Origin of the sequence: Pseudoalteromonas sp. H103, from assembly GCF_001469205.1 — a bacterium.
Classification (GTDB): Bacteria; Pseudomonadota; Gammaproteobacteria; order Enterobacterales; family Alteromonadaceae; genus Pseudoalteromonas; species Pseudoalteromonas carrageenovora.
This window is the reverse complement of sequence record NZ_LOFG01000019.1, coordinates 1-57,671: the sequence shown is the minus strand read 5'-3', so window position 1 is coordinate 57,671 and position 57,671 is coordinate 1. Positions and strand designations below refer to the sequence as shown.

Sequence of the window (57,671 nt, the reverse complement as noted above, 5' to 3'; positions counted from 1 at the left end):
GCACTAGCGGAGTTTAAAACCACCATCACCATAGAAAAACTAAATACGGTAAGCGATATAATACTGCCCGCAAGAGTACTTAAAATGGTGCGCGCATTTTCAGCGCTATCAACTAAAACCACTGATATAAATGACTTCAATTGCTCTACAGGTTCTACGTACTCAAGCGACATAGTAATAATGGCAAACAGTAAAAAACCAATAGAAAATAACGAGGGATAAAAACCAATACTGTTTATCATTTCACGATAACTATCGGCTACTTTGCGTGGTACAAACATATAATCCTTATGCGGGCTTAAAAATTTATTTCTCTACATTAGCATATTTGCTAACTAAACTTCTGATAATGCTTATCAAATTATATGGTATTATCAGCGCTTAAAATTGCGAGCCTAACAGCTTGAGCAAAATTCAAATAATAAATAACAGGAATACACTGTGATCATTTCAACTTATGCTGCTTTACTTGCGTTTTACTACGTTTATTTGAGCTTTAATGTAATTAAAGTGCGTAGAAAAGAGCAAATATCACTTGGTGATAACGGTAATCTTAAATTACAACGTGCCGTGCGTGCCCATGCAAATTTTATGGAATATGTACCCTTTACTATCATTTTGCTTTTTTTAGCAGAATATCAAGGCCTTGCTAGCCATTACTGCAACATATTGGGAGCCGCGTTACTAATTGGGCGCGTGTTTCATAATTTAGGTATAGTAGAGGCAAGATTAAAGTATCGTCAAATAGGTGCTGTAGTCACATTTTTAGTAATGGTTATTAGCGCATTTTTACTGCTTGTTACACGTAATAGTTAAATGAATAAACTATTTATAATTGGCCTTCCGCGTACTGGCACGACAAGTGTGTGCCATGCGTTTTTAGAACTCAGTATTGCAACGGCGCATACTGCCTACACACAAGCTTGTTTTAAAAATGCTACGGCGATTGCCGACACCCCCATATTTAACGACTACCAGGTACTTGATAAGCACTACCCAGGTTCTAAATTTATTTACCTAGAGCGCGAGCTAAGTGCGTGGTTGCCTTCTATTAAACAGCTTTTAACGCGTATGCATACTAATTTAACGCGCGCCGATGGTGGTTTTAATATTCATATAAAGCGCTGTTATTTAAATACCTTTAATGAATTGTCGCTTGAAAATATTGATGATGATAGTTATTTAGAAAATTGCTACAACAGCCATTTTGAATCAGCACAACGCTACTTTAAAAACCGCCCACAAGATTTTTTATCCATTGATATAGCTAAACCTGCAAGCTACAAAGCAATGTGTGATTTTTTAGAATTAACAAGCGATAAAACAGATTTTGAAAAAATGAATATGGGCGGAAAAGTAACTGCTTGGAATGATATAAAGCACGTCTTAAAAGTAGAGTCGACGGCGAAAGGACGTATAGATAAACATTTGCCTTATCAGATTTAATTTTACCAACTGCACCAAGATTTTTAATACAAAATACGCTAAAATCCCCGCATTATTTTTTAAGTAGTACAGAAAATGTTTGAATTAAAATACCAAACCCCATTTGAATGGACCGAAGTTGTTTTAGCCGACTTTAATACTTTTTTGCAAGACCATGCTGCTGCTGAAAAAAAAGCATCGGGTATGGCTATGTCTATGCTTTCGCATTATCCAGACAAACGCAAACTTGTAAAAGCGATGACCGACTTAGCGCTTGAAGAGTTAATACATTTTAAACAAGTACTTAAGTTACTTATTGAACGCGATACTAACTTAGGCGACGATAAAAAAGATCCGTACATCAAACAAATTCGTGCTTTGTTTAGACACGGACGCGATGGCTTTTTAATGGACCGACTTTTAGTAGGCGGTGTTATTGAAGCCCGCGGGCATGAACGTTTTTCGCTTGTAGCTCAAGCACTACCTGAGGGTAAAGAAAAAGACTTTTATGTTGCTATTGCTAAGTCAGAAGAAAAACACAAAAACTTATTTGTTGAGCTTGCTTACGAATACTTTGATAAAGAAGAAGTTGATGTAAGGCTAGAAGAGTTATTAGTCGCTGAAGCTAAAATTTGTGCAAGTATACCGTTTACAGCAGCACTTCATTAACTAACACTGTAGTTAATTAAATGAGCGCAGTATTTTACTGCGCTTTTTGTTTTATTATAACCGCTATTTATTTACCTATTATTGTTGATTTGCAATTTGCGAATCAAAATCAAAACCCATCCTTAGTTTTTATCTAACCTGTTTAAAAATATAAATTATTTCCTTGGACTCATACTTGCTAATTAGTTAGTTAGGCAAATTGAGGGAAAGGCTTATGTTTAAATTTATTATTATATTGCTACTGATACCATTTACAGCGCATGGTAATGAAAGCCATTTAGCTTACATAGAAAATGCTAATGGTGAACGCGTAAAAAAAGTTTCTCATTTAGTTAAGTGGACTCATACACGATTTGTATTTAAACGTGATATTGCGCGCATTGCATTAGGGCATGAAACAACCCTTGATGTGAACGTAGTAGATGGCCGCGAGCTTTTAATTTTAGCCAAAAAACTTGGCCGTACATCTATGATGGTGTGGTATGACGATAAAAGCTCAGAAACGTTTTTACTTGGCGTAACTGAAGATTACAGCGTACTTGAAAACGCCCTTAACGACATTCACCCCGCAGTAAAATTAACCATAGCCCCAGATAGGCACGCCGTAGTACTTCGTGGAGAAGTACCCACAATTAATTATCGCCATGCGGCTTATGAAGCAGCTAAAAATTACTTATACGCTAGTAGCTCTCAAGCATCGCAACCTGTTATTACCTCAAACCCTAACCAAGGCATGTTTAATTCTTTAGCACAGCGACTGCAAGGAATGAGCAATTTAAATGGCGGTGCATCACAAAGCTCTAGCAAAGTCGCTATCATAAATTTAATTAAAGTTTCGCAAGCCCCAAAACCTAAAGAGGAGCGTATTAGCGACGTTATTAAATCAATGGGGGCTGATAAAGTTACTGTTAAGCGCATATCGGTAGGTGAACTTTCAAATGACGAAAGTGATGTTTTTTTACTTTCGGGCTCGGTTAAAAACCAAATAGAGCTAGTGCGATTACTTAATACAATTAATAAGCTGTTTGAACCTGAGCAAGCAATGCAAACTCAAGGCTCACCGCTTGATCCTAATAACTTAATGAATGGTGCAGGCCTAAATGAAAGCGCAAGCATTGAAGTATTAGCTAATGAGTCTGGCGGGCTTTTAAATGATGCAGCCTCAGGTGTTACGCTAAGTAACGTAAGCTCTAACATTGCTAGAGCAACGCTTCTTAGCGTAGCTGGAGGTAAAGTACTTTCAAGTATTGAAGTTGAGGATTTACCGCAAGTTCGTGTATCTGTGCAGTTATATGAAGTTAATCAACGTCGTTTAAAACAATGGCGACCTGATATAAGTGTTCTATCTAATGGATACGAAAAGCAAGAAGGCTTATTTGGCCGTGATGGCATGGCAAGCAGAGAGTCAGGTTCTGCAACAATAGAAAATGCCCTGCAATTAATTGGTGGTCAATTAACTAATAACTTACAGCTTTCTACCTCACAATTTGCCATTGATATGTTGTTCTCATTATTAGAGCAAGAAGGTATATCGCGTACGCTTTCACGTCCTACTATTACGGTTTTAGCTGGTGAGAGTGCTGTATTTAAAGTGGGCGGAGAAGTGCCTGTACCAACCAGTTACAGCCCATCGGGTATAGCAAGTGGGCAACAAGGTAGTAGCGGCTCTGTATTTAGTGGCACTGAATTTAAATCGTTTGGTGTTGAGTTAAATGTGCGCGCACTAGTAGATGACAAAGACCGCATTACTCTAGATCTAAACCCAGTTATATCATTACCAGATACAACACTTACCGCAGAAATTGCCGACAGCACAGGCAGCAGTTTAAACAGCAGTGCGTTTAATACCCGCAGTATGCAAACTTCAACTCGATTACAAGATGGCCAACCTTTAATTATAGGGGGCTTAATTAGTACTGATAGTAATTCAAGCCACGATTTTGTACCTGATGGTAACGGTAACAGCATGCTAGGAAAGCTAAGCGAAACAACCAGCAAAAGCGAAAACAACAGAGAGTTAATTATTGTTGTTACCCCTAACTTAGTAAGAGATCCGGTTAATACATTACGATTATGGCAACAAGCTGATATAGACACTCAGTTACTTAGCTACATTAAGGAGCAAGGACTATGAAATACATATATATAACTTTAGTTTTAGCACTCTCAGGTTGTGCTCACATTGATTATAAGCCTACAGTAAACCCTTATAATGCTTTAAGTGATTTAGTAAAAAAATATAATTTAAATGCACAAGCTTTAACGTGTAAAGGTGTAAATGCAAGTGACTGTTTAGCGTTTGTTCACGATATAAATCAGCTAATGCTAGCTCATCCAGACAATACAGCCATACTTTCAGTTGCAGCGTATACATTTTATAAAAGTGGCCGTAGCACTCAAGCACAGCAGGTTATAAACACATTGCTAAATAAAGCTAATCCACCGTTAAATGTTATTACACTGGGTGTAACACTTGCGATTGATCAGGGTAATTTAGCTAAAGCTAAAAGCATTGCACAATATGGTGTGGATGTATTTGGCACCGAGGCTTCACCGTATTTACAAATGGCATCGATTCATTATGCTCAGGGTAGTTATACCATTGCATCTAACTATTTACAGCTCTCGGCTAAGTTTGGCTTAGATAACACTACTTATTATTATCATAAAGGGTTAATAGAAGAGGCCAACGCTAACAATATTCATGCTTGTAATTATTACCAGCAAGCACTTAAAGCAAACCCTAATCACAAAAAGGCAAAAGCAAAATACACTAAACTCTCTATTTTAGGTAACTGTTTATCTTAAGGCCGAAAGGCCTTTTTTATACTCTATCTCCCTATCGTTATTGCCCCTTCGTTTTAAATTTCATTTAGGGCGTGTTAATCGTCCCTAGAAAGAACCCAAAGGGCAGCACATGTTTGGTATTTATGCTGCGTTATCGCCTATTCATGGGGAATAACCACACTAAATAGGCTCCGCCTTGCCTAAAAACCAAACATACTGCTGCAAATTCACCCACCAAAGATCAACACGCCCTAGCGCTTTAATACATTCAAATTCATTGTACAGAACATAAATACCACGCCTAAGTTAAGTAGCTTAATGACCAGCTAACTCTAATAAATAAAAGAGCTTTTAAAGTCACTTTTTGCTACTAACTATATGATTCGCATTTTGCAACGCAAAAGAGCTATTCAGATAGGGATATGATTAAATTCAATCTTAAGAGTTTGATTTATATGGGTTTAGCTTAGTGGCACGGTCCTCGCAATATTAATATTGAGCATGAGCTCTTCTAATTTAAAGGTGACCATGATGAGAACTATTAATAACTTAAACAGCAAAAAACAAAAAGGTTTTGTACTGACTTCAGAGCTGATCATTCTATCAACTTCTATGGTAGCTGCACTGGTAATTGGTTTGTCTACACTACGAGATTCGGTAACAAGCGAACTTGAAGATGTAGCTGAAGCAATCGGCTCGCTTGATCAAAGTTATGTATTTGACGGCATGATTAACGCCGAAGGTACTGCTGAAATCTCAGGTTCTGGTTTTGTTGATTCGGTTGATGTATATGCCGGTGATGAAAGCTCATTTACTTTTGTTGCATCAGACTTTAGTGAAAATGCAGCACTTATTAGTGCGACGCCAAGTGGTGATGCTGCAACACGTACAGCAGCAGGTGGTTCGCAAGGTAACTAAGTGAATAGTAATAAGTGGCTCACTGCCACAACCGTGTGGCAGTGATGATTTTTTAAGAGGTAACATTATGAAAAGTAAAAGTAACAAAGGCGCCACTACAGCCGCTCTCACATTACTCATTACCTCTGGCATGCTTGCATCTGCACTAGGTATTAGGCAAGTAAACGATGAAAACAATGTTACAGCTTGGGTTGTAAATAAAAATATGTCTGCAGGGCAAACTATCACTGTTCACGATGTTGCTCAAAAAGATATAGATCCAAGTAACTATGCCAACATGGCTTTGAGTATTCAAAACCCTCGTGCGCTAATTGGTAAAAAGTTAGCAACAAACAAAATGATTGAACAACCACTTTTTGATACTGATTTTGTAAGAGCTAAAAGCCAAAACTTATCTGAGGCTATTCCTGCTGGACGTGTGTTGTACACATTAAAATTAACAACGTTGGATATTCCTCTGTCACGAGTTCATAAAGGCGATCGTTTAGATATTGTTGCTAAAACTAATCGCTTAGTAAGAACAGTTGCCCGCGATGTACAACTTATTGGTGTTTCAAAAGGGCCAAAAACACAAGCGGCTAATAGTGGTGTAATGGATAATTTAGCAAAAGAGACAACAAATTCTGCAGGTGTATCGTTGGTATTGGCTGTATTGCCGAAAGATGTTTATTCGCTAGCAGGAATAGACAATGCCGACAAAGTATCAATTATTGTTCACAGTGCTTACGACATTGAGCAAGGTCGTTTGCAAAACTTTTCTCGCTTACAAACCAGTCGAACTATTGAAGTGGTAAAAGGCGTAAAAAACGAAGCTGTATATGTAGCTAAGTGAGTCCTTATGTTTAATTTATCAAGCAAACATGAAGAAGTTCAAACCAATTTAAGTACCTTTGAAGAACTTAAAAAGCTATTACACGATGCTGTAATTGAAGAATACGAACAAGAGCCTACAGCATTACTCTCTGACAATATTCTAGAAAAAATCTCAGCGTTGTGCGTTGAGCTCCCGCAGTTTTCAAACTCATCTTTTAATCAGCACCAACAAGCTCAAGTAGTACAAGCCGTTTATGATGAAATTCAAGGGTTAGGGCCAATAGCGCAGTTTATGCTTGATGACCAAGTGAGTGATATTTTAATAAACGATACGCAAGACATTTGGATTGATAAGCAAGGTAAGCTTCTATGTACAGCTAGTAAGTTTGATGACGAGCGCCATTTACGTCGATTTGTTGATAGGTTACTTGATGGGTGTGGGCGCCAGGTTAACGCACTTATGCCAATAGTTGATGGCAAACTAAAAGATGGCAGCCGTGTTCATATTATTGTGCCACCGGCATGTACTAGTGCCGCTATTGTATCAATAAGAAAGTTTAATCATAAAAAAATCAATGATGAATTTTTAGTCGCTAATCAGTTTTTAGATAAAAATGTTTTAACGTTTTTACAAACTGCAGTTAAATCAGGGGTTAATATATTAGTATGCGGCAATGCTGGCGCGGGTAAAACCTCTTTATTAAATGTGCTTGCCAACTCTATAAATAAAAACGAACGTGTTGTTACTATTGAAGAAAGTGCTGAACTTAACTTACATCATAACCATGTTGTACAACTAGAAGCTCACGATACAAATAGCGATGGAAAAGGGGCTGTAAGTTTAAGAGATTTAGTAAAAGCAGCGCTTAGAATGCGCGCCGACAGAATATTAGTAGGCGAAGTTCGCTCTGGTGAAGTTATAGATATGCTTCAAGCTATGAACTGCGGCCATCAGGGCTCTATGACAACCATACATGCTAATAGTGCAAGTGATGCAGTAACCAGATTATCAACGCTCGTTCAGCTTCATAATGCACAGTTAAGTGACGCCCATACAAACGCATTAATAGCATCAAGTATTCAGCTTATTGTTCATGTTTCTCGCTCTACAGATGGAGTACGTACTTTAAAAAGTATCGGTGAGATAAAGCGTGTAAATGGAGCTGCTCATTTTTGTCCTTTGTATAGTAAGCCCGGTTTTGAACCCATTGAAAATAATTTTGTGCAAGATTCTAGTGTTATTTCATTTATGCAAAGCCAAGGTGAAAACGCACAAACACTTCAAGCATTACTTAAAAGTAAAGCGGAGGCAGATTATGACTAAGTTAGATTACTTACTCGCCGTTGCAGCCATTATTACATTTACCTTAGCAAGTAGTGTACTTATTACCTTATATGTTAAAAACAAAAGCAATGAAGCTGTACAAAAGCTCGATATTTTAGAAGAAAAAGATGTTTTAACCTTGTCACTAAGAGTGCTTGGTTTAAATATAAGTAATTTTGTATTTATTAGTATGGCAAGTTCACTCTCAAGTAGTGCGTGGTTTTTAGTAAAGCTTTATTACCCTGAGGCCTTAACCAGTGCATTTATTATTGCAATAGTTGTATTTGTAACCTGCTTTATTGTTGTTATTGATTTAGCTCATTATAGGTTAGCCAAGTTTGAACATCATTTTTTAGAGTATATCGAAACTGTACAGTCATGCTTAAGTACAGGTTTATCACTTCAACAATCAATGAAGTTTGCAGACAAACACGCAGATCCATACCTACAATTACAGAGTTCACTATTACTGCAAAGAATGAGTATGGGTAGTGATGCCGAAACATCGTTTGCACCATTAATTCAAAGATACAATTGTGAAACAGTAAGATTATTTGCTCATAGCATTATCACGCATACACAAAGTCAGTGCGACTTAACCGATATGCTTAAAAGTGTTTGCAATATGATGGCGCTAAGAACACTTGATCGCCAACAATTAAAAGCCAAGCTCTCAGGTACTAAATATGCGGCTGTGTTTAGTGGTGTATTACCTTATGCGTTAGTGCCTCTATTCAATTATACCGATCCTACCTGGTTTGAACCTTTATTAAACGACCCCAACGGTATTGCATATTTAACAGTTGCATTGCTTTGCCAGCTATTTGGTTTTTTATGGCTACGTCTTAGCTTAAGGATAACATTATGATTGATATACTTTTACTTGTAGGTTTACTGGTAAGTATGGGGTCATTTATCCATATACACAGACAATCTTTAAAGGTTGAGTTAGATAAAAGCGATACTAGAAATACTAATTGGTATCCGCTCATTGTTATTTCTAAACGCCAGCTAAGGCAAGCCGGTATACAAATTAATAAAATATTATTGAGCTTATATTGTTTCAAAGTAGCGGCCACTTTTAGCGCATTTACTTTAATAGAGTTAAGCGAGTATCAGTTAAGTTCAACCATTACTTTAATGTTGTGTTTCATCTGTTTTTTTGCACCCGAAGGCTGGTTTTTGATACGTAAAAATCAGCGAAAAACGCTAATCAACAATAGTTTAGAGTTTTTTTTAAGAGTACTTTTGGTATATATGCGCGCTGGCTTTTCTCTAGAGCGTTCGTTTGCATTGGCTGTTGATCATGGCTTAAGCAAAAAGCATCCTTTATACAAAGAGCTTAAGCTCTTTTTGTTTGAACTAAGTGCAGGCAAAGACCGTGAATTTGCATTTAACTCACTCTTTGAGCGTACGGGGGTTATGGGCATAAAAAAATTAGCCAATCTAATGCTAATAGGCTCGAAGCTAGGCACGCCATTAATTGATGCAGTTCAAGCTCAACTTGATGGACTTGCGTTAAAAAAGAATATTTTGCTTGCCAAAAAGGTAAACAAAAAAGCCATGCACACCACGTTTCCAATATTACTAATCTGTTTTCCGATGTTTTTGGTTTTGGTGTTTTTCCCTGCCGCACTGCAGGTAATGAATGTACTTAAAATGCTTGTTGAAGTGCTATAGGAGCCTGATATGAAAAAACATTACCAACAAGGCTACATTTTAACGATTGAACTAATACTGATAATTACTATTTTAATTATTGGCTCAATTGGTGGTGTTGTTTTAGTAAGAGACGCCTTAATTAAGCGTCATCAAACTAAGGTAGATAATCAAATTACAGTTATTGACGCTAACAATAAACCGCTAGGTATTGCGGTTAGCTTTGACGAGCACCAAGCACCTCTTATTTTTTATACGGATCGCCAAGTAAATGCAACTTACCGTGCATTAATAGGTATTCGCGATGATAGATTTACCTCACGTGAGGCCGTTTATTACGATGCTCCTAATTGCCAAGGCAACCCATGTTTAAAAGGCTTGAGCGATGAAGCAAGTGATAGCCAAGGTATAAGCAATATAAATAACACAGGCAATGTAAGCTATATAAATGCGCTTCAGCAGGGGCCAAATTATGCAATAGGGCAGTTTGGTAATTCTGTTATTGGCCAACTATTAAGAAGCACAGCACAGGCGTGCCCTGCAAATAGCGGACAAATTTTATCGCGTTACGTGTCACAAAAAGTCGTGACTGGCTCACCGTGTGAAAGCTTTGAAATTGATAAACAACCTGCCGATAGTAGCTGTTTGGTAGGCGTAACTGCTTTGGGGAACCCGCTACTTGGGGTTAGCGATCAGAGTTTGTCGCAATCATGCGATAGCTGTCAAAGCGGATACGAATCTCAAGGTGATATTTTAGATTTATATTTGCCGCAAGTAGAGCCGCTTTTAAATACGGCGTTAAATGCACTCTCTTTAGTAGGGCTAAGTGCCAATGTAGATGTAGAGCTGGGGACTATTTGCTGCCCAGAGGGAACTCGCTTAGAAGATGATGAAAACATAGTAGAAACATTAGTGTTTACTATTTTAAAAACCACTTTTGAATTAGCCGGAATAGATTTAATTAATAATTTACTTATTACAGAAACATTAAGTCTTATAGGTATTGAGCCTGGCGTAACTTATTGTCAAACCTCGTTAAACCTTGTTAGTGCTGAGCAAGTTATTAATGTGACTAATGGTGAGCCCGCACTTAGCAGTTTAGCACCTCCATTTAGAGTTAAATTACCGGCCCACAGCGGACAAAATAGCACTACATGGATACATACTCCACCAACAGGAGAACGCAAATGAACGCATCTAATATATTTACTTTACCCAATGAAATAAGCAGTGGAAGAAAAGAAATAAGCCATGATGTAAAAGAAACTTTATCGTTATTAAAGCAATTTTATGATGTGCCTATTGTTAAGTATATAGACTTTAAAGAAGTGTACTCTGAACATATAATTACAAATGACGATGCCAATATAAGAGAAGAGCTTTTAAAATATCAACAGCGTTGTAAAGAAGAAAAGTTATATATATTTGAAGATACATTTTTTGAAAGTGTATCTAGCAACACTGAACATCGTATTCGTTTTTATGCTCAGTATCCTATATACAGTAATAACAATACTGTTATTGGCTTATTAGTTATGGCCGATTTAGCGCCTAAAACACTAATAGGCTCGCAAAAAGATCAGTTCATATCATTTGCTCAGCTACTACAAACACAATTAAATAGAGACAATGACCCAGCTAATTCAATTAATAAAAAATCAAGCGAAAAATCTAATAAAGAGACTAAATATATTCATGTATTTAGTTTAGCTCCTGTCGCCTTTTTAATTGCTTTAGTACTGTGTGCTTTTACTGCTTTATTACTTTATACAATCGAGAAAAAAGAGCTGAAAAGTAACTATAATTTAAAAACTCAGGAGCTTAGAAAAACCCTGTTTAATGCATTAGAACGCTTTGATAATCAAGGGTTATATATTTCACAAAAAGACTTAGTGGTAGCTGGGTTTATTCAAAGCCAAAAAGAGTATACAAAAGAGCAGCTTAATAATTTAGTACAAAATCAAGCATCCGAAAATTTGAACTATAAAGGGTATGTAGTATTTGATTATCAATATAACCAATTAGCGCTTTGGTCTAAAAATAACTTTGATTTAGCGGCTTATGGTTTTAAAGGCTGGTTAACTAAATTTGATTTAAGAGCAAACAAAAAGTCAGTAGAAGTGTTTACAGTTGCTGATACTGCTTTTTTAATATCTGAAATTAAACTAAAAAATAACTCCATTTATACTCTTACTGCATTTGATTTAAGTAAGTTTTTAAAAGCTATAATAGGAAAACTCAACACCCAAAACTACAATATATTTATAGTTACGCCACAATTTACACTTAGTAAGCAAGGGGAAGTAAATTCTCGTGTTATTACAAATAGTATTAGCGCTGTTAGTAGCCGTTTCCCTCCAACTTGGCGTTTACATGTACAGCCAATTAATAAAATATTAACGCCTACAATCACTAAATATAGTCTATTTAGATTAGGACTAATTGCTTTAGCTGTATTTGCATTTGTTTACTATTTTTTACGCTTACCTAGACGTTTACATAATGAAATTAAAGATAAAAACCAATTAATTTTAAATAGAGAAAAGCTATTTTCAAGTTCTTTAGATGCGCTTCCTCATGGCTTTGCTATTTTTAATAGTCATGAGTTCCCAGTTATTACAAATGATGTATTTAATAAGTTATTTTCCCAGGTTAATAAACAAAATAATCAACTTTCGTATAGTCAGTTAATAAGTATTGCGCAGCAACACAATATTATTAACCATTATAAAGAACATAATAAATTAGAAAATGATCACAACCAGCGGATTGATATTGGCTTTACCGATGGCCGATGGATAACTGTAGTGCAAAGGCATACGGATTTTGGTGGCTTTGTTTGTTACTTCAGGGATGAAACATCAGCTCATCAAAAAGAGCTTTTACTTGCCGACGTATTAGAAAAATCAAAACAGTCTAATCAATTAAAAGAAAAATTTGTAACTCGCTTGAGTCAGCAACTAAAAGCGCCTTTGAGTTCTTTAAAATCTATTATAGAAATTGCCCAAAAACCAATGAGTGCATCAGACTTCAAAGGTCATATTGGAAATATAAATACTGCTAGCGAACAACTAGAATGTGTTATTCAACAACTCGTTAATGTTAATAAGTCACAAACAGGAAAACTGAAATTAAAAGCTAATAAAATTAACTTAAATAAAATGCTAAGTAATAGCGCGTCTATTTTGAATAAAGATTCAAATATTAAAAACGTGATTGCCAACAGCAGTGAAAAAGCAGTTGCCGTAATAAGTGATGAAAAGCTAATTTCTCAGTTGGTTATTCAGCTATCAACAGAGCTATTAGAAAGTAGTTACAAGTCACAACTTACTATTGATAGTGATATTGTAAAAGAAGATCAAAGAAGTTATTTAAATCTAAACTTTTCAATTAGCAACTTAACAACGAGCAATAATTTTTTAGCGCAATTAAAGTTAATATCGCAGCAGTCAGCAATAAACTTTAATGATGATATAGATGCCACACTTGATATTAAATTTTTTATATCAATATTTAAAATGCTTGGAGGAAAGGCTATCAGTTTTAACGAAAGGGGGAAAACAACCAGTATTTGTTTATCGTTATTGGTTAACGTAACGAGTATTAATGAAGTAAGTGATATAACTCCAATAAAAAATAATGTTGAACCAATTATGTCTAACAAGTTTAAGTCTAAATCGTTGTTACTCGTTGATGATGAACCGCTTGTTGAGATGGTAATTAGAGCTATGCTCAAAAATGAAAACTTAAATGTTGATTATGCAAGTAGTGCAATAGAAGCAATGTTAATGGTTTCACAAAATGACTATGACATAATTTTAATGGATATAGTAATGCCAGAACTTTCTGGTACTGATGCAATGTTAAAAATAAAAAAACATAGCAACGATAAACATACCAAAATAATTGCACACACTTCTGACGAGCAAAGTAATAGTAGTGCCAAGTATGTTGAGTTAGGTTTTGATGACATGCTTGAAAAACCAGTTAAACAAGACATTTTAATAAATAAGATCAGAAAAATAATCCAGACGCAGAATTAGCTAAATAAGCAGTAATTATTTCATGCATCTACCACTTTATTTCACATTGTAAAAAAGTAATGCTGAATTATAAGTGATGTATAGCTTACTTATTTAATACACTAATACGATTTTAAATCGCTACAAAGCAGGGCGCAGCGGTGTTTTTGTTTTAGCGATTTCACTTAGCATAAAAATTTTTAGCCTTAAATCAAACGTGGGACGATAATTGCTCTTAACTACTCATACATAAATTTTAATTTAAAAGGAAAATTAGTATGAGTAAAACACAATACGTTAGCATTGAAGGCCACCAAATTGCTTATCAAGAAATGGGAGAAGGCACACCGCTATTATTAATACACGGAATTCCAACTAATAAATCACTTTGGCGTAATGTTATGCCCGAGCTTGCTAAGTCACATAACGTTATTGCACCCGATTTACTGAATTATGGTGAATCAAATATGCCTAAAGACACTGACGTATCTATTAATGCGCAGTGCAGAATACTTATTAAGTTTATGGATGCAATTGGTATTCCTAAAGCCAATATAGCAGCGCACGATATTGGTGGCGGCATTGCACAGTTAATGGCAGTAAATTACCCTGAAAAAGTGAACGGACTAATTTTAATTGACAGTGTGTGTTTTGACTCATGGCCAATACCAGAGTTTGAGCCGTTACTTGAGCCAGGAGTTGAAGAAAAAACAACGGTTGATGAATTTGTTGATACACTACAGGATTTTATGCCTAAAGGCGTATATGACAAAAGCATAATGACTGATGAACTAAAAAAAGTTTATTTAGCACAATGGAGTAACGAGCAAGGTAAAGCTGCATTGTTTGCAAATATGCGTCGTTTAAATAAAGAGTACACGCAAGCAATCGCAGGTGAACTTAAAAGCTTACCGCATGAGACCCTAATTTTATGGGGTGAAGAAGATAACTTTCAAAAACCTAAATACGCACCCATGTTAGAGCAAACCATTCCAAACTCATCGCTTATCTGGGTAGAAAAAGCAGGGCATTGGTGTTTAGACGAACAGCCTGAAAAAATATTACTTTTAATGAGTAACTTTTTAAAGGGTAAAACGTTTTAAATCTTAAAGTTGTATATTAGCAATCTAACGAGGCAGTTATGCCTTGTTAGATTGCTAGGCGTTCTATACTTAACTGAGTTAAAAACACGATATTTACAGTAAAAATCCTACCTAAAATGTATCTGACATCAAAATTTGTTCAATATTAAGCCAAAAATGTATGTTTTTGGTGATGTATTGTGGTTAGTAACCTTGGTGAAATCGATTAGCAGTCAATTTAACATAATGAAATTCTGTATAATTTAAACTTCGTATTCAGAAGCAGCTCGCTATTCAGACCTTTGGTTATTAGCGCTGCTCAAGCGATTAAAACTCAATTGATTGGTAGGGCGCTTGTACGATTTTTTTACTTGTGCTTAAATAATACCAATAACCTAGGCCAATATTATCGTTTTACTAATTTTTACTTTTATATTTAAAAACAATTAGTTACTTAAATATTATTGTAATAAGAAGCTGTTAATTTTTATCCTCTTTAAATTGAGGATATAACAATGAAGACAATAATAAAGGCATCAATATTACTTACAGGTTTATGTTTTGCTCATAGTGCAAACGCAGCTAATTGCTTACAAGGTTGCCCAACGGGCTTAAATAATGGCAATACAATTGAGCGAAGTATTTATACTTTAAAAAATAATAGATATACAAAGTTTGCTGATTGGGTTGCATACCATGTAACTACCAATACTATGAGTGGACCATCGAGAAGTAGAAGTTGGAAAGCTGATCCAGATTTATATTCCCACTATACGTTAGAACCCGCTGATTATACCGATGCATACGCAACAATAAATACAGATAGAGGTCATCAAGTCCCATTAGCATCTTTTAGTAATACGGCTGATTGGAAACTAACAAACTTGCTTTCTAATATTACACCGCAATCATCTGCATTAAACCAGGGCCCATGGGTTAGGCTTGAAACTGCAGTGAGAAATCATGTTAGTAATGGCAACGATTTATACGTAGTAACCGGGCCGTTATACGAATATTACTTTGCAGAATTACCGCAAGCTAATGAGGTACATACAATTCCAAGTGGTTATTTTAAAATTGTGATGGAGCAATCTGGTAGCACAATTAAAGCATCGGCGTTTATTATGGAACAATCAGCAAGCCGCAGCGATAATTTTTGTAATACTGAAGTAAGTATTGATGAAGTTGAATCACGTGCTGGTATTAACGTTATGCCAAATTTATCCTACAACAATGCGCAAGCAATTGAATCAACTGTGTTTGGTTTAAGAAGTGAGTTGGGCTGTAACTAGAAACTTAAATTATAAAAACATAAGCCTTGAATTGAACTGTATTTATTTAAGGCTTTTAAAACTAGTAGTTACAGGCTTTAACTAAAATAGAGCTTTTTAACCAGGGAAACCAAGAACGCAAAAACCATTAAGTGATAATGTTTAATTTTATTCTTATGCATTTTTTAACTTAGGTATTGGTTAACTAGAGAGATGAAATTATATTACCTGTAATTTAAAACTGGCAACTAATGATAATTAAAGAGCGATTACACATATAAGCTAAATCTGTTTAAAACAGATGAAAATAGGGGCTATATACTTAAATTAATGAAGCACTTTATCTTACTAATATAATAAATTACTGTATTTAACATAATATAAATTATAGGTAGTTAATGGTTATTTAAAAAGGAGTGTTAATAACACCCCTTCAATGTCCAATACTAGACGGTATCGGACATAAGCACAGCGGCTATCATAAATTCATATTTTCTTAATAGCTGAATAAAACTTAATAAAGCTTAAATATTTTCCTAATCACTTAAACTTAAATAACCCATTTTAATTTACTGCTATATGAGTTTTAAACATTAGCAAATTATTATTCAATGCTTAGCAATCGTTCTGCTGTGTATTCGTTAGTAATTAAACCGCTGATCATATTAGACCTAACAGCGCCAAGTATTGCTAAAACTTTATCTTCACCAGCAGCAATTGCGTAAATTTGTTTATTACCTTCAATTTTTAAAGGCGTACTGGCAACACGTTGGTTTACCGTGCAATCAATTAGTTGGCCACGCTTATCGTAAACCCAGCTAATCATTTCGCCAACGGCTCCTAAATTTTGTAGCTCTTTAAGTTCTTGCTCATCAATAAATCCATCAATATGCAGTGGCGATTTTTCACCTAAGCTACCTACACCCACAAATGTAACATCGGCTTTAGTAGCCAGTTTTAAGTTACTGGTAATATTATGCTGTGCATGGAGTTGTTGTTTTTCTTCAATACTTCTTGGTAATACTGGCAATGGCATTGGATAATGTTTAGCATTAATATGCTCGGCCATTCTTACCACAACATCGTATGGTGACGCCGACCCATCAAGTGCCATATTACCAAGCATGGCCACTACTTTATGTTGACTACAATCAAGCGTTGGTAATTCATCAACACATGCACGTAGTACACGCCCAGTACCCATAGCTAAAATTTTTGGTGTTTCTGATTTTAAATGGCGTTGAATTTCTGCTGCGCCAGCTTGTGCTAAACCAACGGTAGAATTTGGATCTGATCCGTCACTTGGTACAACTTCACATGAATCTAATCCAAATCGATTTTTTATTTTTTCAGCTAAATCCATACATTTAGCAATTGGGTGTTCAAGCCTGACTTTAATTAGCCCTTGGCTTACAGATAAAGCGACCATTCGTTGTGCAGATTGGCGAGATACATTTAGCTTTTTAGCTATTTCGTCCTGGGTTTTACCGGCAACGTAATATAACCACCCTGCTCTTGCTGCATCATCAAGCTTACGTATTTCTGTATTTGATAGCTTTGCCACTTAAACCTCTTAATATCAAAGGATCGTTCGATAACTTTTAGAAAAATTACTAAAAATACACCGCAATTAATCATTTTATAATATTCGTAAATATATCATTGATTTATAAAATGCCGAAGCGCCACATTAAGTTAATAACCAATACTTTATACGTAAACGAGAGAGTATAAAGTATTGGTGTATTTTTACGCTTTAAGGTGCGGCGTTTTTAATAGTTAAGCCGTTTTTATCAAACCGATGTACTTTATGCTCAGGTGCACTTAAGTAAATAGTATCACCATATTTTAAAGGGCAATCACCATCCGCTTTTACTGTTACTGTACTGCCATCTTCGATAGTTACATGTAAAAAGCTTTCAGAACCTAAATGCTCTATAACACCTACAGTACCTTGCCAAGTACCAGAGTCAGAGGAAATTTCAAAGTGCTCAGGGCGTACACCTAAACTGTGTGTTTGCGCATTGCTATCGTTAGTTACATCAATAAAGTTCATTTTTGGAGAGCCAATAAAGCCCGCTACAAATTTATTTACCGGGTGTTGGTATAGCTCAAGCGGAGTCCCTACTTGCTCTATAATTCCACCATTAAATACTGCGATTCTGTCAGCCATTGTCATGGCTTCAACTTGGTCGTGAGTAACATAAATCATTGTTGTAGCTAAGCTTTTATGTAACTCAGATATTTCTAAACGCATATTTACACGAAGCGATGCATCTAAATTTGACAGTGGCTCATCGAATAAAAACGCCGATGGCTGCCTAACAATTGCACGCCCTATCGCTACACGTTGGCGTTGACCACCAGATAACTGACCTGGTTTACGGTCTAAGTAGTCTGTTAAATTTAATATTTTAGCGGCGTTCGCTATTTTAGACTCTATTTCAGCTGGGCTCACTTTTGCACGTTTTAGTGGAAAAGCAATATTATTACGCACGCTCATATGCGGGTATAAAGCATATGATTGAAATACCATTGCCAAACCACGCTTTGCAGGTGGTGTATGTGTTGCATCTTGCCCGTCTATTTCAATATTGCCACTTGTTGTGTCTTCAAGCCCAGCAATCATGCGTAAAAGTGTTGATTTACCGCAGCCCGATGGCCCAACAAATACAATAAATTCACCGTCTTTAATCTCTAAATCGAGAGGTTTTATTACGTTTACTTCATCAAAGTTTTTAGTTACTTTTTTTAGTGTGATGCTGCCCATGTGTGTTCTCCTACTTTACTGCGCCAAAGCTTAAGCCGCGCACTAATTGTTTTTGACTAAACCAACCAAGAATTAATATTGGCACAATGGCCATGGCAGAAGCTGCCGATAATTTGGCGTAAAATAACCCTTCAGGGCTTGAGTAACTGGCAATAAATGCCGTTAACGGTGCGGCATTTGCAGCGGTTAATATAAGTGTCCAAAATGCTTCATTCCATGCCAAAATTACGTTTAATAGTAATGTTGAGGCAATACCTGGTAAGGCAATTGGCAGTAAAACATGAAATATTTCTTCACCAATTGTTGCGCCATCCATGCGTGATGCTTCTAAAATCTCCCCTGGGATCTCTCTAAAATAGGTGTATAACATCCACACCATTATTGGTAAGTTAATTAATGTCATTACAATGACTAAGCCGAGCTTTGTATCAAGTAGTGCAAAGTCTCTGAATAATAAGTAAATCGGAATTAACACCCCAACAGGTGGTAACATTTTTGTAGAAAGCATCCACATTAGAAGGTTTTTAGTTTTTTTAGTTTGCACAAATGCCATTGACCATGCTGCAGGTACGGCAATCATTAGCCCTAATAAACTTGAACCAAGTGAAATTACAACCGAGTTCCAAAAGTGATCAAAATAAGGCGAACGTGCTAATACATCTTGATAGTTTTCAAGCGTCCAATCGAATGCAAATAACGCAGGGGTTGCTGAAATAGCTTCAGCTTCTGTTTTAAAGCTTGTGATTAGCGTCCATAAAATTGGGAAAAATATCATCCCGCTAATTGTCCACGCGGCAAGGGTATAAATTATTTTTGATTTTTTAGTTGATTTAATAGCCATGAATTAACCCTCCAAGTTTTTGCCAATAAGGCGCATTAAAAATATGGCTACTATGTTGGCAATAATAACTGCCACTATGCCCCCTGCTGATCCGCCGCCAACATCAAACTGTAATAGCGATTGGGTATAAATTAAGTAAGTAATATTGGTAGAGGCGTAACCTGGGCCACCACTTGTTGTTACTAATATTTCGGCAAAAATAGACAGTAAAAATATTGTTTCAATTAATATTACAGCGGTAACTGCACGTGATAAGTGCGGTAAAACAATGTAAAAAAACTTACTAAAAGGCCCTGCACCGTCTAAGTCTGCGGCTTCTAGCTGTTCGCGATCTAACGACTGAATAGCAGTAAGTAAAATAAGCGCTGCAAATGGAAGCCACTGCCAAGACACAATAATAATTATTGAAAACAAAGGCATTTGTGCAAAAAAATCAATTGGATCTAAGCCAAGCCAAAGGGCAAAGTGAGCAAATAAACCATTAACAGGGTTCATTAACATATTCTTCCATACCAATGCCGATACAGTTGGCATTACAAAAAATGGGGCGAGAACCATAATTCGAACATAGTTTCGCCCCCATATCGCTTGGTCAAGGAGAACAGCTAAACCTATACCACCACAAATAGTGATAGCTAATACACCAGTTACTAAGTAAAGGGTGTTAAAAAATGACTCAAAAAATGCCGGATCAGTTAAAAAGAATTCGTAGTTTAAAAACCCTACAAATTCTCGCTCTCCAGGAATGAGTAAGTTGTAATCTACAAATGAGAAATACAATGTCATGCACAGCGGTACTATCATCCAACCGAGTAATAAAATTACGCTAGGAAATAGCATCATGCGTGCAAGCGTACGTGACTGTGTCGTTGCCATAGTGTGGTGACCTTTAAAAAGTCAGCATTAACCCTAGTAAATACCCAATGTGGGGCTTACCAAATAATATAGTTAATGCTGACGAAAAATATGGGGTAAGTTAGGAGCTTACCCACCTACTTAATTATTTTGGGTAGCGCGCTTTTCGCATTGTGCGCTCAACAAGGCGTTGAGATGCATTAAGCGCTTGCTCAACGGTCATTTGCCCCGTAAGTGCTGCTGAAAATTGCTGCCCAACGGCGGTACCAATTCCCTGGAATTCAGGAATGGCCACAAACTGAATACCTACATAAGGTACCGGTTTAACCGTAGGGTTTTTAGGGTCGGCTGAATTAATTGAATCAAGCGTAATTTGTGCAAATGGGGCTGCACTCATGTATTGCTCGTTTTCGTAAAGTGAAGCACGCGTACCTGGTGGTACTTTTGCCCAACCTTTGTTGTCGGCCACAAGTTGGCTGTATTCTTTAGAGGTTGCCCAGCTAATAAATTTCATAGCAGCATCTGATTTTTTACTGCTCGATGGAATAGCAAGGGTCCACGACCATAACCAGTTACCACGTTTACCTAAGCCGTTGTCGGGTGCGAGCGCAAAGCCAACTTTATCGGCAACTTCTGAGTCTTTTTTGTTCGTAACAAATGCGCCAGCTACGGTTGCATCAATCCAAATAGCACATTTTCCAGTTTGAAATAACGCTAAGTTTTCGTTAAAACCATTAGCTGATGATCCAGCAGGACCCGACTCTTTCATTACATCTACGTAGTATTGAAGTGTTTCTTTCCACTGTGGTGTATTAAATTGTGGTTTCCAGTTTTCATCAAACCAACGTGCGCCAAATGAATTAGCCATTGAGGTAATTAATGCAACATTTTCGCCCCAACCTGCTTTACCGCGTAGACACAGACCGTATACTCCGTCTTCTTTATTGGTCATGGCTTTTGCCGCTTTTTGAATAAAGCTCCAGGTCGGCGCTTTTGGCATTTCAAGGCCGGCTTTTTCCATCAGATCAGTACGGTACATAACCATAGAACTTTCACCGTAAAATGGTGCAGCGTATAATTTGTTATCTATGGTTAAGCCACTACGAATAGCAGGCAGTAAATCGTCTACATCGTAGTTTTCGCCTAAGTCGTTAAGCTCGGTTAGCCAGTTTTGCTTGCCCCAAATTGGCACTTCATAAGTACCAATTGTCATCACATCATATTGACCGCCTTTTGTCGCTACATCAGTAGTTACACGTTGGCGCAAAATATTCTCTTCAAGTGTTACCCACTTTAATGAGATGTCTGGGTATTTTTGTTCAAAGTTATTACTTAACTCTTTCATGGTGATCATGTCACCATTATTTACAGTTGCGATGGTAATGGTTTCTTTTGCTACAGCATTACTAATAGCCATAACACCGCACGCTAACATTAATAATTTAGATTTCATCAGGGTAACCCTCATAAATTTGTTAAATAAGACGCTTAAATAATTCCACTGTTAAACGCCTTAGAAAATAAAGCGATAGCCAATATTCACACTATGAAAAATGTGAATACTGCATTTTTAAGCAAACTAATACTTGCTACTTATTTAAAATTTAACTGAGATTTCTGAGGTGAATCCGTCAAAACCTTTACCAATTTGGCCACCTGAGTTAGCACCTTCTTCCTGGTTTACATATTCAACTTTTAGAAGTGTGCTATCGTTAAACCAGTAACCGGCGGCTACTTGTAAACGCTCAACCGTATTGTCGTCTTGAGAGATAAGATCTGAAGTGTTTTCTGCTTCTGCGTAACGTGCTGCTACGTATAGTTTTTCAGGAATGATGTATTGTTGTGCTTCTACAACATAGTATTGTACTGAGCTTTCGCCCTCAATTACGCTATTAGAATCGTAAGTTGTGCCGTTTGCATCAGCTACGCCATTTGAATTACCAAAGTAAGTAATACCCGCAACTGCATTACCTGCTGAATCAGCAAAAGTAAAATCGTCTGATGATTTACCAAGCATTAAAATAACACTTGTTTGTGAAGTTGGTTGGTACGCTAGGTTTAATTGAATTGTTGTTTGATCAAGACCTGGCATTACACCTACGTGTGTATCACGCTCACTTGATGGAGAAGCAGAGAAGTTATAGTTTTCACCATCACCAAAACGGTAGTTTGTTGTAGTAACGCCATCTAGGCTAGCTACACCATTTTCAAAGCGCAATTGGTCTCCTTGATTTGCTTGTAAATAGTTAAGGCCAGCTTTAAAACCACCTTCAAATTCTAAAGTACCTTGAAGGCGGTAATTGTATCCTCTGTCTTCTTGAAATGCTTCGCCAAAGCTTGATGTAGTAATGTGACCGGTTACATTGTAAGAGCGGATCAAGCCACTATCATAGCTTTTAGTGTAACTAAGTTGTGCACCGTTTTCTGCAGTTGCGTAATCGGTCATCCCATTACCAATAAGTGCATTGGCTTGGTTATCAGCGCCATCTTGGAAACCTTTAAACTGAAAAGGTGATCCGCCAATGTTACCTAAACGAAGTGTAAGGTTTTCATTTTCTCGTAAATTATCAGTTAAACCTAATAGGTCAAACTCGACACCCGCGTAATCGTTATGAAATGAAAAATCCCGATCACCACCACCAAAGTCATTTGGCTCTTCAGCGATGTCTATATCTGCAGTAATAAATTCGTTGATATGAAATTTAAGCATTAAGTTAGCGCGTATGCGGCCAAAACCAGACGATTGTTCTTCATCTTCAGGGCGAAAAGCACCGTCTTTTGCTTGAATCGACTGGAAGTTTTGCATTGCAAGAAAGTTAACTTCAAGTCGATCTAAGTAATCTGAAACTTCTGCTTGAGCAGGAGTAGATGCTGCCATAGCAGCTGCAATTAAACTAACTGCAAATTTAGTTTTTTTATTATTTAACATTTTAAACTCTCTTTATAGTGTGTTGTGTTTATTCAGCGTGTTGAACCTATCAAAGCCTTACAAACAATTGCTGTGTAGGCAATTAAAGCTTAATGAGCATAAGCTCAACTGATGAGCATAATCACAAATAGATAATGTTACGTCAACGAATATTTATTACAAAGAATTTACAATGTGCATGAATAATAATTTAAAACATTAATTTTCAAGTAGTTGAGGATATATTTAAAAGATTATTAATTTTATATCTATGTCTAAGGTCTTGTATAAACGTAGATAAAATTGTTTGAATAGCCCTTTTTTGTTACTTCTGTTGCAAAATAAAAAAGAGTTAACATGTTAGGCATCAAGGTGTGTTGATCTTTAGTGGGCGAACTTACAGCAAACTGATTGGTTTTTAGGCAAGGCAGAGCCTATGTAGCGTGGTTATTCCCCATGAATAGGCAATAACGCAACATAAATACCAAGCATGCGCTGCCATTTAGGTTTTTTATAGGAACAATTAACTCTTTGTTGATTGGTTTTTACTTATTCTTACATGGGTATAAGCCAGTAGAGTAACGCAGAGCAGTTACCAAGCCCACTAGGTTACAAAACTCGCATCGCGATTTAATCTTCCTTAGATTGAACAAATTTCAATCCACGAAGTTCAATACGCCCTAGTAAGTATTGGCGCACAAATAATCTAGTTATTTATTGATGTGTTCTTGAGCTTATGGGGGGCTTAGCTTAGTATTGAGTAACTTTAGATGTATTTAAATTAGAAGTAATAACATATGGAATTTGTTCGCCCGTTAGAGCCTATCCTCATTATTGATGATGTTAAGGAAATTCGTGATTATTTAAATCAAATATTAACCGAGTTAGGCTTTGAAGATATTTTAGAAAGTGCAGATTTTAGCTCTGCTAAACCTGTTATGGATAAAAAATCCCCAAGCGTTATATTTGTAGATGTTGACCTTCCTGACTCTGATGGCACCGATATTTTAGATTACATTAATACTACCTACCCACACACTCACGTTGTTATGTGTTCAGGTCATAATAATCTCGAAAATGTACAAAACACATGGGAACTTGGCGCTAAAGGCTTTATTGCAAAACCATTTAATGCAAAAAAAGTAGATACGGTAATGAAGCGTCTTGAATTAATAGAATAAAATAAGGTGAGCATGCAAAGTACTGTTACAGCGATAATCGACGATCTGTCGAGTGTTATTTATGGAAAAAAGCAACAAATAAAGCTGGCTCTTACCTGCTTATTTAGTCAAGGGCATTTACTAATTGAAGATTTGCCTGGTATGGGTAAAACAACGCTTTCGCATGCGCTGTCGGCTGTTTTAGGGTTAACCTATCAGCGGGTTCAGTTTACGAGTGATCTATTACCAGCCGATATTATTGGTACTAATGTTTTTAACTCAAGCGAACACAGTTTTACGTTTCATAAAGGCCCTATTTTTAGCCAGGTAGTTTTAGCCGATGAAATTAACCGCGCGGGCCCTAAAACACAAAGCGCTTTACTTGAGGCAATGGAAGAGCAACAAGTAACCGTTGATGGCAAAAAATATTCCCTACCCGATCCATTCTTTGTCATTGCCACACAAAACCCTCTTTATCAGTCAGGAACTTACCCTTTACCAGAGTCTCAACTCGACCGTTTTTTAATGCGTATTAGTTTAGGTTTTCCTCCTAAAGAAGCTGAAAAGCGTCTTATTTTAAATATGCAAAAGCGCGATTATAGCAAGCTACCGCAGCGGATTAACCAGCAAGAATTAGCACAAATTCAAGCACAAATAAGCGACATAACACTAAGTAGCCCAGTGATTGACTACATAATTGAACTGGTTAATTACACACGAAACAGTAATGCATTTGCAGCGTCTTTATCTCCTCGTGCCAGTATGGCACTAGCTAAAGCAGCAAAAGCCTGGGCTTATATTGACGGACGTGACTTTGTAATGCCTGAAGATGTACAAGCTATTTTTGTAAGTGTGTGTCAGCACCGCTTAGGTTTACATAATGAATCTGGGGATGAGCAAGTAAATAGTATATTAAATGCTGTTTTGGTTCCGGTATAAGCTTTATGCCAAAAAAAGTAGCTAAAGGCCCTTCTTTATTTAAGTCATTTAAAACTCGTGTATTCAATAAATTATTAAAAAATAAGCATTTAAAAAACACTATTACACTAGAACATAAAACAATTTACGTATTACCTTCATCACTTGGTTGGTATTTTATAGTTGTAGCTGTATTAAATTTTGTTATGGGTATTAATTATCAAAATAATTTAATTTTGATAATGGCTTACTTAATGTTTGTTGTAATTATAATTGCTGTACTTATGGGTTATAGCAACGCAAAAGGTTTAACGGTCAAATTTAAAGACACGTTTAATAGTTTCTCCCCTCAAAAACCTCAAATAAAGTTTGAACTACAAAGCCCTAATGTGTGCCAATCAGTAAGCTTAACCTACCAAGGTACAGTACAAACTAGTCAACACGCTGATCAGGTAAGTAGTAATACTCAGCTATTATCACTGCCTTTACCTTATTTTTTACGGGGTAAATACGACATACAACGAATTAAAATTTCAAGTAACTACCCTTTTGGTTTAGTAAGTGTATGGAGCTACATTCAATTACAAACGTACGTATTTGTATATCCATCACTTGAAAAGGTGTTAAGTGATGCTCACGTTAATGCGTTAGACGAGCAAAGTGATAATGGTGTAGCTAAAGAAGTTGGCAGTGACGAATTTGAATCTCTCTTGCCTCACTTACCAGAGATGGGGCTACATAGAGTATCGTGGAAACATTATGCTAAAACGCAGCAACTTTTAGTAAAAGAATTCGTTGATTATAAAAAAGCGAATGCCCTATTTGATTTTACTTTTATGAATGGCGACACAGAGCAGCGCTTGAGTCAGTTATGTTTTTTAGTTTGCGAAGCAAGTGAGCAAAACACGCCTTTTATGTTAAAACTCCCAGGTAAAATAGTTAATACCAATACCGGACTTGAGCATAAGCAACATTGCTTAGCATTATTAAGCACATTTAAAGGTGGTGTGTAGTGCACGAAATTAAAAACGAAAAAGTTATTAATTACTCCATGTGCTTTATTTATGCATGTTTAGTCATATTTTTTATTGCTCATCTACCTGTCGTTTTTATAAGTGTTTTGGCTGTTATTTGTGCGTGGAACTTTTACTTAACCTATAACAATAAACCTAAGCCTAACTCTATTTTGGCAAACATACTTGCAGGCGCGGCATTGGTATTAATGTTATTGAGTGTTGGAATGTCCGATACTGTTATTTTGTTTGTAGCCATGTTAATGCTTTCGAGCTTATTTAAATTACTGCAGGCTAAAACTAAAAAACATTACCACATAATTACAACACTTACGTTTTTCTCGCTTTCGTCCGTTTATTTATTTAACCAAAGTATTTTAACCACACTTGCGGTGAGTGGTTTATACATTTTGAATTTTGCAGTACTTGGTTTATTAGAATCAAAACATAATTTAAAAATAGCCTCTAAGCAAAGTGGTAAATTACTACTATTAGCACTGCCCTTAGCAATCTTCTTATTACTGTTTTTACCTAAAATGCCGGCATTTTGGCAATTACCAGGACCAAAATTAGCTAAAACGGGGCTTTCTGAGCAGGTTGACCCCTTTGATATTGCAAAACTTTCCAACTCTGATGAGCTCGTCTTTAGAGCAACGTTTAATAACTCAGCGCCTAATGCTCCGTATTATTGGCGTGCAATTGTACATGATGAATTTAATGGCAACGCATGGCTTACATCGGACTTTTTAAAATACAATAATTTAAAATCAAACTCTAAAAATGATATTGATGAGCAATTTATTGCAACCTACTCTGTTATAGCCGAGCCTGCTTCGCAAAAATGGCTTTATGGGCTCTTTTATTCACGTAGCGAATCGCAAAATGTTGAATCAAATACATTGGGTTTATTGCGTAAAAAAAACTATCAGGCAAAAAGTTTACAGTACGATGTAACTAGTACACGCTTCACAAGCACGCCTCTTAATGACTTTGAAAACAAACGTTACACTTACCTCGCTCATAAAAAAAATGTTAAAGCGGCTTCACTCGCTAAAAATTTAAAACAAAATACGCAAACGGATCGCCAGTTTTATAATCATCTATTACAGCATTTTGTAGATAACAAATTTACTTATACTTTGACGCCAACCCCTATGAGTGGCGATAACACAATTGATCAGTTTTTATTTGATAATAAACGAGGTTTTTGCGGCCATTATGCAAGTGCCGCTGCGTATATTTTTAGAAGTGCGGGTATTCCAGCACGTTTAGCAAGTGGGTATTTAGGCGGAGAATTAAATTTAGATAACAGCACACTATCCGTTCGCCAATACGATGCACACGCTTGGGTAGAAGTATATATACAAAGTGAAGGCTGGGTTATTTTTGATGCAACAGCAGTAGTAGCACCTGAACGTTTAAACGGATCGCTTTCACAAAATGAAGCGCTAAATACAGAGTTTAAAACTAATTTAGATTTTGGTTTAGTTAGCTTAAGTAACTTCCCTGGCATTAATTGGCTGCGCTTAGAACTTGAAAACCTTGACTATCAATGGTCTAGTTGGGTATTAGGTTTTGATAAACAAAAGCAAAATGATTTTTTAAAATCGTTATTTGGCAGCCGTAATATTTGGTTGGTACCGCTAATAGTTTTACTTACTATCGGAATATGTTTTATAGCTTATTTTGTTTATTTAAACTTACCTAAACGTGCTACTAAATTAGCGCCTATGGTTAAAGAGTTTTACCAAATACAAAAATGGGCTCAAAAACAAAATATAAAAACGCCAGAGCACTTAACACCAAGCCAACAGTTACAAGTGTATATGGAACAATCCCCACAATCTGCGCAATCACTAAGCGCATTTAGCCAATTATTTAACCAAGTACGTTATGGTAAAAAATCGTTTACTAATGAGCGTAAAACTCAGGCTAAAGATCTGATAAAATTAATTAAAACATCCAAATAGAGAAAACTATGAATGCTGTTGTTATAGGCGTTATTTTAATGCTGGGGCTATCATTGGCCCGTGTAAATGTCATTGTTGCAATGACAATTAGTGCCTTAGTTGCAGGCTTAACTGCAGGTTTAGGTATAAAAGAAAGTGTTGATGCATTTAATTCAGGGCTTTCAGCTGGTGCAGAAATTGCGTTGAGTTACGCAATGTTAGGTGCATTTGCAGTCGCTATTTCTAAATCTGGACTGACACGTATCCTTGCCGATAAATTATTAGATAAAGTAAATGCAAAAGGTAGCACTAACCAAACGTTTTTGAGCTACTTTATTTTATTAATTATTTTAGGGTGTGCTATTTCTTCGCAAAACTTAGTACCCGTACATATTGCGTTTATCCCTATACTAATACCTCCCTTACTTGTTGTCTTTAATCAATTAAAATTAGATAGACGCGCAATAGCATGTATTTTAACGTTTGGATTAGCCACCTCTTACATGGTACTACCTTATGGTTTTGGTGGTATTTACTTGTACTCAATACTTCATAAAAACTTGGTTGATAACGGACTTGATATAGTCAATACACAAGTACCAATGGCTATGATTATTCCTGCAATTGGTATGTTTATAGGCTTACTCATCGCGGTATTTATTACATATAGAAAACGCCGCGAATACAATGCAATGCCTTTAACTACGCAAACTAAAAATTCAGACATTGAAAACCCTAAAAAAGTAATGATAGTTGGCTTATTTGCAGTGCTTTCTTCACTAATTGCACAAAATTTAAGTGGCTCAATGATTTTAGGTGGCTTAGTCGGTGTAATGATATTTAGTGTATTTGGTGTTGTGAAATGGGAAGAAAATGGCGACGTATTTAGCAAAGGCGTTGCGATGATGGCCATGATAGGCTTTATTATGATTTCTGCACAAGGCTTTGCGTCTGTTATGCAAGCAACTGGCGACGTTGCAAGTTTAGTTCACAGCGGTGCCGCTCTTTTTGATGGCAATAAACCATTAGCTGCAGGTGTTATTTTGCTAGTAGGCTTATTAATAACAATGGGAATTGGTAGTTCATTTTCTACAGTGCCTATTATTGCCACTTTGTTTGTACCTTTATGTTTAGACCTTGGTTTTTCAGTTATGGCAACCGCAGCCCTTGTTGGTACAGCGGGTGCTTTAGGTGATGCTGGCTCTCCAGCATCAGATTCAACACTTGGCCCAACATCTGGTTTAAATGCAGATGGTCAACACGATCATATTAGAGATTCTGTTATTCCAACCTTCATCCACTTTAACATCCCACTAATTATATTTGGTTGGATAGCTGCTATGGTACTTTAAGTACGCTTTAAATGAGGTATGGAACTGCCATACCTCTTCTACTTCCATATTGATAGAAACTTTTTTTATTTAGCTTGATTGCTTAGTTTATTCTATAGACACAATCAGTATGATGTGTTCTCTTTATCTGAAAATATAAGCACCATTTAGGTGCTCATATTTTTCTTAATAACTTTAAATAAAAAGTTATTCTTTAAATCCATTAAGCATTTTATCGCAGACTACTGGTGTTGGTCTGTGATCATCATCAACTGCTACAAATGTAAAGCTACCGCTTATAGCAGAGTGCTTATTATCTTTATGCATTGTCTCTAATAAAATATCTACATCTACCTTTAAGCTCGTATTACCAACATGCACTACTTTTGCTATTAACTCTGCAAATGTACCCGCAGGTATTGCTTCTTTAAAATCAACACGGTCAGAAGAAATAGTCACTAAAGGCTTTCTACAAAAACGAGTAGCTGCAATAAAAGCCACCTCGTCCATCCAAGCTAAAGCATCACCACCAAAAAGTGTATTATGGTGATTAGTACGACCCGGAAACACCGTTTTAGTAACCGATGTAGTTGAATCTTCTATTCGTTGTGCAATTACAGCATCACGCTCAATGTTAGTCATAGTCTCTACTTTTTATTTGCAAGGGTATCTTGCATTAGTAATGCAGGATCTAGACGTTCACCTTTCCAGTTAAAACGCCAATCTAAATGTGGGCCAGTAACACGACCAGTTGCACCAATTTCAGCTACTTTATTACCTTGAATAATTTTATCACCTACTTTTACATCTAACTTACTTAAATGAATATATGTAGAGGTAACACCGTGGCCATGATCAATAATTAAAGTGCCACCTGAATAATATAAATCAGGCTCAGCATAGACTACAGTTCCACTTATTGGTGCATACACAGGTGAACCTGTTTTATTAGCTATATCTAACCCAAAGTGAGGTCTGCGCGGCTCGCCATTGAAATAACGCTGGCTCCCATAAACACCCGAAATACGTCCCTCAGCTGGCTTCAAAACGGGATCTAAAAAGTATTCTAAGTCTGAATTTACTTCACGCGCTTTACGCACTGCTAAAGCTTCGCGGCTAATTCGAGCACTTACTTCTTTTGGTGGCGACACATATTTTTTTGCCACACCTGTAATTTTGTCAATTTTGTAGTCGCGCTTTGTTATTGCTAAGTGTTGAGTATGCTCTATGCCAGAGCTGTCTACCCAAGTTAACGTATGAGCAGTGTCAGCATCTCTGCCAAAACCAAATACAAAATGGCCATTTTTTGAAAGCTTTAACTCAGTGCCATCTAAAGTTACAGATTTAACATTATCTAACTTACCGGTAACCAAGCCACCTTGCGTAAGGTGCCCTTTTAGTTCAAGCGCCATCGCGTTAAAACTTGCAGAGGTAATTAGTGCTGTTGCCAAAAGTGTTTTAAGCATAACTAATCGATCCTTTTCCGACTCCTTCATAAGCCGTTATTTTTACGTCTTTATCAGGGTATTGAGCTTTTACTTGGCCAGCTACGTGCTCAGCAATACATTCAACCGTTGTATCAACAGGTAAAATATCGCATCGCGACTCACTAATGGCCATTTCAAAATAGCCTTGTGCAGATGTATATGCAAAACACACATCATCAGATTTAGCTGATACGTGTTTTAAATCTTTAGCATCAATTTTATCTTCACTCGTGGCTAGGTAAATATCTTCCCACTTTTGAGACCATTCTTTTTGCAGGCGAGGCATAGAAATACCATCAAGGCTAATACCTATTTGTGAACGATGGCCATGAATAATGCGCTGACAATTACCGTCGTGCTTTTTAAGCCCGTGACTGTAATGATAATAAAAACTTTGGCTATGCTCAGGTTTGAGTTCAAGCTCAATTTTTTCTATGTTGTCTGGTAATTTAGGTAAAATAGTAGCAATTAAAAATTCTGTTACCGATTCAACATTTACTTGCTCTGCATCTATCATGCAATAAGCTTGATGAGGAGCACTCATTGCTAAATGCTTGTTATCACCAAACGTACAATCAAGTGTTTTGTGATTTTCGAATTCATTAACTGAACCTGTAAGGCCTGATGGAATGGCTAATCGGTGATCAATACAGTCATCAATAATGCCTTTGATTTGCTTTTTAACTAAGCCAAAGTCTAATACCATAGACTCGTCGTTTAGCTTACCGTGCAAAGTTAAATCAACAATCCAGCTCTCGCCAACGGCGCCGCGTTTGTTACATAAGTAAGAAAAATCAATCACTGTTAGTGAGTTAACAAAAAGGATCATAAACTTCCTTTAAACTGGTTATAAGTCAGGGGTAATTATAATGATTTCTGATTGTAATTGCGCGGTTTTATAGTGCAAAAACCAATCGCATTGATTGATTGGTGATAAAACACGCAATTATTTGATTTTTTAACTGCTCCGAGTTGTTTAGCGTACAAGTGTACGCTAAAGTACTTGGCAATTTCTAAGCGAAGATAAGTGTTATGGAACCTAAAAATAGCTATACAAAAGAAGAGTTGATCCTTTGTGGTCAAGGTGAAATGTTTGGTGAAGGCAACTGTCGTTTACCAAGTGACAACATGTTAATGATGGACCGCATTACTTCTATTACTGCTGACGGCGGAAGCCATGGTAAAGGGGAAATTATTGCTGAGCTTGATATTGACCCGAGCCTTTGGTTTTTCGATTGTCACTTTAAAGGTGACCCTGTAATGCCTGGTTGTTTAGGCCTAGATGCAATGTGGCAGCTAGTTGGCTTTTACTTAGGTTGGTCTGGTGGCCCTGGTCTTGGTCGTGCACTTGGTGTGGGCGAAGTTAAGTTTACAGGCCAAATATTACCAACCAATAAAAAAGTAACATACCGTCTTGAAATGAAACGTGTAATTAAACGTAAACTGTTTATGGGCGTAGCAGATGGTACTGTTGAAGTAGATGGCCGAGTGATCTACGAAGCAAAAGATTTAAAAGTGGGCTTATTTCAAGACACTAGTGCGTTTTAATTTATTAAATTGCTAAACAAAAAGGCCTCCATTTGGAGGCCTTTTTGCTTTAATTCGGTTGTAACTAATTAGGTTTTGTACATGTTGCGGTTTTCAATCGCTTCACGCCAACCTCCTAACCACTCTGACTTAGGATCGATTTGTTGATAAGGGCATAGCTCTTTAGAGCGACCAGCTAAACCTGCTTTAAAACCTTGAGAATGAGCTCTTTCTAAACGATCTCTTTTCTGTCTCTTCATCGGTAATATCCTCACCTTTTTATTTGTATATTTTTTGTAGCATTAGTGAAATCTACAATTAATGAATAGTTAATAAAAATGTAAAATTCAAATCGTAAAAGCAATTAAATTATTTGACTTTAACTAAGCTGCTGATGCAAAAATGAATTAACATTTAAAAAAGTAAGTGGTCATACAACATTTAATTTGACCGGTTTTATGCTAAATAAAATGCGACTTAATAATCGCTAAAATGTACTTAAGTACATAAATTACGACTCACCTATTTTCACTTAGTTCCAAACAAAATTGTAACTATGACATTTTTATTTCTAGCTAGTAAAATTCTATATTGAATTAATTTTATACAATTTAAATTTATACTTGATTATTTAAAGTCGATCGGTCTATATTGTAGTTAACAAAAAACAACCAGTTTATTTATTTATGCAAAGTAATGATAAAAGTCCAGTAAGGCGTGGGCGCCCTCCTAAAGTGCCACGCGAAAACGCGGACACAAAAGCGCTTTTAATAAGAACAGGGCTTGAAACACTTACTGAGTTTGGCTTTAGCGCTACTGGCTTAGATACAATTTTAAAAAAAGCAGCGGTACCTAAGGGCTCTTTTTATCACTACTTTAAAAGTAAAGAAGCATACGGTATAGCTTTAGTAGATGCCTACGACACTTACTTTATTGCTAAGCTAAATCATTATTTAAAAGATGAGGCCACGCCCCCTTTAGAGCGCATTGTTAATTTTACGCAAAGTGCCATTAAAGGAATGCAAAAATACGAATTTAAACGTGGTTGTTTAGTTGGTAATTTAAATCAAGAACTTAACCACCTAAGTGACGATTTTAAAATACGGTTAATGCAAAGCTATGTTACATGGCAAAAACACCTTGAGCTGTGTTTAAACCAAGCAAAACAACAAGGCACTATTGCTAATAACGTTAACAGCTCTTTGATGAGCGAGTACTTTTGGATTGGTTGGGAAGGCGCGGTTATGCGCGCTAAACTTACCAAAACAAGCACCCCGCTTACTTTGTATACAGAAATGTTTTTACGCGCATTACTAACTTAATGCGCTTTTTTTTCACACATTAAAAGACGATCGGTCTAAAAGGATATCCAATGAGCAACCCAATTAAAGCCGTTGTTATTAACAAAGACGAAAATAACTATAGCGCTACTTTAACAACTATCGAAAACAGTGATTTACCAAACGAAAATGTATCGATAGATGTGCTTTACAGTACGCTTAACTATAAAGATGGATTAGCTATTACTGGTAAAGGCCCTGTTGTACGAAGCTTCCCTATGGTGCCTGGCATTGACTTAGTAGGGAGTGTTACTGAGTCCACCAGCGATGAATTTAATAGTGGCGATAATGTTATTTTAAATGGCTTTGGTGTTGGCGAAAAGCATTGGGGTGGCCTTGCTCAAAAAGCGGCACTAAATAGTGATTGGTTAATTCCTCTTCCAGCTGCAATTTCACCAAAGGAAGCTATGCAAATAGGCACCGCAGGATACACTGCAATGCTCAGTGTTATCGCGCTTGAAAAACAAGGAATTACTCCAAGCTCAGGCGAAGTGCTCGTAACCGGTGCTAATGGTGGTGTGGGTAGCTTTGCTATTTATTTATTAAATCAACTTGGATTTAACGTAACGGCTGCAACAGGTAGATTAGATCAAAGCGATTATTTAAAAGAGTTAGGGGCTTCGCAAGTAATAGATAGAAACGAGCTTTCAAGCCCAGGCAAACCATTACAAAAAGAGCGCTTTGCTGCAGCAATAGACTCTGTAGGAAGCCATACACTCGCCAACATTTGTGCCTCATTAAAATATGGTGGCGTTGTTACAGCATGTGGACTTGCCCAAGGCATGGATTTACCCGCATCAGTTGCACCTTTTATTTTACGTGGCGTATCGTTAATAGGTATTGATAGCGTAATGCGCCCTAAAGCTGACCGAGTAGAAGCGTGGAATAAATTAGCCACATTAGTTAAGGCTGATTACCTTGATAAAATCTCTAGTGAAATCACGCTAGATCAAGTAATTGATAACGCTGAGTTACTTATGCAAGGTAAAATTCGTGGCCGTGTAGTAGTTAATTGTCAAAGTTAGGCTAATTATCCTGTTAAAGCCTCGGTATTAAATTTATAATACGCTTTGTATTTTTAATAACGAGGCAACACCTATGAGCAACCAAGAACTTTTCAGTAATAACCCACTGCAAGGCGTAAAATTAGAACAAGTGGTTGAAGAGCTGGTTGAACAATATGGGTGGGAACTTCTTCACGCTTATTTGCAACTTAATTGTTTTAAAAACAATCCAGACATTAAATCTGCGGTAAAATTTTTGCGTAAAACCCAATGGGCACAAGAAAAGGTAGACAATTTTTATCTTTACCGCCTTAAAAACTTACCTAAACCGGACGATGTTCAGTACGAGTTGCCACCACGCGATAGAGTGATCCCTGAGGATCATAAACCAGGTGAACCATGCGAATTAAGCTTTAGTGATGCAAAACGTATCATGGAAAAAAAAGAGACTAAACAACGTGCCCGCGCTCGTAAACAACGCTCTAATGCAAGCAACCCTTGGGGTAACTAAGCTTTAGTGAAAAATTTAAACTAAAAAGCCAATCTATATTGGCTTTTTTTGTGGGTAAATTTTGCTTTAGTAGTAAATTGTATAAAGCGGATAGCTTCTATATTAATACCCTCTTTTTCTCCAAAATTCATTTTCAGAGCCTTGTTGTTCAAGGGCTATATTAAACGTTTTATCTGCAATAACTTTATTATTTAATGTAAGCGTCATTCGCCAATCACCGAGTTTATTTTCAATAGGCTCCCACAATGTATCGCCTAAATAAAAATGCCAGTCATTGTCTTTAACGTATTCAACTCCATCAAACGGAGCCATTACCTCGCCCTCTTCATTGGGTATATCAGGATGATAAATACAAAAATGGAGCTTTTCGCCTTTGGCTTTTTTAATATTAACTATTAAGCCAAACTCCACATCAAGTTTGGCAGTAACATTAGTTGTAAATTGCTCAATTTGCGGTAACGCTTTGCTTTTGCTATCCCACGTTGAATAAATCCCATAACTTTGAATAGAAACCTCAGGTTTAGACTTTGCCATAACTTATATTAATTACCGTAGAGTGCTAATAAGCTGATTTTATAACAGTTAAGTCAATAGTAAAATCCGACACATTACTAATCTGTTTAATGTTGACTTATTTTTACACATTACTTGCACAATATTATTTAAAAGTGACTTATCTAAACTCATGACTTTTAAAAAATGAACAATACGACCCTTTACCTAAGCTCAAAGTCTAAATATCTGACAATGCTATTCGTTGTTATGCTTTGCTTACTCTCTATAGATACAAGCATTGCGAATGAGAATAAATATAACGCAGTACTTAACATCGAAGATAACACTATTTTTATTAGCGCTACCCTTCCTATATCAGTGTTTTACAACGTGGATAATAACCAAAATGGCATAATTTCTATTGATGAATTTAATACACATAAAAGAAGGATAAAACGAAAAATACACACGCACTTATATTTAAGTAATCAACTTTATAAATTTACTGTTAAAGACCTTAAAATCACCCCTAACGCAGTAAAAGTAAATAATGCAGGCATTAACACTCTAGCCCTAAGCGGTATATTTACTATGCCTATTATTACAAAAAACTTAAAATTAAACATGAGATTATTTAGTCAAAATAAGCCTGATAGCAGCTACTTAATCACTACAAAAAACAACCAAAAACCTGTACATCAATTTACAATTTCTCAAAGTTCACCTTATAACTGGATATTTAATGGTGAGTTGTAAATAATTAAAATATTGGGTTTAAAATTAATAATGCTCTGTATTGTTATAGATTCAGCTTTGCAAAAGCTTTGGATTTTTTGGGAAAAAATTCTCAACTTGTTTAGCGCATAGCTCAAACTCGCGGGTATTTTTATAAGGTAGTTTCATAAACCCTGCAACACCTACATCTGTAATATTAACTGCGTATTGCATTAATTTATTAAGTAAGCGCTTAAACTCTACCTCTTTAGTAGAGTCTAATAGTCGGTAGTAATGATGAATCTTCATTCTATCGGGCAACGCTTCAAAAATAATACACCCCGTATGGTGAATCTGATTAAGTTCAAATACACATTTAATAACTTTTTTAGGCAGTTGTAATTGCTCGTCTGGGTCTTTTCCATCTTCAAAGTATGAATGTGGGCGTGTTATTTCGTTCGCTTTCATGCTTACTATTTCGTAATCAAGCTCTGGTAAGCTATCAAATTTAAATGCTCCAGTACCGTCTCGCTCTAATTGAATAGTTTTACGCGCATCAAATAAACAACATTTAAAAAGCCCTTTTTGTGTAATACCTTGTGCAAGCATTACCGTATTGTTTATTGCATCTGTAAATGCGTTTGCGAGTGTTTCTTCGTGCATAATAAGTGATGACTCAACAAATAAAGACTCATCCTTCCAATGAAAACTTAACCCCCCTACGACAGGGTATTTAGCTAAACGACTAATAGACGCTAAAAAGGCCTTTTCGGTATCACCGGTATCAAACAAAAATTCTTTATAGTAACGGTCAAGCTGCGCATCGTTTACATCTAATAGCTGTTGTTTATGATCTGCTTGGCGTAAAAACTGTTTACGTGAACTATAAACTACCGTGTCAGGCTTATCGCCGCCGCCAAACCAATATGGTATAGCGGGTCGTGGTTGTTGTGTTTTTATTTCTGGTAAATACGCTTTGGCCATAGTGGTAATATTACGCATAAAGTAATCGCCCGCACCGTCACGCTCTTCTTTGTTTTTAGAAAGCATGCCATCAATCACTTTAGCCAGCTCTTTAGGTAGCCCTAAACTACTCGCAGGAATAGCTTGCGCGCCAAAACGACATGATTGTGCCGACGCTAGCGCATACAAGGTTGCTGCCACACCTTGCTCATCAAAACGTGGGGATGATTGCTCCCCCGACATTTGTGCTTCGCCAATGAAGTACACATCCCCCATACGCGCATTAGTCGTGCTTAAATCTCCCGACATTAAATCCATAAAGTTACTGGCAATAGGCTCACTGTTACTATCAACTTGCGCATACACAGAGCTTCCCCAATCAACAAGTGAAAGCGCATCGGTTTTTTCATCCCACACAAGGTTCGAAGGCTTAATATCACCATGTACAATAGGTTGTGGGCTAATGCCATTTTTATGACTACGTAAATCAACTAAAACATTACGAAGCCTTAGAGCAAGTGCCATTATTTGCGATGCACTAAAACGCCCTTTTTTTAAAGATACTTTTTCAAGATCTTCGCCTATAGCGCGTGCCATCATTAATATGCCTTGCTTTTTAATGCGCTCAAACGCGTAAAAGGTTGGCACAAGCGGATTGTTAATTTGTGAGAGCATATACGCTTCGTCTTCAAGGCGATCGCGCACACTTTGGGCAAGCGTAATACGCGAGAACTTAAAAACCCAAGGTAAGCCATTATCGTCATCACCCGCAAACACAAAGCCAAAGGCACCGGAGCCTATCATTTCTACATTTTTATAACCAAGCAGCGTTAATTGTTTTATACAAATGTTAAGCCACTGACGATGCTTTTTAGCATCACGGTGCGAAAGCAAATAAACAGATTGCTCTTCGTTAATGTAAAAATTGCGAATTTCTTTGGCTTTCAATACAGACTCTCTAATTGAGTGATTTGTGTAGAATTTTTTAACACGCTGATTATTAGTTTTATATAACGATATTACAATAGCTTGCAATGTAGTTTTTAAATTACAAAACAGAGAATGTGTTTAAATAATTACAATTAAACAACAAATGTTGCATCCAAAAAAATTACTTAGCCGTATTTAATTTAACAGCACTGAATAGTAAGCATATTAAATAGGGACTTTAAGCATGAAAACATTAGCAATTTTAACTATAGGCACTTTATATAGCGGCTATGTACACGCAAACATAGAAAAACTAACTGTATATGGCCACCGAGATGGGTTAATTGGTGAGTCAATCAGCGCATCTAGCGGCATTATTGGCCAAGGAGAAATAGAGCAGCGCCCTATGTTAAGAAGCGCCGAAATGTTAGAGCTAATACCGGGTATGGCGGTTACTCAACACAGTGGCTCAGGTAAGGCTAATCAGTATTTTATTAGAGGCTTTAATTTAGATCACGGTACCGACTTTTCCACCAGCATAGATGGCATGCCCATTAATATGCGAAGCCACGGACACGGCCAAGGCTATACCGACCTAAATTTTATAATTCCTGAGTCTATTTCAACAATTAACTATCAAAAAGGCTCATATAGCGCAAGCCAAGGCGATTTTTCAGCCGCAGGTAGCGCACAGTTTAAATTGGCTGATAGCCAAAAGCATCAACAAATAGAACTCAGTATTGGAGAGGACAACTATAAACGTGCTGTTGTACTTGGCTCTACTAACTTAACAAAAGGCAAAATTATTGCAGCAGCAGAATGGCAAGGCTATGACGGCCCGTGGGATGATATAAACGAAGACGTAAATAAAAAAAATGCCCTACTTCGCTATGTTGGTAAAGCTTTTAATGGTGATCTCTCAATAACTGCTATGGCATACGACAATACATGGAATTCAGCAGATCAGATTCCACAGCGTGCGGTCTCGCAAAATTTAATATCTCAGTTTGGTTCACTTGATACTACGCTTGGCGGTAGCTCTAGCCGTTATAGCTTATCGAGTAACTGGCAAGGAGATCATATAAAAGCCAGCGCTTATGTAATTAATTACGATTTAAACCTGTATTCTAATTTTAGTTATTTTTTAAATGATCCAATTAATGGTGATCAGTTTAATCAGCAAGATAGCCGCAATATCTATGGCACTAATATAAGCTATGAGTTTGAAACTAAAACATCAGATATAAACATGCAACACACCGCAGGGATTGAGCTTCGACACGACGACATAGATAACGTAGGGCTTTATAACACGCAAGCAAGAAAGCGACTTAGCACTGTAAGGCAAGATGAACTAAAGCAAACTAGCTACTCAAGCTTTTGGGAGTCTAAATTTTTACTTACCCCAAAATTAGAGGCCACTGCTGGTGTGAGGTACGACTACTTTGATACTAACGTTACTAGTAATACTGGTGCAAACTCAGGTAAAGCAAACGATGATTTAGTCAGCTTTAAAGGAAGTTTAAATTACCGCTTTACTGATTTACTAGCCGCATATGCTAATTGGGGGCAATCTTTTCATTCTAATGATGCGCGTGGCTCTACAATTAATATTGACCCTGTTACAGGTGAGCAAGCAGAGCAAGTAGATTTATTAGTAAAAAGTGAAGGCGCTGAAATTGGATTACGATTTGCTGATGAGCAAAAGTTTAATTTATCGGCTGCACTTTGGTGGTTAACACTCGACTCAGAGCTCTTGTTTGTAGGTGATGCCGGTAATACAGAGCCAAGTGATGCGTCTAAACGCTATGGCTTAGAAATGAGTGCTTATTACTGGATTAACGACAAATTTAGTATCGATTTAGAAGCCTCGTTTACACATTCTCGCTTAGATATAAATGGTGATAATAATTACATTGAAGGCGCTGTACCTGTTGTTGCAAATACAGGTTTAAATTGGCATATAACACAACAATGGCAGTCATCAATTAGAGTTCGTCATATTGGCAAGCGCACATTAACCGACGATGGAAGTAAACGCTCAGACCCCTTAACGGTTGTTAATAGCTCAATAAGCTATAAGCAAACCCATTGGAAAGTAGACTTTGAATTACTTAACTTATTTAACAGTACCGACCATGATATTGACTACTATTATGCATCGCGTTTACCCGGTGAGACTGCACAAGGCGTTGAAGGTAATCATTTTCACCCAATAGAGCCAAGAACAGCGCGACTAACATTAAGCTTGTTATTTTAGTATTCATTGAGATTAACAGGGGTACTGTATATAAAAACAGTACCGCTGTAAAACATACCCCTAGCCAATAAGTAGCTTAGTAATTAATCCGATGCTTCGACAAGCTGGCTGATGTTACTCAACAATGCGAAGTTGATTTATTGAATTAACATCAACATGTGTTTGATAATAATATTTATTGGTTTTTCTTCCTTTACTTAAAAAGTCGATAGTTACCCGCTTTGCTTCACCTGTCACTTCAATTGTTTTATCAATAAAAAATGTGTCGGCTGGTTGTCCGTATTTTTCTTTGAGTTTATTAGCTACTTTTGAATCAATTGCAATGGTAATAGAGCGTCGATCACGATAGTCAGCTTCGGTATTTAAAAAAACGTCACCGTACTGCGAGCCCGCAGTTTTAATATAAAACTTAAATGTACCGCTAACACCTTGTGGCGAGCTCTGCTCCGAAAGAGCTATTAAATTCATATTGGCAGTAGTCCTTCGCCAAGCGCCGGTAAGTGTTGTACAGAGCTGCAGGCACTAAGTGTTAATACACTTAAAAGAGTAAGGTATTTCAAGATATAACATCCATTTTTATAAGTAGATGTAAATTCCAGCATTTATAAATTTCAAGTTTCTATAAAAGAAACAAATTTAGCCCAGTTAAGGGCTAAATTAATTATATTTTAAAAGTTTTCGTTAAGGCGCATTTCGCTGAGAAGGATCTGTTTTAAAGCTTTTTATCATTTGATGAGGATCTACATTTTGACTATGCTCTTTTGCAGCTTTTGCCCACCAAACCATCTGTGAAAAAGTACGATGAAAATAATTAAACCACGAAGATTGTTCTTGCCCAGCTTGTACACTGCCGTCATCATTAAAAACTTCCTGTGCTTTTGGTACGTGGATCATTGCAGATACAGGTAAGCAGCCAAGCTCAGATAAAAATGTGCGCATACTTATTGCAGCTCTTAATCCGCCCCATTGCCCAGCAGAATAAGTAACAATGGCACTGGGTTTGTACGAAAAGAGTGAACTACCAAAGTGATTAAGTAAATCGCTTAGGGCTGGGCTCATACTATGGTTATACTCAGGGCTAACCATTACATAGCCATCAGCAGCTTTAATCTTATCGGCTAAGGTGTTGAGCATAGAAGGCGCCTTACCTTGTGCATAAGCAAAGTGAGGCTTAAAAACTTGCTCATTCGGATAATCAAGTGCATCTATTAGTTCAAACTCGTGCTCTGAATACTGCTCATTTAAACATTCAATACAGGCTTTAGCTACTCGCTCACCTAATCGAGCAGGCGTAGGAGGCGTGCTATCTCTTACAGTGCCTAAAAAAACTAAAAATTTCATCTCAACTCTCCATTTGTATTTTTATACAACAACACTACCCTAACATTTTTATTCGCTAATTTTATAAATTACAAAGTATTGATTGATATAAAACATAAAAATCACAACGCATAACTAAAACAAGAAGTATTTTATTATTATGGATACTTTTTCCATAGTGTTTACACATTTAGCCGTTAGTATGCCATTGTATATAAAGTACAAACTTATATTTAAAAGGATAAAGCATGAGTTTATTAAAATTTGGCAGCAAGGTTACAGCCCTCCTTACTTGCTCCCTAATACTAACAGGGTGTAATGAAGCAACAGACAAGCCAATTACCCCTACTAATATTGACTCAAATAGCCAATCGGCCACTCAACATTCGCTAAATTTATCAATGTTCAAAAAAGGTGCTTTTTTATCTGAGCCTAACATTGTTGATTGCGAAACAGCACAAGGCACTAAAACTAAGTGTTATGAGTTAATTACATCAGGCGCACCAGCAGGCAGAGAGCCTGGCCCATTTTGCCCGCGCACTACAACCGATGGTGCGGATGTGTCTGGTAGTTGGTTTAGCAAAGAAGGAACTGGCGATTTAGTAGATTTAACTGGCCAATTTATCCTAAAGCTAGATGAATATTACGGCGATGAAAAGTGGGTACTTTACGACACTAAAACAAATAAAATTAGATACACAGCAACTAAAGAATCTTGCTCAGGTGCAGCTCGTCCTGATGTTGAAGAGCAATATAAACAAAATTGTATTGAGTGTGAGCTTTCATACTTAGAAGATAATTTTTCATTAACGTATTTAATTCCTGTTACACCTATTCCTGCAAAAAGTTCAGGTCGCTTAAGAACGGTAGGTATAGCATTAGACGGTACCGAGCTATCTGGGCCTGCTCCAATTGATGCCATTTTAGGCAGTTATACAATTGCCGCATTTGATGATTGTGGTGGGCATATTAATTTACACCAAGGATATCACTATCATTCTACAACGGGCTGTACTAATTCTGATGAAACAGAAGATAGCCACGCTCCTCTTATAGGTTACGCAATCGATGGTTATGGTATTTATGCAATGCGCGATGCAAGCGGTAAAGAAGAGTCACTTGATGAATGCCGAGGTAATACAGACTCTACCCGTGGTTATCATTATCATGCAGCCAGCCCTAGCGAAAACATGTTTATTGGTTGTTTACATGGCCAGTCCGTAAGACCCGCTGGAGGTCCACCGGGAGATCATCAAGGTCCGCCGCCAGGTAATAATCCTGACAAACATTAAAGGAAGTAGTCATGTTTATAAAAAGTAGTTGTTTGTGCTTGTTTGGTATGAGTTTACTTGCAGCACCTACATTTTTAAATGCGCATTCAGGGCCGTTAAATGGTGTTGCAGTTAAAGCTTGCGCAAATAAAGTTAAATCTCAATCATGTAAATATGAAGGCAGCCATAATGATTTATATATAGGTAGCTGCCAATATATGGCTGATGATTTAATGTGTGTACGGAGTCAGCCAATTCAAAAAATTGATAAGGGAGTTTCCACCCCTATAAAAAGCCACACTCACGATAAAGAAAAGAGTGACTCAAAAACCCAACCTTAATAAAACAATGTAAATCTAGGGCTTAATTTTAAAGGAAGCTTATATAAGCAGCACAATCGTTTTATTGTGCTGCTAACTTTTAACGATATTGATAGCTAAGACCAATACCACTGAACAACACATTTTTTAATGTTTGATCACCTACAAAGCGCTCAGCGTTTTTATTCAATGCCATGGTATAGCTACTATATGCGTATACTTCAAGCTGCTTAATAACTTTATACGACACATTAGCTTTAAGCTTAAGGTTGTTAATTCCGTTGTGGCCGTCACTTACATAGCCTGCGTTAAACCCAACCCCCGTTTGAAAATCAATGCTAACAGCTTCACTTACCTCATAGCCTTTACTAATTGCAAGCTCTATAAATGTACCTTGAGAATCAAACGAATAATATGCGCTGCTAGTAAGCTGAAATTTATTATCGTAAAAGTACGATAAATCTAAGCTAACCTCATTGTCATGAGCATTAGAGGCATTTTCACGTGATCTTAAATGGTTGTAACCAATAAACATATCAACGGTATTAAATAACTGAGTTGCGTAAATAGCATTTAAGTTAAACTCGGTATAATCGCTATCAATACCCGTTGCAAGCCACGGAATAATAGCTATTGCATTATAATTAAATTCAGATGCGATTGAGGCAATACCTTTTCCCGCTAAATTGTCGCGGCCCTCACTGATATATCTGCTTTCCCAAAGTGGATGCACATGAAAATCAACACCGTCATCAATATACGCTGTACTAGCCTCATCGAGCATAATATTTCCGCCAACACCTAATTCAGGCTCAAGTGCAGGTACGTCTTGAGTCTGCGCTTTAACTAAAAAAGATGCACAAAGCATAGCTGTAAACAAAATACTCAATAGCGTTTTATTCATTTATATAACACCTAAAGCGAAAAATATGCGCGTAAAAAATAGTCGCACATAGTATTGCCCATTATAAAAATGAGCAATAAAAATAAGCTATTTGTGGTTAATAATTTGAGTATAAGAGTTAGGGGAAATTAGCGTTGATACATTTGCGTTCACCATAATTTAAGGGTACCAAATAAATAAAATAACCCATAAATGCAGCAAATTATCGAGCTTATAATCCAAAATTTAATAGAGTTGTGGTGAATTATTTGGCTTGTAGTTAAAAAAGGAATGATTAAACCTGCAATACCGCGCACTAAATAAATTGCGGTGATTAATACCAAAGCTGATTTTAAAAGTGGCAGTTTTAAAATGACGCCTGCACCAGAGAGCGCATATAAGCCCCAAAGAGTAATAATAACTGCAATAGCTAAAGTCACATAAGTAGGATACGTACTTCCTTGCTCTGCCAGTTGAGCCATTTGTTCACCAGCACCAAAAAAGCGATACCAGTCAGGCCCGCCAAAAATACACGCTACATGTAAAAGCGAAGCTATAAAGCTCAAAGCACTTGCTGCAATCAAAAATCTATTTTGTTTCATGTGTTTTGTATAAGTTAGTGGCTAATGTAAGCAATAAAACCAATTAACAGCACATAAAAGCTAAACCCGAGTAAGCAAATTAAGTAAACATCTTTGGCTTTATTCGCCTTAAACGATACATAATCGGTAATTTCGCTTTTAAACTTACCAAAGGTAACTATTTTCAAAATAGCGCAACCTGTTGAGTAAATTAAAAAACCTAAAACTGTCTCTATCACTAACCAAATAAACAAATTAAATGCCAAACTCATAACGTTCATCCATTAAACACTGTAAAAATAGCCTATCAAATATTTATTCATTTACAAATCTATTACCATAATTAAGATGTAACAATAAATTTGGTTAAACCTATTAACTGCCCTGATTCAGTTACTACCTTTACTTGCCACTTACCCGTTGCATCACTTGGGAAGTTTACTTTGTGTGTCCACGCTCTATAACCTTGCTCACGCCCGCCATTAATATTTAGGGTAATTCTATCGACCTCTTTTTTATTGTGTATCCACACATGAAATATTTTTTCGTTTAAACCCCGTGGTGCTTTAACCGCAGTCCAGCTGTATAAACCTTCACGGTGTAAGGTGTGTAAATCAAGCGTTTTAATACTACCTACAGGCTTTTTATGTTGTAAGTCGACTTCGTGCGCTAAGGTAATATCGGTTAATCTAAGGGCTGCCGGTGGCACAAAGCTGCGTAACTGCCAAACGCTGGCACTAAAAGCACATAAAATTAAAACTAAAATAGGAAAACGCCACCAGCGTGCATTAGGCATTAAATTGTTTAAACTCGGCAATGTAACAATAACAGCCGTAATTAGAGCAATTACCAAACTTTGGCTAGTCGTCAGGTTCAATAAAATGGGCAGTGTTACAAGCAATACAACAAATAACGCAAAGTTATGAAACACGCTAAATAGTGTCCGGTTTCTAGCTAATTTTTTGTAATAAAGCGGGTCGATAACCGACACTACGGCACACAAAACAATAAGGGATGTAAAAATTGCTTGTGGATGATCCCATTGCGTAACCGCTAAAAAAAAGGGTAACGCAAAAAATAAGCTCTCTTGTTGCACCATTTGCAGTGCAAAACGCATTAAATTTGGCGATACCGCTACACCAAACCTCTCTTCTACTTTTTCGCGAAGCCAATTATCTATAATTAGCCAAAGCCAGCTTATTAATAACACAATAGCAATAACCTGCGAAAACGACTCTTTCCTGTCAACCATGACATAGCTTGCTACACCAGAGCAAAACGCCATCACAGCTAATAACCCAGGGCGCTTTTGCATCGCAGCTATAAACTGGGTGATAAGGTTTTTTAATTTATTCATCTATTTACTTATGCGTACACAATGTACTTTATTATTAGGAAGTTAGTAAACGAGTGTAACTAAGTGTAGATGAACAACAGATAGATAACCTGACTTTTTACACATTACGTTATCAATAAAGTAGAGCCCTGAATATTACTCATACACAACATGAATTTAACGCAACAAAACCATCTAGACATCTAAACCGCTATAAATACTACTCTTAACCGCTTACGTATACGTCTGATTTCAACCTATCTTAAGTGCGAATTCTTAGCCATATTTTATAAATGAATCAAACTCATGTTTTATGTGAAATTAAACCGTTTTTATTTAAAGCATAATTTACGTATAAATTACTCATCAAACAGTGCTCAGCTAATACCTGCTTTTATAGCTAAGCAGCCGCATTTAAACCTTGGCTTTGCCTTTAAATAAAAATTGGACACCCAACACCATGAGTAAAAACTTAACCTTTAATATTAAAAGTCAGCGCCTTGATGAGCACTATACGCCATCAACAAATACTCGTATTACAACTAACTTTGCAAACTTAGCTCGTGGCGAGCACCGTCAATCTAATTTGCGCAAAGCACTTAACATGATCAACAACCGCTTTAATACACTTGCTAATTGGGATAACCCAACGGCGGATCGTTATTCAATCGAACTTGAAATTATTTCTGTAGATATTGGCTTAGATGAAAACAGCCAAAGCTTTCCATCAATAGAAATACTTAAAACCAACATAGTAGATAACAAAACAAACAAATGCATAGAAGGCATTGTTGGGAATAACTTTTCGTCTTACGTGCGTGACTACGACTTTAGCGTGCTACTACAGCAATATAATAAGGATAAGCCACAGTTTAGTATTCCTGAAAACTTTGGTGAGCTGCATGGTAAGTTGTTTCAGTCGTTCGTGAGCTCAACTACATACAAGCAAAACTTTAAAAAGCCACCGGTAATATGCCTAAGCGTGTCTGATAACAAAACTTACCACCGCACAGCAAACGAGCACCCTATTTTAGGTATTGAGTACCAACCAAACGAATCTTCACTCACAGAGCAATACTTTAAAAAAATGGGCTTACAGGTTCGTTACTTTATGCCTGCAAATAGCGCTGCGCCTTTTGCATTGTTTTTCTTTGGGGATTTACTTAATGATTACACCAACCTTGAGCTAATAAGCACAATTAGCACCATGGAAACGTTTCAAAAAATTTATCGCCCAGAAATTTACAACGCAAATGCTAATGCTGGTAAAGCTTACAAACCTAATTTAAAAAATGCTGACCATTCACTCACACAGATTATTTACGATAGAGATGAGCGCAGTAAATTAGCTGCAGAGCAAGGTAAGTTTGCCGAAGAGCACTTTATAAAACCATACCAATCGGCACTTGAGCAATTTACAACGGTAAACATCTAAATTTAATTAAATTATACGGTATCACTTATTATGAAAACTTTATTACCTACATCTACAGCAGGCAGTTTACCAAAGCCATTATGGCTTGCAGAGCCAGAAACCCTTTGGTCACCTTGGAAGTTGCAAGCAGATGAATTAACCCAGGGCAAACACGACGCCCTACGCTTATCATTATTCGACCAGCAGAAAGCAGGCATTGATATAGTAAGTGATGGTGAGCAAACACGTCAGCATTTTGTAACTACATTTATAGAGCACCTCAACGGTGTTGATTTTGAAAAACGTAAAACGGTAAAAATACGTGACCGTTACGATGCCAGTGTACCAAGCGTAGTGGGCCCTGTTAGCCGCCAAAAACCAGTGTTTGTACAAGACGCTAAGTTTTTACGTTCGCAAACTAACCAACCTATTAAATGGGCGTTACCTGGCCCAATGACCATGATAGACACACTGTATGACGACCATTACAAAAGCCGCGAAAAACTAGCCTGGGAATTTGCCATAATCCTTAATCAAGAAGCAAAAGAGCTAGAAGCCGCAGGCGTTGATATTATCCAATTTGATGAGCCCGCTTTTAATGTATTTTTTGATGAAGTAAACGATTGGGGCATTGCCTGTTTAGAGCGCGCAATTGAAGGGTTACAGTGCGAAACCGCCGTGCATATTTGTTACGGCTACGGCATTAAAGCCAACACCGATTGGAAAAAGACACTAGGCAGTGAATGGCGCCAGTACGAAGAAGCCTTTCCTAAATTACAGCAATCAAATATTGATATTATCTCACTAGAGTGCCACAACTCGCACGTGCCTATGGATTTACTAGAACTCATTCGCGGTAAAAAAGTAATGGTAGGCGCTATTGATGTTGCCAGCAATGAAATAGAAACACCTGAAGAGGTAGCCGCCACTTTACGCAAAGCCCTACAGTTTGTAGACGCTGATAAACTCTATCCATGCACAAACTGCGGCATGGCTCCGCTTTCTCATGAAGTTGCAAATGGTAAGCTCAATGCACTAAGTAAAGGTGCTGAAATAGTAAGAAAAGAGCTAGTAAAACAAAATAGTAATATTTAAATCAAAAATTGCTCCATTGTGTTTAAAGCAAGTAATAAACACAATGGATAAAATCAGTTGACCACTACAAATGGTTACTTTAAAAATTATGAATAGCTTAACTAATTAATCAAATTACAGGGTTATGAAAATGTTTTCTTAATCTTTTTCTTAATCTTTTTAATTAATTTAGGTTTTTGCTCGGGAATTAACTGGCTTGATAAATTAAATTCAGAGCAAAAACGATCTGCCCACTCTTCATTTAACTTATTACTTTGTTTACTTGTAACTTGCTCTTTAGGAATATCTTCGTTGTTAACGCTGATCCCCATAAAGTCAGCAATTTCAGAAATAGTATTATTTAAGTTGTCCTTAACATTATCAAAGTTCATTTCTATATATTTACAGTCACTAGCTGCTAAAGCATATCGCCAAGAAGAGTTGTTTTTTATTATATTTTTAAGACTTTCATCAATGCTTGAATAATCATATTCAGGGTTTTCTGTCATAGGTTGCTGCCCAGAAATCCACACCCCAGTTTGACTGGCAATTGATAAAGAGACAGCTTGGTTTAATACGTTTTCCCTCGTTAATAAAACATAATATGCATCTGGAAAATATTTAACTAAATTCTCAAACCCACCAAACTGTTCAATATGTTGATAGTGGAGTTTAATTCCAAAAACCCCATTTGGTGATGTTCTTCTTTGCTGAAGTTCATCAATGACTTCAAAAAAATCATCTATCTTTAATTTTTCTTTCCATTTATTTAGGTTTGCAGGGTTTGCATATTCCAGAGGAAAACCGAAGGAATTAGTATTATGTAACGCATGGCCAAGCATATGACTTCCACAACGCTCTGTAGAAGCGATAATCAAAACCTTAGACGGCTTAGAAACTCTTGGGTAATCATGCTTTTCTAAAAATTGTTCCTTATACAAGTGCATAAACATATCCTTTGTTATTTAGTAAAAATAGTAATAAAGCATTAAAAATTCTACACGTATAAATTATGCTTGTAAATATAGAAAATTTTACCAAACCAACCATGCAAGCTTAAACAATTGATATTTAAGAATATAAAAAGTTCAAAAAACACACAAACAATAGGATGTTAACTTTATTTCTGTCTAAGCACTTTAATTTAAAAGTTATACAACCTTCAACTAAGTTAAAGAATAATTGTGTACATATTTAAAATTCAATTAATTATAACTAGCTCTTTAAAAGCTCAAGCGTATGATTCTCAAAATCTATAACGCATTTGTGCTGACTAAAAAAAGGCGAGCCAAGTAAACCATGTACCCCCTCTTCTCCACCTGCAACTTGAACATGGTCAAGATTTAACGATACAAAGCTCGGGTTTTTATATACAATGCCAGCTAATTCAATTTCTGAAACCACAATATTTCCCATTACATGCTCAGATGTACCTAAACCCGCTGCATTTTCATCACTGAGTGTTTCTATAATGTTTAAATCATTAAGGCAGGCCTTATCTAAAACAGACGAGCCTGCGGCTGTATCTAAAATTAAGCGCAAAGGCTTGCCATTAATTTTAGCATTAACAATTTGGTGCCCTGTTTCTGACATTTCAAATTTAATGATTGCTTTTTTACATACTGGATTCATATACATTCCTTGTTTTCTATTTAGATTTAAAATAGCTAAAATCTTTTTAGCCCTCTTTTTATCATCACACACATGCTGCTAAATCGTTACAATTGAGTAAATCAGTCGGGTTGGCAGAATCGTTGGAATAAACAGCAATGTCAATTTTTACGTATATCAAATATTACCACGAGGTTTCAATAGAAACTTATTTACATCAAATTTCGGTAATAAAAATTCAAACCTACAAATCATATAAAAAATAGAAAAAACTAGTATAATTAAAGCGTTAGAAATATCGTACTGTTTGTAAAGAACGTACAACACACTATTTCCGTAACAAAACAAAACCAAGGAAGAACGACTAACTACAAGTATCGGTTCAAAAAATAAACCTTTTAAATTTTTAGCAAAAAATAAAGATAATTCAATTACTATTAAAGACATAAAAGCTGAAAAAACAAAATATTCAAAGGCGTTTGAGTTTCGAAATTTCATACTTGAGAAATCTTTAAATGAAGCGGGAAGAATTAAAATCGTAATTAATGATAATATCATTATTAAAAGTATATATTTATTGTTGAACAAACTATTTCCATGAAACGTTTTCGCTATATAGACACCTAAAAAAACAAAAATTAATGAATGTAAAATTGATGGGCCAGCTATTACATTGCCACCTCCATACAATAGTGTTGAAATATACACTCCATACGGTATAAAGTCTAAAGACGGTAAAGGAATAAAATAAATTAATATGTGAGGAATCATTATTATTGGGATTAGAAAAAGACGATATTGTGAATTTAGCAGCATGAGTAAGTAAGGTGATATAAAAAATAATATAGCATAAAAACGTAAAATATCAGTAAAAGGTGTAGAGCTCAAAAATAAGGTCAACCTGATAAAATATATAAAACTAAAATCGTTTACATAAGCCCAAATACTACAAGTAAAAAAATAAAGTAGATAACATTGTAAGGACCTTCCCCACAATTTAGTTTTTACATAATAAAAATCGTTCTTTACTATTTTCGGATAATATAACAAGTACAAAAAGAAACCAAATACAACAATAAAAGTAGGAGTTGAACTACGTACTAATAAATTAACTTCCATTGCTGGACTATAATTGAGAGCAGTAAAAGTGTGGGAAAGCATAGCTAACAAAATAGCGATTCCTCTAGCAATATCAAAACCTACTATTCTCTTTTTTTTTATAGTGGCCACTCTCATCTCCTTGAGAAAAATATCAATGTAAATTTGAATTTATTTTATGTGTAGATTCTAAAATGAACATTCAGAAAAATATGCTTCGAGCTCAATTCCACTCACTAAGTGCTTAACATTCTTGTCACAGACGTTAATTTCAACCCATCTACATTAATAGTATATTTGCAATATTGACTTCAAAATAAATTCATACTTTTATAAAAAAGTTATCTATAAATTTTTTATGAGATTAAACAGCAGCGGTGAAAGAATTAACTTTATTCCTTGTCTTAATTTAACTATACCTCTCTCAATATGAACGCTAGATAAACCAATTGTTACAATGCATAGTTTTATTAATTGTTTTTAATTTTAATAGAAAAGTCACTTTGATATCTTTGGTATATCTTCCGAATTAGAAAACTTTCATAGCAGTTCAAAATTAAGAAAATTATTGTTTAAACATTCAGGAAAAAATGAATAGCAATGGATGGTACGAAAAGCAAACCTATTTTGTCATTAAAAGCTCAAGTATGTCTCTCAAAATTTATAACTGCATTGCACTCACTAAAAAAAGGGGAGCCAAATAAACCATGCCCCCTTCTCTCCAGCGGCTACTTGCAGGTAGTCAAGATTTAACGATAAAAAGCTCGGCTTTTTATAAGGAACGCTAGCTAATTCAATTTCTGAAACCCCAATATTTCCCATTGCATGCTCAGATGAACCCAAACTCGCTGCATTTTCATCACTTAGTGTTTCTATAATGTTGAGTCATTAAGGGAGGCTTTATCTAAAACAGACGATCCTGCGGCTGTATCTAAAATTAAGCGTAAAGGCTTGCCATTAATTTTAGCATTAACAATTTAGTGTCCTGTTTCTGATATTTCAAATTTAAAGATTGCTTTTTTACATACTGGATTCATATACATTGCTTGTTTTCTTATTAGATTTAAAATAGATGCAAATTACTAGAGTGCTCACGCTGTACTTACATCAACTAATAAAAAATTAATCGCATAACACATTGTTTAATATTTATATTAAGCTATTTATCTAAAAAACAGAACTAAACCGTAACAAACAAAAAGTGCCGTAAATTTGCCAATCAGGTTCAGAATTTATTTTTTATTCTTGGGTCACTTTCATTTCATCTAATAAATAAGTCATTAGTAATCTTAAACCTGAATTACACGCATGAAAATAACTGCAAGATTGCAGTTTTAATATTTACTGAATGGTTTTTAATTTATGCGAGTAGTTTTTCGCAGTTGCTAATATTTGAACGTCGTTTGCGCTTTAAATTTTCACAGTAACTTATTTTGAAGTGGGTCTGCCTACTGCACCATGAAATACGCGTGTAAATTGTGTGGTGAGTTTTAACCAGTTTTCTGGGGATATATTAAGCCTTTCTAGCAAAAGTAGGGACATGTTATCAATATGCCCACGTTTATCCTCTCGCATTATTCGTCCTGTTAGCTCAACGAGTTCAAGGTACGATTTAAGCTCAAATGGGAGCCCTTTAGGCATAACTTGACGTGGTATACCTGCAAAACTGAGTAATACCAATTCGTTTAATTAAGTGATCTATTTTGAGGCTGGAAAAACGTGTTGAAAGCAAGGCAAGAAATTCGCTATTTAGTTGTTCTAAATGAGAGTTTTTTAACGCAGGTAGCGACACGTTTAGCCCCACAAAATGATTAAGTATTATTGCGGATTGGTATAACTGCTTAGATTGTTTACCAACTGTCGTGCATGTTATGCGATTTTATACACTGGTATGGTCTGACTCTTCTGGCGTGTTAACCATTTTAGCTCTGATGGGGTTTAAATCTACATAGGCCATACACGCTGCAATTGCAGCTTCATCTAGTAATGCTTACGATTACTTTTTATTTTAAGGAAATGCCCCTCCAACAAAATTGTATGAAACAACTTTGAACGCCTTAGGCGGCCCGAAAGGTGAGCGCCATGGATGGATGCGAATAAAATCGCCCAGTGCACTTATCTTCTTTATTTGCTCTGCGAGCAATGTCTTCATTTCTGATTTCGGATAATTCACGTATAAACCAGCTGATACTTGCTAAACGTTCTCGGTATTGTTTTATCGTTTGATTGAAAAAGATGAGCTCAACTTTATTTAGCTTTTCGCCTTGTATGTATTTTTGCGCTAATAATCTGCCTTTACAGAGTTTATACCAGCGAATAACAATCGCTTTATCATTAAGCCTATTAGCTTTTTTATCATCTACATACAGCACTAAATGGGTGTGATTTCTCATTACGGCATAAGCACACACGTCAATACAAAATACCTTAGCTAATTCAAGTAACTTATCTTCAACCCCCCTCTGCAATGCTCGTAAGATTGATCAGTAAAACTGATCTTCGTCATATAAAATGCAAGTCGCACACAACGTGAAATACAGTGATAATATTTTGTATCAACCAAACTTATGTGACGTTTCTTGCAATAGCCATAAGAAACTCTGCTTATTTTTCACACTAAAAAAAGCTAGCCTCTAATTGAGTAAAGTACAAAATTTAAGGTGGGTGCCTTGTTTGTTTTGTTTTTTTTCTCATCATACTGAGCTACTGTTCATACATTGTAAATTTTAGTTTTCACCTTGTAATTCTAGGTCTGTTATCGTTACGGATGTCTCACCGTAATTCTTAGCTCTTACTTTCATTAACTCCTTTAACCTGGTTATTTCTCTAGGTGAAAGTCTGAACTTTCCACCTGTGTTCGCGTCTTTAGTGACTTTTTCGGTCAATGCATAATTTCTTGAAATTCCTATTGATGCTGCTGAGTTAGTAGACATGGCCCCACCAAAGACTCTTTTACTTCCAAATAGATCAGTAATTGCCCAATTATTTATAATGGGTTCAATTTTATCCGACTTATTTATTATTTCTTGGGTTGTTTCATCAGCAAATTGCAACAGATGAAGTTTGAGGTCATTGCTAAAATTAGGAAAATAATCAGCATTCCTCGCATAATAACTAGAGACCTCTAAACTATTTAGAGAATCAATGTTTGTACCTCTATTCGAATTGACAAAATCTGTTGCATTATTTTTTAATAACTTATATACATTTTTACCTGAAAAAGCTTTTTTATTGATATTTGGGCTGCCGATATACCCTTGATATAATCCATAAATTATTAAAGGTTCTTTTCTATAGTTTTTATCTAAAATCCCATACTGTATGTCACTGAGACTCAACTGAAGACTACCAATATTTACTAGCTTTTTATCCAATAGTGAGTCAGGACCAGTTAATATTTTTTCTAAACTAACTATTGGATACCGCTTAACAATTTCGTTAATTAAAGTAATATTATAAAGATTAAGCCAATAGGCCAATTGCTCTTGTTTTGAATATAAATTAAGGTTGTTTTTCTCGGGTAATGATTCTAAATATTTTTTAACATCATTGACTAAACTTTTTTGTTTAGGAGATTTTATCAACTCATATGTGAATCTGTTACTTTCATTATGGGTAGCTCTGGGGAAAACATTTCTTAGCTTAGTACCTATTGGAGGTACCTCAAGGTCAGCATTTATTCTTCTAGATGGCCCCATATCAAGAACATTCGATTCTAATAATATGTTCACAGGTTCAAAGTTTATTGTTAACTTAGATTTAGGTGAATAACCGCTAAATTGAGGGTAGGCTTTATCTTCAGCGAGAAGATATTTTGGGGCACTTAAAAGCAAGAGCAAACAACTAAACTTGATCAATAAACTAACTATTTTAAATAAACTCATAAAAAATCCTTATTTTGAGTAAAATAGCCCAAATTGTTCTTGAGCAACATAACGAGTCTGTAGATTAACTCGTTTTTTATTTATTTTTACTGATAAACAAACCATAGCGGAGTTCCTATTTTCGTTCAATTGATTACTGTAATTTTACGCGTAATATAAAAAAGTGTTTGATATTGTTTTAATTGGCGTTCTGGAAGGGGTTGTGGCTGGTTGAGTAGCTTTAATTTAGGGTAAAAGGGCTTACCCTTCTTAATGCATCGTGTCTTGCAACTTTTCTATTTTATGAACAAGGCAATACAGTTGCTACACAATAAAGTAAAGGCATTCATTTTCGCTTGACTCTGTAGGTCAATTTATTAATTTTTTTATTCAATGTAATGTTCCGCTTTTTATTTAAAAGAAAGCCGGTTTGATGCAGCCGAGTCGTTTGCCATTCTTTAATAAACAGCTATTGTCGTCCGATTGAGCTGTCTATTTCTTCTTTCATTTTGTCTACATAGCTCAGCTTTTTGCGTGATTCATTATTTATAATAATGCACTATTCATACTGATTCTGTTGGTTTTTTTTCTAAAGATTAGGGTGGGTGTCATCCTAATTAGCTCTTCTTCGAGGTCTGGCGCGCCATCTTGAGGATGACACCATACCCTATATTCTAGAACTTCATCCCAAACATACCCACCTCCGGACTTGGCGAGCGCGCGATAGTTTCCAACTTGTTCGAGGACAAGTACTTCTGGATAAGTCTTCATAATCTTCCTTGGGCATAACTTTTAAATAAGGGGTGCAGGCATGTAGGGCATAATGGCGAAGTCGCCCCGCATATAGGCGTCCCAGCGAACGAAGTGAGTGACTTAATTTTTTTGTTAGCTCGCTTGCTGATTAATCCCACCATAGTAGCAACTTATTGTTTATAACATCACTTTCTGGATTAAAGGCCATGCCTTGGTTAGAAGCTTCTTGATTTGCGATATTGAATATTGCCTCCCTTTCGCTCTGAGTACTAGGTAAAGATATCTCCAAAGCGTCTGCGTAAGGTCCACCTTCTTGTTGGATTCGGTTGTTACTGTCATAGATTGCACTCTTGGGAATAGTCACTTTAACTGCCCCAATGCTATACAGGTTTTCTACAAAACTAATAGCGTCCTGAGTACTAGAAAATCTATTACCTGCAAGAGCGTGCTTGTTGTTATTTGAAATGAGCCATTCCCGAGCCTCGGGTGACTTTGAATAGATGAAATAAGCTATCGCTGCCAGAACGAAAACGAGTAAAAAAATTTTAAACACTTCACATTCCTTTGAGAGCTAAACTCTTAACATATGGGGATTTTATGAGCGTTGTTGGCCGAAGTCCAGCGAGTAAAATTCCCACCATGATGTTTTTGTTATGTGCAACATGCTAACAGTTGCTTTTGTAACTCAGTATTTTCACAACCGATAATGTCTAAACCGATGACAACTGACTTTTCAGAATAAACAAGCATAACTGTATATGCCTTATCACCTGTGGGAAAAGTATCTTCCAGTTTTTCATTTTCTGAGGTTGTAAAACATATTGTGAATGCTGAATCGTCAGGAGCGAAGGACTCACATGATTTAATTTTCAAACCTTTTAGCTGATCAGCAAGTTCTTTTTCACCTTCAGCTATCAACGAAGATTTTACCTCTTCAAACAGGTCTGGAAGATCATCCTTAAACATCAATTTCTCCGTTGCACATAGACATAATGACTCCCACACGGTGTTAGCCTCCGCTTTTCGTGGGTTAGCTTAATTCAAAGCCAGAGCCATAATTAGTTTGTCAATTAACTAAACAGCAGAGGCTAACATGAACAAACATAGCATACTTTTTATCGGACTTGATACACATAAAGAATTCAATGAAGTCGCCTATATTGAAGAACATAGAGGCTCTCAACCTGTTCACCTTGGTCGA

The 57,671-nt window shown here is 36.3% G+C and carries 55 protein-coding genes and 3 pseudogenes (1 of these 58 running past the window's edge); 29 read left to right on the top strand and 29 right to left on the bottom strand.

Going from position 1 to position 57,671, the window contains the following annotated elements:
• A protein-coding gene (locus ATS74_RS16985) for a DUF2254 domain-containing protein (RefSeq protein WP_058550052.1) crosses the window boundary here: on the bottom strand, positions 1–281 show its start. It extends 1,072 nt beyond the left edge of the window; the window shows 281 of its 1,353 coding nt (coding positions 1–281); its start codon is at positions 279–281; its stop codon lies beyond the left edge, outside the window.
• A 160-nt stretch (positions 282–441) separates the two neighbouring features.
• Here ATS74_RS16985 and ATS74_RS16980 point away from each other — a divergent pair, with 160 nt between their 5' ends.
• The 14 genes from ATS74_RS16980 to ATS74_RS16915 all read left to right on the top strand — a co-directional run bounded on the left by ATS74_RS16980 (position 442) and on the right by ATS74_RS16915 (position 15,991).
• On the top strand, positions 442–816 hold the full coding sequence (locus tag ATS74_RS16980; protein WP_058550051.1) for an MAPEG family protein: 375 nt from the start codon (positions 442–444) through the stop codon (positions 814–816).
• Complete coding sequence (locus ATS74_RS16975) at positions 817–1,446, top strand: sulfotransferase (protein WP_058550050.1); 630 nt, start codon at positions 817–819, stop codon at positions 1,444–1,446.
• A 75-nt stretch (positions 1,447–1,521) separates the two neighbouring features.
• Positions 1,522–2,094 (top strand): tRNA-(ms[2]io[6]A)-hydroxylase, encoded by a 573-nt coding sequence (locus tag ATS74_RS16970; RefSeq protein ID WP_058550049.1) that lies wholly within the window; start codon positions 1,522–1,524, stop codon positions 2,092–2,094.
• Positions 2,095–2,308: 214 nt separating this feature from the next.
• Positions 2,309–4,228 carry a pilus assembly protein N-terminal domain-containing protein gene (locus ATS74_RS16965; protein ID WP_058550048.1) on the top strand — a complete coding sequence of 640 codons (1,920 nt, stop codon included), beginning with the start codon at positions 2,309–2,311 and terminating at the stop codon, positions 4,226–4,228.
• The gene (locus ATS74_RS16960; protein WP_058550047.1) at positions 4,225–4,902 is read left to right on the top strand and encodes a tetratricopeptide repeat protein; all 678 of its coding nucleotides are present in this window, start codon (positions 4,225–4,227) and stop codon (positions 4,900–4,902) included. The genes ATS74_RS16965 and ATS74_RS16960 overlap by 4 nt, the downstream gene beginning before the upstream one ends.
• A gap of 507 nt (positions 4,903–5,409) precedes the next feature.
• On the top strand, positions 5,410–5,799 hold the full coding sequence (locus tag ATS74_RS16955; protein WP_227006935.1) for a hypothetical protein: 390 nt from the start codon (positions 5,410–5,412) through the stop codon (positions 5,797–5,799).
• Between the two features lie 67 nt (positions 5,800–5,866).
• Positions 5,867–6,631: a hypothetical protein gene (locus tag ATS74_RS16950; protein ID WP_058550045.1), complete on the top strand. Its 765-nt coding sequence runs from the start codon at positions 5,867–5,869 to the stop codon at positions 6,629–6,631.
• 6 nt (positions 6,632–6,637) lie between these two features.
• On the top strand, positions 6,638–7,936 hold the full coding sequence (locus tag ATS74_RS16945; RefSeq protein WP_058550044.1) for a CpaF family protein: 1,299 nt from the start codon (positions 6,638–6,640) through the stop codon (positions 7,934–7,936).
• On the top strand, positions 7,929–8,804 hold the full coding sequence (locus ATS74_RS16940) for a type II secretion system F family protein (protein WP_058550043.1): 876 nt from the start codon (positions 7,929–7,931) through the stop codon (positions 8,802–8,804). Before ATS74_RS16945 ends, ATS74_RS16940 begins: the two co-directional genes overlap by 8 nt.
• Positions 8,801–9,616 (top strand): type II secretion system F family protein, encoded by an 816-nt coding sequence (locus ATS74_RS16935; RefSeq protein ID WP_058550042.1) that lies wholly within the window; start codon positions 8,801–8,803, stop codon positions 9,614–9,616. The genes ATS74_RS16940 and ATS74_RS16935 overlap by 4 nt, the downstream gene beginning before the upstream one ends.
• Before the next feature lie 9 nt (positions 9,617–9,625).
• On the top strand, positions 9,626–10,786 hold the full coding sequence (locus tag ATS74_RS16930; RefSeq protein WP_058550041.1) for a hypothetical protein: 1,161 nt from the start codon (positions 9,626–9,628) through the stop codon (positions 10,784–10,786).
• A complete protein-coding gene (locus ATS74_RS20050) occupies positions 10,783–13,638 on the top strand; it encodes a response regulator (RefSeq protein ID WP_058550040.1) in 2,856 nt (951 codons plus the stop codon). The genes ATS74_RS16930 and ATS74_RS20050 overlap by 4 nt, the downstream gene beginning before the upstream one ends.
• A 257-nt stretch (positions 13,639–13,895) precedes the next feature.
• A complete protein-coding gene (locus tag ATS74_RS16920) occupies positions 13,896–14,720 on the top strand; it encodes an alpha/beta fold hydrolase (RefSeq protein WP_058550039.1) in 825 nt (274 codons plus the stop codon).
• 494 nt (positions 14,721–15,214) lie between these two features.
• A complete protein-coding gene (locus tag ATS74_RS16915; protein WP_058550038.1) occupies positions 15,215–15,991 on the top strand; it encodes a DNA/RNA non-specific endonuclease in 777 nt (258 codons plus the stop codon).
• A 583-nt stretch (positions 15,992–16,574) separates the two neighbouring features.
• Here the strand turns inward: ATS74_RS16915 and ATS74_RS16910 are convergent.
• The 6 genes from ATS74_RS16910 to ATS74_RS16885 all read right to left on the bottom strand — a co-directional run bounded on the left by ATS74_RS16910 (position 16,575) and on the right by ATS74_RS16885 (position 23,365).
• Positions 16,575–17,534, bottom strand: a complete 960-nt coding sequence (locus tag ATS74_RS16910; RefSeq protein ID WP_058550037.1) for a sugar-binding transcriptional regulator — start codon at positions 17,532–17,534, stop codon at positions 16,575–16,577.
• Positions 17,535–17,726: 192 nt separating this feature from the next.
• Positions 17,727–18,740, bottom strand: coding sequence for an ABC transporter ATP-binding protein (locus tag ATS74_RS16905; RefSeq protein WP_058550036.1), 1,014 nt, complete (start codon positions 18,738–18,740; stop codon positions 17,727–17,729).
• Positions 18,741–18,750: 10 nt separating this feature from the next.
• Positions 18,751–19,581 carry a carbohydrate ABC transporter permease gene (locus ATS74_RS16900; RefSeq protein ID WP_058550035.1) on the bottom strand — a complete coding sequence of 277 codons (831 nt, stop codon included), beginning with the start codon at positions 19,579–19,581 and terminating at the stop codon, positions 18,751–18,753.
• Positions 19,582–19,584: 3 nt separating this feature from the next.
• Positions 19,585–20,457 carry a carbohydrate ABC transporter permease gene (locus tag ATS74_RS16895; RefSeq protein WP_058550034.1) on the bottom strand — a complete coding sequence of 291 codons (873 nt, stop codon included), beginning with the start codon at positions 20,455–20,457 and terminating at the stop codon, positions 19,585–19,587.
• 124 nt (positions 20,458–20,581) lie between these two features.
• Entirely contained in the window at positions 20,582–21,889 is a 1,308-nt protein-coding gene (locus ATS74_RS16890) for an ABC transporter substrate-binding protein (protein WP_058550033.1), read from the bottom strand.
• Between the two features lie 144 nt (positions 21,890–22,033).
• Complete coding sequence (locus tag ATS74_RS16885; protein WP_058550032.1) at positions 22,034–23,365, bottom strand: hypothetical protein; 1,332 nt, start codon at positions 23,363–23,365, stop codon at positions 22,034–22,036.
• Between the two features lie 776 nt (positions 23,366–24,141).
• Between ATS74_RS16885 and ATS74_RS16880 the strand changes: the two genes are divergently transcribed.
• Genes ATS74_RS16880 through ATS74_RS16860 form a run of 5 tightly spaced genes read left to right on the top strand, consistent with a single transcriptional unit; the run spans position 24,142 to position 29,736 of the window.
• Positions 24,142–24,525 carry a response regulator gene (locus ATS74_RS16880; protein WP_058550031.1) on the top strand — a complete coding sequence of 128 codons (384 nt, stop codon included), beginning with the start codon at positions 24,142–24,144 and terminating at the stop codon, positions 24,523–24,525.
• Positions 24,526–24,537: 12 nt separating this feature from the next.
• A complete protein-coding gene (locus tag ATS74_RS16875; RefSeq protein WP_058550030.1) occupies positions 24,538–25,443 on the top strand; it encodes an AAA family ATPase in 906 nt (301 codons plus the stop codon).
• 5 nt (positions 25,444–25,448) lie between these two features.
• Positions 25,449–26,435 carry a DUF58 domain-containing protein gene (locus ATS74_RS16870; protein WP_058550029.1) on the top strand — a complete coding sequence of 329 codons (987 nt, stop codon included), beginning with the start codon at positions 25,449–25,451 and terminating at the stop codon, positions 26,433–26,435.
• A complete protein-coding gene (locus ATS74_RS16865; RefSeq protein ID WP_058550028.1) occupies positions 26,435–28,405 on the top strand; it encodes a transglutaminase family protein in 1,971 nt (656 codons plus the stop codon). Before ATS74_RS16870 ends, ATS74_RS16865 begins: the two co-directional genes overlap by 1 nt.
• An 8-nt stretch (positions 28,406–28,413) precedes the next feature.
• The gene (locus tag ATS74_RS16860; RefSeq protein WP_058550027.1) at positions 28,414–29,736 is read left to right on the top strand and encodes a Na+/H+ antiporter family protein; all 1,323 of its coding nucleotides are present in this window, start codon (positions 28,414–28,416) and stop codon (positions 29,734–29,736) included.
• A 186-nt stretch (positions 29,737–29,922) separates the two neighbouring features.
• On the opposite strand, the gene ATS74_RS16855 is transcribed toward ATS74_RS16860, so the two are convergent.
• Genes ATS74_RS16855 through ATS74_RS16845 form a run of 3 tightly spaced genes read right to left on the bottom strand, consistent with a single transcriptional unit; the run spans position 29,923 to position 32,031 of the window.
• The gene (locus ATS74_RS16855; RefSeq protein ID WP_058550026.1) at positions 29,923–30,357 is read right to left on the bottom strand and encodes an acyl-CoA thioesterase; all 435 of its coding nucleotides are present in this window, start codon (positions 30,355–30,357) and stop codon (positions 29,923–29,925) included.
• Positions 30,358–30,362: 5 nt separating this feature from the next.
• Positions 30,363–31,181: a M23 family metallopeptidase gene (locus ATS74_RS16850; protein ID WP_058550025.1), complete on the bottom strand. Its 819-nt coding sequence runs from the start codon at positions 31,179–31,181 to the stop codon at positions 30,363–30,365.
• Entirely contained in the window at positions 31,174–32,031 is an 858-nt protein-coding gene (locus ATS74_RS16845; protein ID WP_058550024.1) for a 6-carboxytetrahydropterin synthase, read from the bottom strand. Before ATS74_RS16845 ends, ATS74_RS16850 begins: the two co-directional genes overlap by 8 nt.
• 203 nt (positions 32,032–32,234) lie before the next feature.
• Here ATS74_RS16845 and fabA point away from each other — a divergent pair, with 203 nt between their 5' ends.
• Positions 32,235–32,750, top strand: a complete 516-nt coding sequence (gene fabA, locus ATS74_RS16840; protein WP_058550023.1) for a bifunctional 3-hydroxydecanoyl-ACP dehydratase/trans-2-decenoyl-ACP isomerase — start codon at positions 32,235–32,237, stop codon at positions 32,748–32,750.
• A gap of 68 nt (positions 32,751–32,818) precedes the next feature.
• On the opposite strand, the gene rmf is transcribed toward fabA, so the two are convergent.
• Positions 32,819–32,989 (bottom strand): ribosome modulation factor, encoded by a 171-nt coding sequence (gene rmf, locus ATS74_RS16835; RefSeq protein ID WP_004586522.1) that lies wholly within the window; start codon positions 32,987–32,989, stop codon positions 32,819–32,821.
• Positions 32,990–33,415: 426 nt separating this feature from the next.
• On the opposite strand from rmf, the gene acuR reads away from it, so the two are divergent.
• The 3 genes from acuR (at position 33,416) to ATS74_RS16820 (ending at position 35,584) form a co-directional block, all read left to right on the top strand.
• A complete protein-coding gene (acuR, locus tag ATS74_RS16830; RefSeq protein WP_058550022.1) occupies positions 33,416–34,051 on the top strand; it encodes an acrylate utilization transcriptional regulator AcuR in 636 nt (211 codons plus the stop codon).
• Between the two features lie 50 nt (positions 34,052–34,101).
• On the top strand, positions 34,102–35,094 hold the full coding sequence (acuI, locus tag ATS74_RS16825) for an acrylyl-CoA reductase (NADPH) (protein WP_058550021.1): 993 nt from the start codon (positions 34,102–34,104) through the stop codon (positions 35,092–35,094).
• A gap of 73 nt (positions 35,095–35,167) precedes the next feature.
• Positions 35,168–35,584 (top strand): VF530 family DNA-binding protein, encoded by a 417-nt coding sequence (locus ATS74_RS16820; protein WP_058550020.1) that lies wholly within the window; start codon positions 35,168–35,170, stop codon positions 35,582–35,584.
• A 102-nt stretch (positions 35,585–35,686) separates the two neighbouring features.
• On the opposite strand, the gene ATS74_RS16815 is transcribed toward ATS74_RS16820, so the two are convergent.
• Positions 35,687–36,118 carry a DUF3859 domain-containing protein gene (locus ATS74_RS16815; protein ID WP_058550019.1) on the bottom strand — a complete coding sequence of 144 codons (432 nt, stop codon included), beginning with the start codon at positions 36,116–36,118 and terminating at the stop codon, positions 35,687–35,689.
• A 351-nt stretch (positions 36,119–36,469) separates the two neighbouring features.
• On the opposite strand from ATS74_RS16815, the gene ATS74_RS16810 reads away from it, so the two are divergent.
• Complete coding sequence (locus ATS74_RS16810; protein ID WP_152996128.1) at positions 36,470–36,835, top strand: hypothetical protein; 366 nt, start codon at positions 36,470–36,472, stop codon at positions 36,833–36,835.
• Between the two features lie 51 nt (positions 36,836–36,886).
• Here ATS74_RS16810 and ATS74_RS16805 read toward each other — a convergent pair whose 3' ends face one another.
• Positions 36,887–38,704 carry a protein kinase domain-containing protein gene (locus ATS74_RS16805; RefSeq protein ID WP_058550017.1) on the bottom strand — a complete coding sequence of 606 codons (1,818 nt, stop codon included), beginning with the start codon at positions 38,702–38,704 and terminating at the stop codon, positions 36,887–36,889.
• Between the two features lie 226 nt (positions 38,705–38,930).
• Between ATS74_RS16805 and ATS74_RS16800 the strand changes: the two genes are divergently transcribed.
• Positions 38,931–40,946: a TonB-dependent receptor gene (locus tag ATS74_RS16800; RefSeq protein WP_058550016.1), complete on the top strand. Its 2,016-nt coding sequence runs from the start codon at positions 38,931–38,933 to the stop codon at positions 40,944–40,946.
• Positions 40,947–41,060: 114 nt separating this feature from the next.
• Here the strand turns inward: ATS74_RS16800 and ATS74_RS16795 are convergent, their stop codons facing one another.
• Positions 41,061–41,414 carry a hypothetical protein gene (locus ATS74_RS16795; RefSeq protein WP_235592030.1) on the bottom strand — a complete coding sequence of 118 codons (354 nt, stop codon included), beginning with the start codon at positions 41,412–41,414 and terminating at the stop codon, positions 41,061–41,063.
• Positions 41,415–41,627: 213 nt separating this feature from the next.
• Entirely contained in the window at positions 41,628–42,287 is a 660-nt protein-coding gene (locus tag ATS74_RS16790; RefSeq protein ID WP_058550015.1) for an NADPH-dependent FMN reductase, read from the bottom strand.
• Between the two features lie 227 nt (positions 42,288–42,514).
• Between ATS74_RS16790 and ATS74_RS16785 the strand changes: the two genes are divergently transcribed.
• Both ATS74_RS16785 and ATS74_RS16780 read left to right on the top strand, forming a co-directional pair.
• The gene (locus tag ATS74_RS16785; protein WP_058550014.1) at positions 42,515–43,558 is read left to right on the top strand and encodes a YHYH protein; all 1,044 of its coding nucleotides are present in this window, start codon (positions 42,515–42,517) and stop codon (positions 43,556–43,558) included.
• Positions 43,559–43,569: 11 nt separating this feature from the next.
• Complete coding sequence (locus tag ATS74_RS16780) at positions 43,570–43,878, top strand: hypothetical protein (protein ID WP_058550013.1); 309 nt, start codon at positions 43,570–43,572, stop codon at positions 43,876–43,878.
• Positions 43,879–43,957: 79 nt separating this feature from the next.
• Here ATS74_RS16780 and ATS74_RS16775 read toward each other — a convergent pair whose 3' ends face one another.
• From ATS74_RS16775 to ATS74_RS16760, 4 genes are all read right to left on the bottom strand, one after another.
• Positions 43,958–44,761: a hypothetical protein gene (locus tag ATS74_RS16775; protein WP_058550012.1), complete on the bottom strand. Its 804-nt coding sequence runs from the start codon at positions 44,759–44,761 to the stop codon at positions 43,958–43,960.
• Between the two features lie 149 nt (positions 44,762–44,910).
• A complete protein-coding gene (locus tag ATS74_RS16770) occupies positions 44,911–45,342 on the bottom strand; it encodes a hypothetical protein (RefSeq protein WP_058550011.1) in 432 nt (143 codons plus the stop codon).
• A 14-nt stretch (positions 45,343–45,356) separates the two neighbouring features.
• On the bottom strand, positions 45,357–45,593 hold the full coding sequence (locus ATS74_RS16765; protein WP_058550191.1) for a hypothetical protein: 237 nt from the start codon (positions 45,591–45,593) through the stop codon (positions 45,357–45,359).
• Positions 45,594–45,664: 71 nt separating this feature from the next.
• Complete coding sequence (locus tag ATS74_RS16760; protein WP_058550010.1) at positions 45,665–46,678, bottom strand: DUF5924 family protein; 1,014 nt, start codon at positions 46,676–46,678, stop codon at positions 45,665–45,667.
• A 439-nt stretch (positions 46,679–47,117) separates the two neighbouring features.
• Here ATS74_RS16760 and ATS74_RS16755 point away from each other — a divergent pair, with 439 nt between their 5' ends.
• Positions 47,118–48,092, top strand: coding sequence for a DUF1852 domain-containing protein (locus ATS74_RS16755; RefSeq protein WP_058550009.1), 975 nt, complete (start codon positions 47,118–47,120; stop codon positions 48,090–48,092).
• Between the two features lie 30 nt (positions 48,093–48,122).
• Positions 48,123–49,166 carry a methionine synthase gene (locus ATS74_RS16750; protein ID WP_058550008.1) on the top strand — a complete coding sequence of 348 codons (1,044 nt, stop codon included), beginning with the start codon at positions 48,123–48,125 and terminating at the stop codon, positions 49,164–49,166.
• A gap of 122 nt (positions 49,167–49,288) precedes the next feature.
• Here ATS74_RS16750 and ATS74_RS16745 read toward each other — a convergent pair whose 3' ends face one another.
• The 10 genes and pseudogenes from ATS74_RS16745 to ATS74_RS16700 form a co-directional block, all read right to left on the bottom strand.
• Positions 49,289–50,092: a Stf0 family sulfotransferase gene (locus tag ATS74_RS16745; protein ID WP_058550007.1), complete on the bottom strand. Its 804-nt coding sequence runs from the start codon at positions 50,090–50,092 to the stop codon at positions 49,289–49,291.
• A 268-nt stretch (positions 50,093–50,360) separates the two neighbouring features.
• Positions 50,361–50,777 carry a retropepsin-like aspartic protease gene (locus ATS74_RS16740; RefSeq protein WP_058550006.1) on the bottom strand — a complete coding sequence of 139 codons (417 nt, stop codon included), beginning with the start codon at positions 50,775–50,777 and terminating at the stop codon, positions 50,361–50,363.
• A gap of 156 nt (positions 50,778–50,933) precedes the next feature.
• A complete protein-coding gene (opgC, locus tag ATS74_RS16735; RefSeq protein WP_058550005.1) occupies positions 50,934–51,986 on the bottom strand; it encodes an OpgC domain-containing protein in 1,053 nt (350 codons plus the stop codon).
• Between the two features lie 740 nt (positions 51,987–52,726).
• Positions 52,727–52,816, bottom strand: a complete 90-nt coding sequence (locus ATS74_RS20145) for a hypothetical protein (protein ID WP_268801306.1) — start codon at positions 52,814–52,816, stop codon at positions 52,727–52,729.
• A gap of 398 nt (positions 52,817–53,214) precedes the next feature.
• A pseudogene (locus tag ATS74_RS16725) lies at positions 53,215–53,528 on the bottom strand (transposase); the annotation flags it as partial.
• A 208-nt stretch (positions 53,529–53,736) separates the two neighbouring features.
• Positions 53,737–54,360: pseudogene (locus ATS74_RS16720) on the bottom strand (hypothetical protein); the annotation flags it as partial.
• A 220-nt stretch (positions 54,361–54,580) separates the two neighbouring features.
• Positions 54,581–55,738 carry a DUF547 domain-containing protein gene (locus ATS74_RS16715; protein ID WP_058550003.1) on the bottom strand — a complete coding sequence of 386 codons (1,158 nt, stop codon included), beginning with the start codon at positions 55,736–55,738 and terminating at the stop codon, positions 54,581–54,583.
• Between the two features lie 249 nt (positions 55,739–55,987).
• Positions 55,988–56,267 (bottom strand): annotated as a pseudogene (locus ATS74_RS20245) (hypothetical protein); the annotation flags it as partial.
• Positions 56,268–56,618: 351 nt separating this feature from the next.
• The gene (locus ATS74_RS16705) at positions 56,619–57,023 is read right to left on the bottom strand and encodes a hypothetical protein (RefSeq protein WP_058550002.1); all 405 of its coding nucleotides are present in this window, start codon (positions 57,021–57,023) and stop codon (positions 56,619–56,621) included.
• A 98-nt stretch (positions 57,024–57,121) separates the two neighbouring features.
• Positions 57,122–57,436 (bottom strand): hypothetical protein, encoded by a 315-nt coding sequence (locus ATS74_RS16700; RefSeq protein WP_058550001.1) that lies wholly within the window; start codon positions 57,434–57,436, stop codon positions 57,122–57,124.
• Positions 57,437–57,671: the final 235 nt, after the last annotated feature.

Coding starts and splice junctions, on each gene's coding strand:
- ATS74_RS16975 (WP_058550050.1), top strand. CDS start 817: ATGAATAAACTATTTATAATTGGCCTTCCGCGTACTGGCACGACAAGT.
- ATS74_RS16970 (WP_058550049.1), top strand. CDS start 1,522: ATGTTTGAATTAAAATACCAAACCCCATTTGAATGGACCGAAGTTGTT.
- ATS74_RS16965 (WP_058550048.1), top strand. CDS start 2,309: ATGTTTAAATTTATTATTATATTGCTACTGATACCATTTACAGCGCAT.
- ATS74_RS16960 (WP_058550047.1), top strand. CDS start 4,225: ATGAAATACATATATATAACTTTAGTTTTAGCACTCTCAGGTTGTGCT.
- ATS74_RS16955 (WP_227006935.1), top strand. CDS start 5,410: ATGATGAGAACTATTAATAACTTAAACAGCAAAAAACAAAAAGGTTTT.
- ATS74_RS16950 (WP_058550045.1), top strand. CDS start 5,867: ATGAAAAGTAAAAGTAACAAAGGCGCCACTACAGCCGCTCTCACATTA.
- ATS74_RS16945 (WP_058550044.1), top strand. CDS start 6,638: ATGTTTAATTTATCAAGCAAACATGAAGAAGTTCAAACCAATTTAAGT.
- ATS74_RS16940 (WP_058550043.1), top strand. CDS start 7,929: ATGACTAAGTTAGATTACTTACTCGCCGTTGCAGCCATTATTACATTT.
- ATS74_RS16935 (WP_058550042.1), top strand. CDS start 8,801: ATGATTGATATACTTTTACTTGTAGGTTTACTGGTAAGTATGGGGTCA.
- ATS74_RS16930 (WP_058550041.1), top strand. CDS start 9,626: ATGAAAAAACATTACCAACAAGGCTACATTTTAACGATTGAACTAATA.
- ATS74_RS20050 (WP_058550040.1), top strand. CDS start 10,783: ATGAACGCATCTAATATATTTACTTTACCCAATGAAATAAGCAGTGGA.
- ATS74_RS16920 (WP_058550039.1), top strand. CDS start 13,896: ATGAGTAAAACACAATACGTTAGCATTGAAGGCCACCAAATTGCTTAT.
- ATS74_RS16915 (WP_058550038.1), top strand. CDS start 15,215: ATGAAGACAATAATAAAGGCATCAATATTACTTACAGGTTTATGTTTT.
- ATS74_RS16905 (WP_058550036.1), bottom strand. CDS start 18,740: ATGGGCAGCATCACACTAAAAAAAGTAACTAAAAACTTTGATGAAGTA.
- ATS74_RS16900 (WP_058550035.1), bottom strand. CDS start 19,581: ATGGCTATTAAATCAACTAAAAAATCAAAAATAATTTATACCCTTGCC.
- ATS74_RS16895 (WP_058550034.1), bottom strand. CDS start 20,457: ATGGCAACGACACAGTCACGTACGCTTGCACGCATGATGCTATTTCCT.
- ATS74_RS16890 (WP_058550033.1), bottom strand. CDS start 21,889: ATGAAATCTAAATTATTAATGTTAGCGTGCGGTGTTATGGCTATTAGT.
- ATS74_RS16885 (WP_058550032.1), bottom strand. CDS start 23,365: ATGTTAAATAATAAAAAAACTAAATTTGCAGTTAGTTTAATTGCAGCT.
- ATS74_RS16880 (WP_058550031.1), top strand. CDS start 24,142: ATGGAATTTGTTCGCCCGTTAGAGCCTATCCTCATTATTGATGATGTT.
- ATS74_RS16875 (WP_058550030.1), top strand. CDS start 24,538: ATGCAAAGTACTGTTACAGCGATAATCGACGATCTGTCGAGTGTTATT.
- ATS74_RS16870 (WP_058550029.1), top strand. CDS start 25,449: ATGCCAAAAAAAGTAGCTAAAGGCCCTTCTTTATTTAAGTCATTTAAA.
- ATS74_RS16860 (WP_058550027.1), top strand. CDS start 28,414: ATGAATGCTGTTGTTATAGGCGTTATTTTAATGCTGGGGCTATCATTG.
- ATS74_RS16855 (WP_058550026.1), bottom strand. CDS start 30,357: ATGACTAACATTGAGCGTGATGCTGTAATTGCACAACGAATAGAAGAT.
- ATS74_RS16850 (WP_058550025.1), bottom strand. CDS start 31,181: ATGCTTAAAACACTTTTGGCAACAGCACTAATTACCTCTGCAAGTTTT.
- ATS74_RS16845 (WP_058550024.1), bottom strand. CDS start 32,031: ATGATCCTTTTTGTTAACTCACTAACAGTGATTGATTTTTCTTACTTA.
- fabA (WP_058550023.1), top strand. CDS start 32,235: ATGGAACCTAAAAATAGCTATACAAAAGAAGAGTTGATCCTTTGTGGT.
- rmf (WP_004586522.1), bottom strand. CDS start 32,989: ATGAAGAGACAGAAAAGAGATCGTTTAGAAAGAGCTCATTCTCAAGGT.
- acuR (WP_058550022.1), top strand. CDS start 33,416: ATGCAAAGTAATGATAAAAGTCCAGTAAGGCGTGGGCGCCCTCCTAAA.
- acuI (WP_058550021.1), top strand. CDS start 34,102: ATGAGCAACCCAATTAAAGCCGTTGTTATTAACAAAGACGAAAATAAC.
- ATS74_RS16820 (WP_058550020.1), top strand. CDS start 35,168: ATGAGCAACCAAGAACTTTTCAGTAATAACCCACTGCAAGGCGTAAAA.
- ATS74_RS16815 (WP_058550019.1), bottom strand. CDS start 36,118: ATGGCAAAGTCTAAACCTGAGGTTTCTATTCAAAGTTATGGGATTTAT.
- ATS74_RS16800 (WP_058550016.1), top strand. CDS start 38,931: ATGAAAACATTAGCAATTTTAACTATAGGCACTTTATATAGCGGCTAT.
- ATS74_RS16795 (WP_235592030.1), bottom strand. CDS start 41,414: ATGAATTTAATAGCTCTTTCGGAGCAGAGCTCGCCACAAGGTGTTAGC.
- ATS74_RS16790 (WP_058550015.1), bottom strand. CDS start 42,287: ATGAAATTTTTAGTTTTTTTAGGCACTGTAAGAGATAGCACGCCTCCT.
- ATS74_RS16785 (WP_058550014.1), top strand. CDS start 42,515: ATGAGTTTATTAAAATTTGGCAGCAAGGTTACAGCCCTCCTTACTTGC.
- ATS74_RS16780 (WP_058550013.1), top strand. CDS start 43,570: ATGTTTATAAAAAGTAGTTGTTTGTGCTTGTTTGGTATGAGTTTACTT.
- ATS74_RS16775 (WP_058550012.1), bottom strand. CDS start 44,761: ATGAATAAAACGCTATTGAGTATTTTGTTTACAGCTATGCTTTGTGCA.
- ATS74_RS16770 (WP_058550011.1), bottom strand. CDS start 45,342: ATGAAACAAAATAGATTTTTGATTGCAGCAAGTGCTTTGAGCTTTATA.
- ATS74_RS16765 (WP_058550191.1), bottom strand. CDS start 45,593: ATGAGTTTGGCATTTAATTTGTTTATTTGGTTAGTGATAGAGACAGTT.
- ATS74_RS16760 (WP_058550010.1), bottom strand. CDS start 46,678: ATGAATAAATTAAAAAACCTTATCACCCAGTTTATAGCTGCGATGCAA.
- ATS74_RS16755 (WP_058550009.1), top strand. CDS start 47,118: ATGAGTAAAAACTTAACCTTTAATATTAAAAGTCAGCGCCTTGATGAG.
- ATS74_RS16750 (WP_058550008.1), top strand. CDS start 48,123: ATGAAAACTTTATTACCTACATCTACAGCAGGCAGTTTACCAAAGCCA.
- ATS74_RS16745 (WP_058550007.1), bottom strand. CDS start 50,092: ATGCACTTGTATAAGGAACAATTTTTAGAAAAGCATGATTACCCAAGA.
- ATS74_RS16740 (WP_058550006.1), bottom strand. CDS start 50,777: ATGAATCCAGTATGTAAAAAAGCAATCATTAAATTTGAAATGTCAGAA.
- ATS74_RS16715 (WP_058550003.1), bottom strand. CDS start 55,738: ATGAGTTTATTTAAAATAGTTAGTTTATTGATCAAGTTTAGTTGTTTG.
- ATS74_RS16700 (WP_058550001.1), bottom strand. CDS start 57,436: ATGTTTAAGGATGATCTTCCAGACCTGTTTGAAGAGGTAAAATCTTCG.